The following is a 55467-nucleotide window of genomic DNA, read 5'->3' on the forward strand; positions in this document are numbered from 1 at the left end:
TGTTCCCGGAAGGGCGCACCCGCAGCGGCCAGGACGTGGGGCCGTTCCACGCGCGCATCTTCCAGGCCGCGGTCGAGGCCGAGGTGGCGGTGCAGCCGGTGGCGCTGCGCTACGGCGCCGGCGGCTCGGCGCAGCAGATCGTCGCCTTCGGCCCGCACGAGAGTTTCTTCGCCAACTTCCTGCGCCTGCTCGGCGAGCCGGGGCGGGTGGCCGAGGTGCATTTCCTGGAGCCGATCCGGCTGCAGGACGTGGAAGGGCGCCGGCGTATCGCCGAGATCTCGCGTTCGCGCATCGTCACGGCGATGGCACAACCCTGAACACCGGGACACTGCCCTTGCTGCGCTTGACCGATTACTCCAGTCGACAGGCGCAAGCTCGCTGCCCATGAACGCGACCGATTACTCTCCCCCACGCTGGCTGCGCAACCCGCACGTCCAATCGGTACTGGGTTCCAGCCTGCTGCGCGTGCGCCGTGGCGAACAGTTGCTCGCCGCCAGCGGCGCCACCACCACCTCGCACATCCTCGACGGCGGCGACGGCGTGCGCCTGCAAGGCTGGCTCAGCGTGCCGGCCGGCGCCGCGCCGCGCGGCACCGTGCTGCTGCTGCACGGCTGGGAAGGCAGCGCCGATTCCAGCTACATGCGCCTGACCGCGGCCAAGATGCTGGCGCTGGGCTACCAGGTGTTCCGGCTCAACTTCCGCGACCACGGCGGCACCCACCACCTCAACGTGGACCTGTTCCACTCCGAGCGCCTGGACGAGGTGGTCAACGCCGCCTGCGACCTGTGGCAGCGCTTCCCGGCGCCGACCCTGCTCGCGGCCGGCTACTCGCTGGGCGGCAATTTCGCCCTGCGCCTGGCGCTGCGCGCGCCGGCCGCGGGTCTGCCGCTGCAGCACGTGGCCGCGGTGTGCCCGCTGCTGGACCCGGCCACCACCATGCAGCGGATCGAGAACGGCCCGCAGTTCTACGACTGGTACTTCCGCCGCAAATGGCGCGAGTCGCTGCTGCGCAAGCGCGAGCTGTTCCCCGACCGCCACGGCTACGACGACGCCACCCTGGCGCTGGACATGCGCGGGCTGATGGCCTGGCTGGCCGAGCGCCACGCCGGCTTCGCCAGCCTGGACGCCTACTTCGACAGCTACTGCATCGCCGGCGAGCGCCTGCTCGATCTGCGCGTGCCGGCCGACATCCTGATGGCCGAGGACGATCCGGTGATTCCGCTGGACGACTTCCGCAGCTGGCGCCTGCCCGACATCGCGCGGCTGGAGATCGCCCGCTGGGGCGGCCATTGCGGCTTCATCGAGAACGCGCGTGGCGACGGCTTCGCCGAACGCTGGGTGGCCGAACGGCTGACCGAGGGGTTGGTGGAGGCCTAAGCGGCGGTGGCGCGCTGGCGGGCGGGCGACCTCGCCCGCGCCGGCGCGCGGCAGGCGGTCAGCAGGGTGGCCGCATCGCGATTCCCGGGCGCGGCACGCGTCGACACTCCTTGCGCCGTTCCCGCATCGCCGCCACCACCACGTAGCGCTGCCCGGCGCACGGGTCATCTGCGCCCGGCATGCTCCGCACACCTGGTCGCCTCGGTCCGCCCGCAGCGTCGGCGACACGGCCGCTTCCGCGCGGTCCGACGCCGCCCGCCGTGCCCGCCGGCTGGCCGCAGGCGCCCGCGCAGGGCGGCCCGATGCTCCCGCTACAATGCGGGTTTGCCCCGAGCCGGAACTCCATGCACGAGCCCATTCTCGACGCCCTGCGCCGCCAGGACACCGCCGACGCGCTGCGTCTCGCCCAGACCTGGGCCGCCGAGGCCGCCGACGACCCGCAGGCCTTCCGCTGGCTGGCGCTGGCGCAGCAGCAGCACGGCGAGACCGCCGCCGCCCTGGACAGCATCGGCCGCGCGATCGCGCTGGCGCCGGAAGACGCCAGCCTGCACCTGCTGCACGCCGGCATGCTGGTCAGCGCCAACGACCTGGCCCAGGCCGAGGACGCATTGGCGCAGACCGCGGCGCTGGATCCCAACGAATTTCTCGCCTACGTGATGCGTGCGCACCTGGCGCTGGGCCGCGGCGACCTGGACGAAGTGGAGCGGCTGAGCCGCACCGCCGCGCGCCTGCAGCCGGAGCATCCGCAACTGCTCGGCGTGGACGGCATGCTGGCGCTGCGCCGCGGCGACGCCGACCGCGCGCTGGCGCTGCTCGCGCGCGCCAGCAATGCGCTGCCGGACGATCCGCGCCTGCTCTACGCGCTGGGTTTCGCCTATCTGGACAAGCAGCACTTCGCCTTCGCCGAGACCGCGTTCCGCCGCGTCGCCGCGCTCACTCCGGGCACCGGCGCGGCGATGATGGCGCTGGTCGCGCAGTTGGCCTACCGCCAGGGCCGCCTGGACGACGCCATCACCGCGCTGGAGACGGTGCTGGCCGCTCCGGCCGGCGATACCGCCAACATGCGCCGGCTGGCCGGCGAGTACGCCTTGCAGGCCGACCGTCCGGCCGAGGCGCTGGAGCATCTGCGCCGCACCCTGGCGGTGGCCCCGGCCGATCGCCGTACCCTGCACGCCGCGCTGATCGCCTGGCAGCGCCTGGGCACGATCGACGACGCCCGCGCCACCCTGGAAGCGGCGCTGGCCACCACCACCGACGCCCACGACCTGTGGCTGGCGCGGCTGGCGCTGGAGCCGGTGGGCGGCCCCGAGGCGCGCGCGCTGATCGCGCGCTGGCAGGCGGCGATGCCGGCGCACGTGCCGGCGCTGGAAGCGCAGCTGCGGGTGCACGACATGGCCGGCGAGCGCGACCAGGGCGAGGCCGTGGCGCAGCGCATCGTGGCGCTGGAACCGGGCCGGCTCAGCGGCGAGGAACGCCTGGTCGAGGCGCTGCTGGAGCGCGGCGAGCACGATGCCGCCATCGCCCACGTGCGCGGCCTGATGCAGCGCATGCCCGAACGCGACCGCACCGTGGTGCGGCCGTGGCTGGCGGCGGTGCAGGATGCGGCCGGGCGTCCGGAAGACGCGCTGGCGACCTGGGTGGCCTTCCAGGAGGAGCAGTTGCCGCACCGCCTGCCGCTGCCGCCGCTGGGCCAGGCCCCGGCGCAGTGGCCGCCGCTGGGCGCGGTCGACCCGCAGAACCAGGCGCGCCCGCTGTTCGTCTGGGGTCCGCCGGGCAGCGGCGTGGAGCGGGTGATCGCGGTGATCGACGCGGCCAGCCCGGTGCTGCGCGGCGACCGCTTTGGCCCGCAGCCGCCGACCGACGGCCTGCAGCGCTTCCGCAGCGTCGAGGAACTGGACAGCGGCGCCCTTGACGGTGCGGCGCTGGTCGCCGAGTGGCGCGCGCAACTGCCGGCGCGCGGCGTCGGCGACGGCAACATCGTCGACTGGCTGCTGTGGTGGGACAACGCGCTGCTGCGCGCGCTGCGCCCGCACCTGCCGGAAGGGCGGCTGTTGATCGTGCTGCGCGACCCGCGCGACATGCTGCTGGACTGGCTGGCCAACGGTGCCCCGGCGCCGCTGGGCCTGGCCTCGCCGGAGACCGGCGCGCATTGGCTGGCGGCGGTGCTGGCGCAGGTCGCCGACCTGCACGAGCAGGACCTGTATCCGCACCACCTGGTGCGCCTGGACGGGACCGAGCACGATCCGGCCGGCGTGGCGGCGGCGCTGGAGCAGGCGTTCGGCGTGGCGTTCCCGACCATCGCCACGGTCGGCCCGCCGCGCCTGGCCGCCGGCCACTGGCGCGCCTACGCCGCACCGCTGTCCGCGGCCTTCGCGCTGCTGACGCCGGTCGCGGTGCGCCTTGGCTACCCTGAAACCTGATTCCCCAAGGAGATTCACGCATGCGTCTTCGCAGTGACAGCATCCAGCCGGGGCAGCCCATTGCCGCGACCTACGCGATGGGCCAGGCCGACGGCTTCGGCGGCAACCGCAATCCCCACCTGGCCTGGGACGCGGTGCCGGCCGGCACCCAGTCCTTCGTGCTGCTGTGCGTCGATCCGGACGTGCCGACCGTGGCCGAAATGGTCGGCCGCGACGACGTGCAGATCCCGGTCGAACAACCGCGCACCGAATTCGTGCATTGGGTGGCGGTGGATCTGCCCGCCGACCTGCGGGAGATCGCCGAGGGCAGCGCCAGCGACGGCGTGGTGGCCAAGGGCAAGCCGCAACCGCCCGGCCTGGACGGCGCGCGGCAGGGGCTGAACAGCTACACCGACTGGTTCGCCGGCGATGCGGCGATGGGCGGCGACTACACCGGCTACGACGGCCCGTACCCGCCGGCCAACGACCTGCGCGTGCACCGCTACTTCTTCCGCCTGTTCGCGCTGGATGTGGCGCGCCTGGACGTGCCGGCACGCTTCACCGCCGCCGACGCCCTGCGCGCGATGCAGGGCCATGTGCTGGCCGAAGCCAGCCTGCACGGCACCTACAGCCTCAATCCGGCCGCGAAGTGAGCGGCAAAAGCCCCTCTCCCCCCGGGAGAGGGGTCGGGGTGAGGGTCGGAGCGCGAAGCGCCTAGCCGATCCGTCATTGCGAGGCTTCGCCCGTACCCTCATCCGCCCCTGCGGGGCACCTTCTCCCGGCGGGAGAAGGGAAGAGCCGTCGCCCCTCTCCCTCCGGGAGAGGGGTTGGGGTGAGGGTCGGGGCGCGAAGCGCCTAGCCAAACTGTCATTGCGAGGCTTCGCCCGCACCCTCATCCGCCCCTGCGGGGCACCTTCTCCCGGCGGGAGAAGGGGAAGAGCCGTCGCCCCTCTCCCGCCGGGAGAGGGGTCGGGGTGAGGGTCGGAGCGCGAAGCGCCTGGCCAAGCTGTCATTGCGAGGCTTCGCCCGGACCCTCATCCGCCCCTGCGGGGCACCTTCTCCCGGCGGGAGAAGGGAAGAGCCGTCGCCCCTCTCCCGCCGGGAGAGGGGTTGGGGTGAGGGTCCGGGGCGCGAAGCGCCTCGCCGACGTAACCCCTTACGCCGCCGGCAACCACAGCAGCAGCGCCGCGCCCAGCACGATGCGGTACACCGCGAAGGCGGTGAAGCGGTGCGACTTGATGTAGCCCAGCAGCCACTTCACCACCACGAAGCCGGTGACCATCGAGGCGACGAAAGCCAGGGCCACGTCGCCCCAGTTCTCGCTGCCCAGGCCGCCGTCCTTGTACAGCTCCAGGAACGAGTACGCGCTGGCCGCGAACATGGTCGGAATGCCGACCAGGAAGGCGAACTCGGCCGCGGCCGAGCGCTTGCTCAGGCCCAGCAGCATCGCCAGGAAGATCGTCGCCGCCGACCGCGAGGTGCCGGGGAACACGCCGGCCGCCACCTGCGCCAGGCCGACCGCGATGGCCACCGTCCAGGTCACCGTCTCGCGCTCCGGCAGGCGCGCAGCGAAGTACTCGGCCACCAGCATCCACACGCCGCCGATCACCAGCGCCCATGCCACCGGCTGCACGCTGTCGGGCAACTGCCAGCCGGCCTTGCGCACCGCCAGGCCGACCACCGCGGTCACCAGGAAGGCCGCGCCCAGCTTGAAGGCGTAGTCGCGGTTGGCGCGGTCGCCCAGGCCGGTGGCCAGATCCCACAGGCGCTGCCGGAACACCAGGGTGGTGGCCAGGATCGCGCCGGCCTGGATCACGATGTTGAAGAAGTCGGAACGGTGGCCGAGCCAGCGCTCGGCGATCAACAGGTGCCCGGTGCTGGAGATGGGCAGGAATTCGGTCAGGCCTTCGATGATGCCCAGCAGCAGGGCCGACAACAGATCGCTCATGGAGGAGAGGGTCGCTTTGGGGGGAGGGGACGCTGCGCAAGGATAGAGCATCCGCCTGGCGCACAAATTTGGTGCGTTCAGGTGTGAATGCACCACGAAAGTGCAGTGCATTTGCATCGTTCGCGTGCACGCTTCAGCAGAATCAAGGGCTTGTGAGTGCCACACGCTTGGCATGGCGATTGCTGATACTCGCCCACGCCCTTCACAACCCGAGGTTGCATCGAATGTCTGCGGAAACTATTGAGAAGCTGGTCAAGGACAACAAGATCGAGTTCGTCGACCTGCGCTTCGTCGACATGCGCGGCGTGCAGCAGCACGTCACCTTCCCGGTCAGCATCATCGAACCGTCGCTGTTCGAGGAAGGCAAGATGTTCGACGGCAGCTCGATCGCCGGCTGGAAGGGCATCAACGAGTCGGACATGGTCCTGCTGCCCGACGCCGACACCGCCTTCGTCGATCCGTTCATGGCCGATCCGACCCTGGTGCTGACCTGCGACATCCTCGATCCGGCCACCATGCAGAGCTATGGCCGCGACCCGCGCGGCGTGGCCAAGCGCGCCGAGGCCTACCTGAAGTCCAGCGGCATCGCCGACCAGGCGTTCTTCGGCCCGGAGCCGGAATTCTTCATCTTCGACGGCGTGCGCTTCGGCAACGAGATGGGCCACACCTTCTTCAAGATCGATTCGGAGGAAGCGGCCTGGAGCAGCGGCAGCAAGATCGAAGGCGGCAACAGCGGCTACCGTCCGGCGGTCAAGGGCGGCTACTTCCCGGTGCCGCCGACCGACTCGCTGCAGGACCTGCGCGCCGAGATGTGCAAGACCCTGGAGCAGGTCGGCATCGAAGTCGAGGTGCACCACCACGAAGTGGCCACCGCCGGCCAGTGCGAGATCGGCACCAAGTTCAACTCGCTGGTGAAGAAGGCCGACGAACTGATGATGATGAAGTACATCATCAAGAACGTCGCCTACCGCAACGGCAAGACCGCGACCTTCATGCCCAAGCCGATCGTCGGCGACAACGGCTCGGGCATGCACGTGCACCAGTCGCTGGCCAAGGGCGGCACCAACCTGTTCTCCGGCGACGGCTACGGCGGCCTGTCGCAGATGGCGCTGTGGTACATCGGCGGCATCTTCAAGCACGCCAAGGCGATCAACGCCTTCACCAACTCCGGCACCAACAGCTACAAGCGCCTGGTCCCGGGCTTCGAGGCGCCGGTGATGCTGGCCTACTCGGCGCGCAACCGTTCGGCCTCGTGCCGCATTCCGTGGGTGTCCAACCCGAAGGCGCGCCGCATCGAGATCCGCTTCCCGGATCCGCTGCAGTCCGGCTACCTGACCTTCGCCGCGCTGATGATGGCCGGCCTGGACGGCATCAAGAACCAGATCGACCCGGGCGCGCCCAGCGACAAGGACCTGTACGACCTGCCGCCGGAAGAAGAGAAGCAGATCCCGCAGGTGTGCTCCAGCCTCGATCAGGCGCTGGAAGCGCTGGACGCCGACCGCGAGTTCCTCAAGGCCGGCGGCGTGTTCACCGACGACTTCATCGACGGCTACATCGCGCTGAAGATGCAGGAAGTGACCAAGTTCCGCGCGGCCACGCACCCGCTGGAATACCAGCTGTACTACGCCAACTGAGTTCCACGCGCGGCGATGGCGAAGGCTTCCCCTCCCTCCTTCGCCATCGCCGCCACCTGCCCGGCTGGGGAGCCGCGCAGGTGGTCCGCGCCCGCTATTGCGTCATCGATTGACCAGGGGATGTACCGCGCAACAGAGCGCTTGCGTGCCGTGGGCCACGTTCCCTCCCACGTCGCCGTTGCCGCCGCACCTTCGGTGCGGTGGGCCACGGCGTGATCCACGGAACGCATCGCGCAGCAGTAACCGCGCCGTTCGCGGCGCGGTCGATGGGCTCAGTGCCGGCCGGCCTTCGGCGGCCGGTTCCTTCCACCAACGGGGTATGCGCATGAAACTGATCACCGCCATCATCCGGCCATTCAAGCTCGACGAGGTCCGCGAGGCCTTGTCGCAGGCTGGGGTGTCCGGCATCACCGTCACCGAGGTCAAGGGCTTCGGTCGGCAGAAGGGCCACACCGAGTTGTATCGCGGTGCCGAATACGTCGTCGACTTCCTGCCCAAGATCAAGATCGAGACCGTGGTGACCGACGAGCGTCTGGATGCCGTGGTCGAGGCGATCCAGGGCGCGGCCGGCACCGGCAAGATCGGCGATGGCAAGATCTTCGTCACCGCCATCGAGCAGGTCGTCCGTATCCGTACCGGCGAAATCGGCGCCGATGCGCTCTAACCCCACCTTGGAGCCCTTCATGAAGACAGGTCTGTTCGCCGGGTGGAAGGCCCGGTTCTACGCGGTATGCATGCTGATGCTGGTCAGCGCGATGGCGGTCGGCGTGCCCGGCAACGCCTTCGCCCAGGCCGAAGTCACCCCGGCGCCGACGCCGGACGTGGTCACCGAACAACTGACGCCGCCGCCTGCGCCGGCCGCCGCACCGGCACCGGCCGCTGCCGCGCCGGTGGTGGACAAGGGCGACGTCGCCTGGATGCTCACCTCCACGCTGCTGGTGCTGCTGATGGTGGTGCCCGGCCTGGCGCTGTTCTACGGCGGCATGGTCCGCGCCAAGAACGTGCTGTCGGTGCTGATCCAGGTCGGCGTGGTGTTCTCGCTGATCGCGGTGCTGTGGGTGGTGTACGGCTACAGCCTGGCGTTCGCCGACGGCGGTCCGTTCATCGGCACGCTGCACAAGGCGCTGCTGGCCGGCGTCGACACCACCACGCTGGCCGACACCTTCTCCAAGGGCTTCAAGCTGCCGGAGTACGTGTTCGTCGCCTTCCAGCTGACCTTCGCCGGCATCACCGGCGCGCTGATCGTCGGCGCCTTCGCCGAGCGGGTGAAGTTCGCCGCGGTGCTGCTGTTCGTGGTCATCTGGTTCACCTTCGGCTACCTGCCGCTGGCGCACATGGTGTGGTCGACCCCGGGTTTCCTGTTCAGCAGGAGCGCGCTGGACTTCGCCGGCGGCACCGTGGTCCATATCAACGCCGGCGTGGCCGGCCTGGTCGGTTCCTACTTCGTCGGCAAGCGCCTGGGCTTCGGCCACACCGCGATGAAGCCGCACAACGTGACCCTGACCTTCGTTGGCGCCTCGCTGCTGTGGGTGGGCTGGTTCGGCTTCAACGCCGGCTCGGCGCTGGAAGCCAACGCCACCGCCGCACTGGCTTTCCTCAACACCCTGCTGGCCACCGCCGCGGCGGTGCTGGCGTGGTCGCTGACGGAGAAGGTGATCAAGGGCAAGTCCTCGGCGCTGGGCGTGGCCTCGGGCATGGTCGCCGGCCTGGTCGGCATCACCCCCGCCGCCGGCACCGTGGGGCCGTTCGGCGCGATCGCCATCGGCGTGGCCGCCGGCGTGATCTGCGTGTGGGGCGTGACCGGGCTGAAGAAGCTGCTCAACGCCGACGACACCCTGGACGTGTTCGGCGTGCACGGTGTCGGCGGCATCGTCGGCGCAATCCTGACCGGCGTGTTCACCGACAAGGCGCTGGGCGGCATGGGCTACGCCGAGGGCATGACCATGGGCAAGCAGGTGCTGGTGCAGGCCGAAGGCGTGCTGATCACCGTGGGCTGGATCGGCGTGGTCTCGGTGGTCGGCTTCCTGATCGCCAAGCTGGTGATCGGCCTGCGCGTCCCGGAAGACGCCGAGCGCGAGGGTCTGGACATCACCTCGCATGGCGAATCCGCCTACGAGTTGTGAGTTTCGCCGGCCCGCGACGGCGGTCGCGGGCCTTGTCGCAGTACGTGTGGCCGGAGCTGGTGGCCGGTCCGCGCGACCGCGGCCTTCGCCGGCGCTTCCTGGGGGGAAGCGCCGGCCATTCTCAAAAGATCGAGGTATTCCGCGTGGCCATTCGCCTCGCCACACCCCCGGCTTTCCGCAAGATTCCTGGTTGCGTCGTGATGCAAGGCCGGGTGGCACCATCCACTGGTGGACAGCCGGCCGCACGCCGCGCCGTCCGCCAGGGCAGGGGCCACGCCGTGCGCCGCTCGCCCGTGCCGCCTGCCTGGCTTTGCACTACATTGGTGCAATGCTCATGAACACCACGCCGCCCCCGCTTTCCGCCCTCGGCACCCCGGTGGTCTGGGCCGATGGCGACGGCCGCCTGCGCGGCGCCAATCCCGCCTTCGCGCGCTGGCTCGGGGTCAGCGTGCGGCGCCTGCTCGACCAGCCGCTGGCCTCGCTGGAAGTGCAGGGCGATGCGCTGGCGCGGTTCCTGCGCAACGACGAGCGCGACGTGCTGCGCCTGCACCGCATGGCCCTGGCCGTGCCCGGCGAACCCCCGCGCTTCGCCGAAGGCTGGCTGTCGCGGCTGGACGACGGCGGCTGGCTGCTGGAAGCGCACCCGGTCGACGAATTCCCCACACCGGACCCGGCGCAGGCCCTGCCGAACGCGCTCAGCGCGGCGCTGAAGGGTCTGGCCCACGAACTGCGCAATCCGCTGGCCGGGCTCAAGGGCGCCGCCCAACTGCTGGCGCGCCGTGCCCAGCACCGCGACGAGGACGAACGCGAACTGATCGAGTTGATCGGCGCGGAGATCGAGCGCCTCAACAGCCTGCTCGACCAGTTGCTGTCGCCGGCGCCGGCACGTCCGCACGCCATGCTCAACATCCACGCGGTGCTGGAGCGGGTATTGCGCCTGGCCGAGAACGAAGGCGGCTGGTCGGTGCGCCTGCAGCGCGACTACGACCCCAGCATCCCCGAATTCCTCGGCGATGCCGACCGCCTCACCCAGGCGGTGTGGAACCTGGTGCGCAACGCGATCCAGGCCGGCGCTGCGCAGGTCACCCTGCGCACCCGCGTCGAGCACGGCCAGCGCATCCGCGATCGCGTGCACGCGCGCGGCCTGCGCCTGGAGATCGTCGACGACGGCCGCGGCGTGCCCGAGGAACTGGCCGAGCACCTGTTTCTGCCGCTGGTCAGCGGCCGCGCCGAAGGCAGCGGCCTGGGTCTGGCGCTGGCGCAGCAGGTGGCGCGCGAGCATGCCGGCTCGCTGACCTACCGCTCCCGCCCCGGCCACACCGTGTTCACCCTGCTGCTGCCGCAGAGCGCGGCGGATACCGATTAGGAGCACCGCGATGACCGACGCCCTGCAAGGAACGCAACGAATCTGGGTGGTCGACGACGACCGTTCGGTGCGTTTCGTGCTGTCCACCGCACTGCGCGACGCAGGCTACAGCGTCGACGGCTTCGACAGCGCCGCCGCCGCGCTGCAGGCGCTGGCGCAGCGGCCCATGCCCGACCTGCTGTTCACCGACGTGCGCATGCCCGGCGACGACGGCCTGGTACTGCTGGACAAGCTCAAGGCCGCGCATCCGCAACTGCCGGTGATCGTGATGTCCGCCTACACCGACGTGGCCAGCACCGCCGGCGCGTTTCGCGGCGGCGCCCACGAGTTCCTGTCCAAGCCGTTCGACCTGGACGACGCGGTGGCGCTGGCCGCACGCGCGCTGCCCGATCCCGGCAGCGCCATCGCCGCGGCGCCGGCGGTGGCGCCGGCCGGGCAGGGCAGCACCGAACTGATCGGCGACACCCCGGCGATGCGCGCACTGTTCCGCGCCATCGGCCGGCTGGCGCAGGCGCCGCTGTCGGTGCTGATCAACGGCGAGACCGGCACCGGCAAGGAACTGGTCGCGCACGCGCTGCACACCGAGTCGCCGCGTGCGCGCAAGCCGTTCGTGGCGCTCAACACCGCCGCGATCCCGGCCGAGCTGCTGGAGAGCGAACTGTTCGGCCACGAGGCCGGCGCCTTCACCGGCGCGCAGCGCCGCCATATCGGCCGCTTCGAGCAGGCCGACGGCGGCACCCTGTTCCTCGACGAGATCGGCGACATGCCGCTGCCGCTGCAGACGCGGCTGCTGCGCGTGCTGGCCGAGAACGAATTCTTCCGCGTCGGCGGCCGCGAACTGATCCGGGTCGACGTGCGGGTGATCGCCGCCACCCACCAGGACCTGGAGGCGCTGGTCGAACAGGGCCGCTTCCGCGCCGACCTGCTGCACCGCCTGGACGTGGTGCGGCTGCAGTTGCCGCCGCTGCGCGAGCGCCGCGCCGACGTGCCGCAACTGGCCGAGAACTTCCTGGCGATGGCCGCGCGCAAGCTCGACACCCCGCCCAAGCGGCTGGCGCCGGCGGCGCTGGACGCGTTGCGCGCCTATCCGTGGCCGGGCAACGTGCGCGAACTGGAGAACGTGTGCTGGCGCCTGGCCGCGCTGGCGCCGGCGGAGATCATCGATGCCGGCGACGTCGAAGCCGCCCTGCTGCGCGGCGGCCGCCGCGAGCGCAGCGGCGACGGCGGCGAGTGGGACGCGCAACTGTCGGCCTGGGCGCAGCAGCGCCTGTCCGACGGCGCCGAGGGCCTGCATGCCGAGGCCCGCGAACGCTTCGACAAGGCGCTGCTGGAAGTGGCGCTGCGCTTCACCCAGGGCCGCCGCGCCGAAGCCGCCGCCCGCCTGGGCGTGGGCCGCAACACCGTCACCCGCAAGCTGGGGCCCGGGCGGCGGCGGCGCTGAGGAGCGGGATTGGGGATTGGGGATTCGCAACGGCGGTCCCATGCGCGGGCGGGCGTCGCCCGCTGCATGGGACGCGTGGTGCGGCGTGGTGCACGGGCCATCGTGCCGAACCGCGTGGCGTTACGCTCCTGCGAATCCCGAATCCCGAATCCCGAATCCCGAATCCCGAATCCCGAATCCCGAATCCCCAATCCCCAATCCCCAATCCCCCAATCCCCAATCCCCAATCCCCAATCCCCAATCCCCAATCCCCAATCCCCAATCCCCAACCCCCAACCCCCAACCCCCAATCCCCAATCCCCAATCCCCAATCCCCAATCCCCAATCCCCAATCCCCAATCCCCAATCCCCAATCCCCAATCCCCAATCCCCAATCCCCAATCCCCAATCCCCAATCCCGCCGATTAGACTGCGCCCCGTGCGCCTTCATGAGGTCTGCACGGCTGCCCCTCTAGTTTCGCCCTGCCACAGGAGCCGATGTCGATGCGTTATGGATTGCCCTTCGCCGCGAGTGCCTTGTTGATGCTGGCCGCGTGCAGCAGCGCGCCGCCCAAGGCCCCGCCACCGCCGCCGCCAAAGGCGCCGCCGCTGGCCAGCGCCGGCACCGTGCAGCAGGCGCAGGCTGTGCTGGCGCCGGCCTCCGGCAGCCTGGTCAGCGGCAAGTTGTCGCTGGTCGCCGCGCCCGGCGGCGTGCGCATCACCGGCATGCTGGGCGGCCTGCAGCCCAACCGCAGCTTCGCCTTCCACGTGCACGAGCGCGGCGACTGCAGCGCGGCCGACGCCAGCAGCGCCGGCGGCCATTTCAATCCCCTCGGCGCGCCACATGGCCGCGCCGGCAACGGTCCGCACCACGCCGGCGACATGGACAACCTCAACGCCAATGCCGACGGCACCGCGCAGATCGACGTGCTGCTGCACGGCGTGGTACTCGGCGGCGGTGCGGCCAACGACATCGTCGGCCGCGCGCTGGTCGCGCATGCCGATCCGGACGACTACCGCAGCCAGCCGGCCGGCAACGCCGGCGCGCGCGTGGCCTGCGGCGTGATCCGTCCGCTGCGCTGACCTCGCATCGCTACTTCCGCCCGGGTCCGCCTGGGAGGTCCGTCCGCATTCCGCGGCTCTGCAACGAAGGAGAACCCCATGCGTCGTACCCTTCCCGGTCTGCTGTTCCTGGCCACCACCCTGGCGCTGAGCGCCTGCAAGCGCGAAGAACCCGCTGCCACGCCGGCGGCGACCCCCGAACCTGCCGCCGCACCGGCCGCGAGCGCGCCGCCGGCCGCCACCAACGCCACCGGCAGCGCCAGCGCGGCGCTCAGCCCGACCCAGGGCAACGAAGTGGCGGGCGAGGTCAAGTTCACCACCGTCGACGGCGCGGTGCACGTCACCGGCACCATCACCGGGCTCAAGCCCAACAGCGAGCACGGCTTCCACATCCACGAGTTCGGCGATTGCAGCGCGCCCGACGGCAGCAGCGCCGGCGGCCACTTCAACCCGGCCAAGACCGAGCACGGCCAGGTCGGCAGCGATCCGCACCACGGTGGCGACATGCCCAACCTCAAGGCCGACGCCGACGGCAAGGCGACCATCGATGCGGCGGTGTCCAACAACGTCAACATCGGCAAGGGCGACGGCTTCGACATCCTCAACCACGCGGTGATCGTCCACGCCGACCCGGACGACTACAAGAGCCAGCCCACCGGCAACGCCGGCGGGCGCCTGGCCTGCGGCGTGATCAAGGGCGACGCGGCGGCGGCGCCGGCGCAGTAAGCGCACGCTGGACGTTCTCATGGGCGGCGTCCGCGTTGCGGGCGCCGCCATCTTCCGTTTCCTGGATCTGGACGTGCCTGATCGGCGCTGATATCCGGCAAACGGCGCAATCGCGCCGGATCGCGGCGGGATGCCGCAGAGCGGCGGCGTGTGTCGCGCTCAGCGAGAATGTGATTCCGCTAGTTGCCGGCGGACCTGCATCAGGGCGAAGCCCAGCAGGTTCTCGCCCTGCCACGTCGTGGGATCGGCTGCGCGTGGGTCGTCCGCCGCCAGGCCGATGCCCCAGATCCGGTCGACCGGACTGGCTTCGACCAGCACCCTGTCGCCGGTCCCGAGCAGGAAGGTTTTCAGCGCCGCATGCTGGCCGAACTTGCCCAGGTTGCCCGCGATGACCAACTGCATGCGGGCGTCGCGCCAGATGGATTCATCGAAACCCTGGATCTCCCGCCCGATCGCCTTGACCTCGCCGGGATGCGCCGCGGCCAGGATGCGGGCACAGGCCGCGGAATCGCCGAACAGCCGCGCCTTGCCGGCCATCATGTAATGCTCGGCGGTGGGGTAGGTCACCGAATCCAGCACGAAGGGCGCCTCGAACCATTGGCTGAAGCAACTGCGGTCGATGGCGCCGGCCTGTTTCGGGGTATGCCCCCAGAAGTGGACGAACTTGAGGTGTTCGCCCGCCTGCTGACGTGCGCACAGCGCTTCCACGGTCAACACGGTGTGCATGGTGTCCTCGCTGGAAATCAAACTCGTCTGCGCCGCTGCAATCCCACGGTGCCCGGACAGCGCCGCCGATGGCGCGACATGCCGGTGCAGCCGCCTGTTGCCGCGTCAGCCCGGCATCGTGTTCTCCGCGCAGCGCGTCCGCCCGAAGATCACCGATGGCCAGGTTGCTGCGGTCGGGCGGTGACGCGCCAGTGGATCTGCCAACGCGGCTCAGGCCGCCAGCAACGCCTGCTTGGCGTCCTGGCCGCTCTCGCAATGCACGTACAGCACCGGCAGGCCGTGGGCCTCGAGCACCGCGGCCAGTTGCCGCTGGCGTGCCAGGTACTGCTCGTAGACCCGCTGCAGGCGCTCGCAGTCCTGGCGATCGTAGGCGTAGTGCGCGCACCAACTGGCCGGATCGAACAGCGCCATGCGCACTTCGCCGCCGCGGTAGCGCAGCAGCGGCTCGGGCGGGGCCTGCAGCCATTCTTCCTGGTCCGGCGCCAGCAGCGCGGTCTCGATCAGCGGCCACAGCGGCGCCAGGCCCTGGTTGTCGTACTGCATCGACATCATCGCCGCCAGGTCGTTGCCGGTCAGGTAACGGGCGTGCTCGATCTGCGCGCCGAAGCCCTGCTGCGCAAGCAGCGCGGTGTCCGCTTGCGCCATGCCCTGCGCCAGCAGCACTTCCTCCAGCGCTTCGGCCACGGCCTGCACGGTGTCGGCGGGGCCGCTGAGCAGGAACGGCACCACCCGCAACGCGCCGCCGCGCAGACCGGGGTCGGCCTGGAACGGCAGCGGCACGCTGCCGTCTGCATCGGTGCCGAAGGCCAGCAGCCGCGGCCCGTCGTGACGGCCGGGCGCGCGGGCGGCGAGTTCCTCCAGGCGCCGATGCAGCGGCCAGCCCGGCCGCAGCGCTTCGGCCGGATCGAAATGCGCGCCGGCCAGGCTCAGTTCCAGGTCGCGCACCGCTGGCACCAGCTGCGCCAGATCGCGGCCGACCTTCTCGGCCAGCTCGGCGGCCAGCGTGTGCGGCAGCGCCGGATGCGCCGGCTCGCGCCCGGAGGACAGTTCCAGGGCGATCACCCCGTGGGCGTGGCGATTGGCGGAGGCTTGGGTCATGGGATTGGCGGTTGGCCCGTTGCGGGCGCATAGCTACACTCGCTTCATTATGCCTGCGCTACCGTGCAGGCCATGTCCCCGACTCCCCTCGCGCGAGGTAATCCCATGCCAGCAGCCCGTCCCGTCGCCATTCTCGGCGGCGTCCGCATTCCGTTTTGCCGGCAGAACACGGCGTATGCGGATGTCGGGAACCTCGGCATGTCGGTGCGCACGCTGGGCGCGCTGGTCGAGCGGTACGGGCTGCACGGGCAGCAGCTGGGCGAAGTGGCGATGGGCGCGGTGATCAAGCATTCCAGCGACTGGAACCTGGGCCGCGAAGCGGCGCTGTCGTCCGGTCTGTCGCCGCTGACTCCGGGCATCACCCTGCAGCGCGCCTGCGGCACCAGCCTGGACAGCATCATCACCGTCGCCAACAAGATCGCGCTGGGGCAGATCGAATCGGGCATCGGCGGCGGCTCGGACACCACCTCCGAAGTGCCGATCGTCTACGGCAAGAAGTTGCGCGCGCGGCTGCTGGCGGCCAACCGCGCCAAGAGCACCGGCGACAAGCTGCGCGCGCTGACCCGCGGTTTCAAGTTCGCCGAGCTCAAGCCCGAGTTTCCGGGCGTGGCCGAGCCGCGCACCGGCAAGAGCATGGGCGACCACTGCGAGGACATGGCCAAGCAGTGGAACATCTCGCGCGATTCGCAGGACGCCTGGGCGGTGTCCTCGCACCACAAGCTGGCCGCCGCCTACGAGCGCGGCTTCTTCGCCGACCTGATCGCGCCGTTCCGCGGCGTGGAGCGCGACAACATCCTGCGTGCGGACACCTCGCTGGAGAAGCTGGCCACGCTGAAGCCGGCCTTCGACAAGGTCAGCGGCCGCGGCACCCTGACCGCCGCCAATTCGACCCCACTGACCGACGGCGCCGCCGCGGTGCTGCTGGCTTCGGAAGAATGGGCGCAGGCGCATGGCCACGTGCCGATGGCCTACCTGCGCGATGCGCAGGTGTCGGCAGTGGATTTCGTGCATGGCGAAGGCCTGCTGATGGCGCCGACCGTGGCCGTGCCGGAGATGCTCAAGCGCCATGGCCTGCGCCTGCAGGACTTCGACATCTACGAGATCCACGAGGCCTTCGCCGCGCAGGTGCTGTGCACTCTGCGCGCCTGGGAGAGCGAGGACTACTGCCGCACCCGGCTCGGCCTGGACGCCCCGCTGGGGCAGATCGATCCGGCCAGGATCAACCCGGTGGGCTCGTCGCTGGCCACCGGCCATCCGTTCGCCGCGACCGGCGCGCGCATCGTCGCCACCGTCGCCAAGCAACTGGTCGAACGCGGCGGCGGCCGCGCGCTGATCTCGATCTGCACCGCCGGCGGCATGGGCGTGGTGGCGATCGTCGAGCGCTGAGCCCCGCCCGCGCGCGGGCGTTCGTGCCGGCGCGTGCCGCATTACGGCCTTCGGTCCTGCGGCGCCGCCACCGGCGCTGACCGCGCCGCATCCGCGCTACCATGCCCGCCGATTCGCCTGCGCCACGCGGGCGACACGGCGCGCAGGGGGCGCAGGCCATGACCGAGCAGGGCAGTTTCAATCCGTACCAGGCGCCAAGCATCGCCAGTCCGTCCAGCCTGCCGCCGCCGTTGCCGGGCGAGACCTTGTGGCGCGATGGCACGGATTTGCTATGCCTGCGCGATGCGCCGTTCCCGCCGCACTGCGTGAAGTGCGGGGCGGCGCTGCGCAACGACGAACTCAAGAAGCGCACCTTCTACTGGCACGCGCCGGGCTGGTACGCCCTGATCCTGGTGAGCATCCTGGTCTATGCGATCGCGGCACTGGTCGCGCGCAAGCGCAGCAGCCACGTGCTCGGAATGTGCGCGGAGCATCGGCGCCGGCGCAACCGGTACATCCTGTTGATCGCCGGTGCCTTCCTGGCTGGTCCCCTGCTCGGATTCGCCGTCGGCGGCGAGAGCGGGTTCTGGTTGGGAGGTGCCGTGTTCCTGGTCATGCTGATCTGGGGCATGTTCGGCGCGCGCATCCTGGTGCCGCGGCGCATGGACGAGCGCTACGCGCGCTACAAGGGCCTGGCGCCCGCGTTCCTGGCGCGCCTGCCGACGCTGCCGCCGGCGTTGCGGCGCTGAGCGGCCGGACGCGGCCGGCCACCTTCGGATTCGATGACCGGTGCGCAGCCGGCCTGGACACACGACGCGGCTCATGCGGTCTGCCGTGCTCCTCTTCACTGATCGGCGCAGGAGCGATGCGCGTGCGCTGCCGTGTCCGGAAGCATCCATGACGCGCTTCAGCCGCGGATCAGCGTCCCGGCCTGGTCTTGCAGGCTCGGCCATCTCTAACACCACCGGGACGATCCCGTAGGAGCGGCTTCAGCCGCGACGAGGCGTCCCAGGGAATGTCCCGTCGCGGTTGAAGCCGCTCCTACGGAGCAACCGAACTCAGCCCTCCAGCCGCGGGAACCCATGGTCGTCGCGGCGTTCCGTGCTGTCCGGCGCCAGCGCGATCGGGGTCACCGGCGCGACCGGCTCGGGCAGCGGCTCGGCCAACTCGCCACGCTGCACGCGTAGCGCATTGGCGTAGCAGCGCTGCGCCGCGAGCATGTCGCCGGCATCGGCATAGCCGTCGCCGAAGATCTCCCAGGCCTCGGCGCCGGCACCGAGCGTCAGCGCACGGTGCAGGAACTCCTCCGCCTGCGGCCACTGCTGCTGGTGCCGGGCCAGGCGTGCCAGGGTCAGCAGCAGCGCCGGGCTGTCCGGATGCCCCTGCAGCCAGCGCTGCGCACTGGCGCGGCGCGAATCGTACTTCTCCACCGGCAGCCGCCCGTACAGCGCGGCCAGGCCTTCGTCCCAGCGCGTGTCCAGCGCCTGCTCCAGGCTGCGCAGCGCCGCATCGTCCCAGCGCAGCGCCGCCGCGCGCACCGCGTAGGCGGCGACCACCGCCGGCTCGCTGCGCAGCGACTTGGGCAGGCTTTCCCAGCGTTCGGCCAGGGCATTGGCATCGGCGGCCTGGTCCAGCGACGCCGCGGCCAGCCGCGTTTCCAGCGTGGCGATCGCCTCCAGCGGCAACGCCTGCTGCTGGCGGATCGCGCCGAGCTGCCCATAGGCCTCGCCGGCACGGCCGATGCGGGTCAGCGCCTCGGTGCGCAGCAACAGCCCGCGCGGCGGCAGCGGCTGCGCCGCGGCCACGTCCAGCGCGTTGATCGCATCGACCGGGCGCTGCTGCTCCAGGTGCAGTTCGGCCTGCAGCAGCGCGTGCGCGGCGGCATCGCGTTCGGCCAGCCGTCGCAGGTGGCGCTCGGTCGCCTCGCGGTCGCCGCGCGCATCGGCCGCCCGCACTGCGGCGATCATGGCGATGGCGCTGACCTCGGGATCCTCTGCGGCGGCGTTGAGTTGCTTCTCGGCCCGCGTCCACTGGCCGGCATGGGCGGCAGCCAGGCCGTCGAGCAGGCGCGCGCGCGACTGCTTGCGGCGACGCCGGCCCCAGGCACGGAACGGGAAGCTCAGCACGTTCCACACCAGCCACAGCGCCAGGAACGCGATCACCAGCAGCAGCGAGGCCTGCGGCAGCGAGGCGATGTAGTCGGTGCCGCCAACGCGCACGATCACCTCGCCCAACTGGCGCACCGGGTCCTGCCCCAGCCATTGCGCGCCGACCACGCCCAGCGCGATGACGATCAACAGCACGATCAGGGAACGAAGGGATTTCATGACGGGCTCCTTGCGTCGCGCATTGCGCGCAACTGTTGCAGGGTGGTTCCGAGTTCGGGGATGGTCGGGCGCAGATCGGCGTTGGCCAGGGTGCGCAGCGCGGCACGGCGTTCGCGCAGTTGCGGCGACTCCGGCCACAACCGCGACAGCCAACGCCCGGCGCCGGCCAGCGCGCTGCGATAACCGCGCGTGTCGCCGCGCTCCAGTGCCGCGCGCGCCAGGGTCAGGTCGAGCTGCAGCGCATCGTGGGCGGCCACGCGCTCCGAGCCGGCGGCCAGGACGCCGCCCTGCGAGGGGCGGATCTTCACCAGCGGCGCCAGCAGGCGCTGCCACAGCGGCTGCTGCGCGCTCTCCGGCAACTGCGTCGGCAGCTTGTCCAGGCTGGCGGCGAAGGCATCCAGTTGCGCGGCCAGGCGCGCCTGCGGCCCGTCGCCCAGCGCGTCCAGCGCGGTGCGTTCCTGCAGCAGCGCCTGGCGCAGGTTGAGGAATTGCGGATCGTCGATGCCGTCCAGCACGCCGCTGGCCAGGGCGTAGGCGCGGCGCGCGCCGACCGCATCGCCGGCCAGCAGCAGGCGCTGTTGGCCCTGGTTGAGCAGCAGTTCGACCTCGTCCAGGCGCAGCGCCTGCGCGCCGTGGCGGTTGGAGTCGGCCAGCTTGGCGACATTGGCCTCCAGCAGCGCGCTGCGCTGGCTCAGGCCGAGCATTTCGTCGCGCAGCACACGGTTGGTGCTGGCCGCGTCCTGCAGCCGCTGCGCAGTGGCGCGCTGGTCGCGGCGCAGGCTGTCTTGGGCCTGCTGCAAGGCCTGCAGTTGCTGCTGCAGGTCCGATTGCTGGGCCAGTTCGCGCGCGCTGCGCGCCTGCCACCAGTCCCAGCCACGCCAGCCGGCGAACGCCAGCGCGGCCAGCGTGGCGAGCACCAGCAGCAACCAGATCCAGCGTGTGGAACGGCGAGGCGTGATCGGGATTTCGTCGGTCATCGGCAGCGTCCTGGAGGGCCGTCGCCCGTCGCGAGCAAGGCGGGGGTCGGCGCGGCACCGCCGAGCATGGCGTGAGCGGCACTGCGACCGCAACCCGGGTGCTGGCCCGCGTTCAGCGAGGTGGCGAGCGCGTCACGATCGCCGCCGCGGCGGCCACCAATTGCTGCGGCATCGGCCCCGCGGCCTGGACAACGTCAATGAATCCAAGGTCTGCGGCCAGCGCCGTCAGGCGCGCGCTGGCCGCGACCACCGGACGCCCGCGCCAGGCCTGCGCCAACGCTTCGGGCAGTTGCGCCAGCACCTGTTGCAGCGCCTCGCCGCTGCTCAGCGCCAGCACCCCGGGCGCTGCTGCGTGCAGGCGGGCCAGGTCGGCCGGGCGCAACCGCACCGGCTCGCGGACATACACATCGGCGCGCAGCAGCGGCGTGCCGCGCGCCTGCAGATGTGCGGCGATCAGGCCGCGCCCGCCGGGGGCGGTGACCAGGCCCACCGGCAACTCCGCCGCGGCCAGTTCCGGCAGCGCCAGCAGCCCGTCGCTGTCCATCCGCGCAGGCGTCGCCACCTCGGCGATGCCGTGTTCGCGCAAGGCGCGCGCCGTGCCTGCGCCCACCGCCAGCCAGCACTGGCCGGGGCGTGCGGTCAGTGGCTGCAGCGCCGCGGCCGCGCGTACCGCCGCCGGGCTGCTGACGATGACCCGCGGCGCATCCAGCGCCGCGGCCAGCGCCGCGCGGGTGGCGGGATCGGTGCGCGGCCGTATCCGCCAGGGCGACACCGCCAGCACCCGCCCGCCGCAGCGCGCCGCGGCCCGCCGCAGCGGCGCGTGCTCGCCCTGCGGGCGCAGCGAGATCAGGGTCCAGGCCGGGGCCGCGGTTGCATGCGCGCTCATGCCAGGCATTATGCGAGCCCCCACCGGCAGCACAATCGCACCATGGCAGCGGATCTTTCCTTCGAGGCGTTCCTGCAGCAGTTGCAGCGGCAGTTCCAGGCCATGCCGCCGGTGGCGGCGCTGCAGGTCGCCGTGCAGGGTTACGCCGAGCAGCGCCTGCACCTGGTCGCGCCGCTGGCGGCCAACCTCAACGACAAGGGCAATGCCTTCGGCGGCAGCCTGGGCTCGGTGATGACCCTGGCCGGCTGGGGGTTGGTCAACTGCGAACTGCACCGCGCCGGCCTGCAGGCCGACGTCTATGTCGCCGACAGCCAGGTGCGCTACCTCGCGCCGCTGTACGCCGATCTGCATGCCCAGGCCAATGCCGACGCGGAGGGCGACTGGGACGTGTTCGCGAACACCTTTCGCCAGCGCGGCCGCGCCCGCATCGGCATCCAGGCCCAGGTCGGTGCGCCCGGCGCGGCAGCGGCGGCGACCTTGAGCGGTCGCTTCGTGGCCATCGCCAAGGGGTAGGATGCGCGGATCGCGCATCCTGCGCGCCGCCACCTGGACGCCGCCATGCCTTCGATGTTCCGCGCACTCGCGCTGCTGTTGCTGCTGGGCTGGGCCGGTGCGGTCACGGCCGGCAGCGGCGCGCAGCAGCGCAAGCTCGACGACCTGCAGACCGCCTATGCCGCCGCGGTGCGCTGGAGCGAGTTCGAAACCGCCTGGCAGGCGGTGGATCCGGCCTACCGCCAGGCGCATCCGCTGACCGACCTGCAACTGGAGCGCTACCGGCAGATCCAGGTCTCCTCCTACAAGGTCGGCGCCGCCGCGGTCGGCGACGGCGAGGCGCTGCGCGAGATCGAGCTGGGCGTGATCAACCGCAATACCCAGGCCGAGCGCATCGTCCGCTACCGCGAGCGTTGGCGCTGGGACCCGGCGGCCAAGACCTGGTGGCTGCAGGACGGCCTGCCGGACCTGTGGAACGGCCAGTAGCGCGGTCGCCGAGCTGTGCGACAATCGGCGCCCGCTTCCCGCCCCCGAGTCCCGTGAACTTCGAAGAACTGCTGGCCTTCGCCGGCCGCAACCCGATGCTGGCCCTGGCCCTGGTGGGCCTCACCATCGCCCTGATCGTCACCGAAGTGGCGCGCCTGTTCCGTGGCTACAAGAGCCTGCGGCCGGCCGAGCTGACCCGCCTGATCAACGCCGGCAACGCGGTGGTGGTCGACCTGTCGGCCTCGGCCGATTTCGAGAAGGGCCACATCGCCGGCAGCCGCAACGCCACCGCCAGCCAGTTCGGCCCGGAGCACAAGCTGGTGGCCAACGCCAAGGCGCAGCCGGTGGTGCTGGTCTGCCGCACCGGCACCACTGCCGACGGCACCGCCAAGCAATTGAAGAAGGCCGGCTTCGAGCAGGTCTACGTGCTGGAGGGCGGCATCGCCGCCTGGCAGCAGGCCGAGCTGCCGCTGGTCAAGGGCCGCTGAGACACCCCGTCCGGCCGGCCCTGAAGGGGCGCGGCCGGCGTGTGATAATCCCGTTTCTTTCTGTCACCGAATCCACCGGAGTCACGCAATGTCCGACCTCACCAACAACGGCGCCGCGGCGCCGGCCGACGCCGCGGCCGGTCCCGCCTTCACCATCGAGAAGATCTACGTCAAGGACGTGTCCTTCGAGTCCCCCAACGCGCCGTCGGTGTTCAACGACAACGCGCAGCCGGAACTGCAGCTCAACCTCAACCAGCGCGTGCAGCAGCTGAACGAGCAGGCCTTCGAAGTGGTGCTGGCCGTGACCCTGACCTGCAACGCCGGCGGCAAGACCGCCTACGTGGCCGAAGTGCAGCAGGCCGGCGTGTTCGGCCTGGTCGGTCTGGACCCGCAGGCGGTGGACGTGCTGCTCGGCACCCAGTGCCCGAGCATCCTGTTCCCGTACGTGCGTTCGCTGGTCAGCGACCTGATCCAGGCCGGCGGCTTCCCGCCGTTCTTCCTGCAGCCGATCAACTTCGAGGCCCTGTACGCCGAGACCCTGCGCCAGCGTGCGCAGCAGGGCGAGGGCCAGTCGCTGGCCGACTCGGAGCCGGCCGGCAACGCCTGAGCGCGTTCGCCGTTGCGCATGCGCGATAACGCCAAGAAGAAGATCGCCGTCCTCGGCGCTGGCTCCTGGGGCACGGCGCTGGCGTCGCTGACCGCACGGCACGGGTATCCGACCGTGCTGTGGGGCCGCGACGCCGTGGTCGCCGAGGCCATCGGGCAGCGTCACGAAAACCCGCGCTACCTGCCGGGGATCGCGCTGCCGGAGGGCCTGCAGGCCACCACCGACCTGGCGGCGGCCATCGACGGCGCCGACTGGATCCTGGTGGTGGTGCCGTCGCATGCGTTCACCGACACCCTGCACCAACTGGCGCCGCTGCGCCCGGCGCAGGCCGGCGTGGCCTGGGCGACCAAGGGCTTCGAGCCCGGCTCCGGACGGTTCCTGCACGAGGCGGCGCAGGAGATCCTCGGCGAGGACGTCCCGCTGGCAGTGGTCACCGGCCCGTCCTTCGCCAAGGAAGTGGCCCTGGACCTGCCGACCGCGGTGACCGTGCACGGCGATGCCGCGTTCGCGCAGCAGGTTGCCGACGCCATGCACGGCCCGACCTTCCGCGCCTACACCGGCGACGACATGGTCGGCGCCGAACTCGGCGGGGCGATGAAGAACGTGCTGGCGGTGGCCACCGGCGTGGCCGACGGCATGGAGCTGGGCCTCAACGCCCGCGCCGGCCTGATCACCCGCGGTCTCAACGAGATGCTGCGGCTGGCCGCGGCGATCGGCGCCAAGCCGGAAACCCTGATGGGCCTGGCCGGGCTCGGCGACCTGGTGCTCACCTGTACCGGCGACCTGTCGCGCAACCGCCGGCTGGGCCTGGCGCTGGGCCGCGGGCAACCGCTGCAGGAGGCGGTGCGCGCGATCGGCCAGGTGGTCGAGTCGGTGCAGACCGCCGACGAGGTGATGCGCCAGGCCGAGCGCCACGGCATCGACCTGCCGATCTCCAACGCGGTGCGCGCGGTCCTGCACGGCGAACTGACCCCGGCGGTCGGCCTGCAGCAGTTGCTGGCGCGCGAACAGAAGCCCGAGTACCCGACCACCCTGTTCAGTTGATCCGGCCATCCGCTGGACATGCGAACGCCCGGCCTGGCCGGGCGTTTTCGTGTCCGCCGCCGGCGCGCCAGCGACGACGGCCGGATCGACAGGCAAAAAAAAGCCCGGTCGTGGGACCGGGCTTTCCGAACCGCGCGCGGCGGGAGAGAGAGACGACGCGCGCAGCGCTAGGCAACGCTTACCAGCTGAAGCGCGGGCCGACGAACCATTCCTTGTCGCCGTTGCGGTCCATCTTCAGGTCGGCGCTCAGGCCCCAGTTCTGGTTCAGCTTGGCCTGGGCGCCCAGACGGCCGTAGAACTCGCCTTCCGGATTGATGCCGTCCTTCTTCAGGTAGTCCTCGTAACCACCCAGAACATAGACTTCCAGGTACGGGTTGAACGCGGTGCGGATACCCGCTTCGGCGCTCCAGCCGTTGAACTTGGTGCCGTATTCCGGGGCGAAACGGTTGTAGGCCACGCGGGTCACCAGGTCGGTGCTGGTCGCGATCTCGTGGTTATAGCCGGCGCCGACGCGCCACTGGTCGACGCGTGCGTCGGCAAAGTCGGTCTTCTGGCGGTTGAAGTCGCCGAACACGCTGAAGTTCGGGTGGAACGCGTAGGAACCCTTCACCGCCCAACCGTCGGCGTCGCCGCCGTTGGCGTCGGTCTTGACGTAGCCGGCTTCGGCGTAGTTGTAGGAAAGGCCTTCGGCAGCCGAAGCGGCGAACGGCAGGGTGGCCAGGAGGCCGAGAGCAAGCAGAGAGGTCTTCATAATCGGGTACCTTCGTTATTGGTTTGTCGGCGCTGAGGCGTGGGGCCGTTCGCTGCCGATATGTAAATTATCCGTTAGCGACCCGAACTCGCCCTGAATCCCAAACCGACTAGTCCATAAATTAAACGCCCTGTTCAGGCGCCCGCGACGCATTGTTGTGATGCGCGCCGTTGCATTTCAGGCAGCCGGGAATGCCAGTGACTGTCAGCGCAGATGGCGACGCATGCGATCCGCACGCTACAGCGCGGCAAGCGTCTCGACCGCCGCGCGCACGCGCAGCCTGTCCATGGGCACCACCGAGCGGTGGATGGTGGCGCCTTCGATGAAGGCGTCGATGGCGGCGGATGCGGCGACGGAGAAATGCGTTTCCAGCGCGGCCCGGCTCCTGGCCATCCACTGCTGCATGATCGCGGTCAGCGCCGGGTGCCGGCGGGCGAAGGCATACAGTTCGTAGCTCAGCAGCAGCACCCGTGGGGAGGCCGTTCCCTCGGCGAAGATGATGTTCACCACCGCGTCCAAGGCCTGCGCGTGGTTCTGCGCGGCGCGGATTTCGGCGGCGAAGTCGGTGGACACCTCCTGGGAAAACCGGGCGAACGCGGCCACCAGCAGGTCGTGCATCGAACCGAAGTAATAGGTGGTGGCGCTCAGCGGAACGCCGGCTTCCGCGGCGACCTTGCGGAAGGAGGTGCCGGCGACGCCGTGGTCCAGGATCAACCGCAGCGTGGCCTGCTCGATCGCTTCCTTCCGGTGCGGATCCTGGCGCCAGGTCCTGCCGCTCATGCCTGTCCAACGCTGTCTCGACGAAGGCCGATGATCGCAGGTCGCGGTTGACGCCTCAATTGGTACGGATGTACAAATTCGCCGATGAGGTCGACGAAGGCCATCGCATCGATGGCGCCTCGCAACCAGCGGCGTGAGGAGCAGCGCGATGGCCAATGCCGGAGAGCGGGACGTGGATATCGGGCGCCGGGCGACTGTCGGCGGGCTCGCCGCCGGTGGCGTGGTGCTGGCCACCGGGGTGCGCGCCGCAGCGCCCTCCGGCTGGGAGGCGGGCACCTGGCTCAATGCACCCAAGGTCCATCGGCTCCTGCCCGGCGGCGTGCTCGAAGTGGTCACCGACAAGGGCAGCGATTTCTGGCGCGAAACCCACTATGGGTTCACCCGCGACAGCGGGCACTTCCTCGGCATCGCCGCGCCCGCCCGCTTTACCTGCCAGGTGCGCATCCGTGGGAAATTCGAACAACTCTACGATCAGGCCGGCCTCATGGTCCGGATCGACGCGCGTCGCTGGGTCAAGTCTGGCATCGAGCTGAGCGATGGCCGGCCGATGCTCAGCAGCGTGTTGACCGACGGCCGCTCGGACTGGGCCACCGGCCCGTACGACGCGGACGCCTCGGATTTCTGGATGCGTGCCACCTTGGACAAGGGGGTGCTGCGCCTGCAGGTCTCGCGCGACGGCAAGTACTGGCCGCTGGTGCGCTTGTGCCCGTTCCCGGTCGCGTCCTCTTACCTCGTCGGCCCGATGACGTGCACGCCGGAGCGCGAGGGCTTGAACGTCCGCTTCTCCGATTGGCAACTGGGGCCGCCGCTGGGCAAGGACCTGCACGATCTTTCCTGACCGCCGCGTGCGCCAGCACGTGTCTACTGATGCAGCGCCAGGCCCTTGGTGGCTTTTTCGATGGCCTTCTTCGGGCCGCGCAGGCCTAGACCCACCAGGTTGAGGTGCCCAGGATCTTCCGCAGCGAACGCCTGGCGATTGGCCGCGTCATGGCCGGTCGAGAACATGGCAAATACATACGGCAGCACGGTGATCTCGCGCGCCAGCCCCACTCGGTGAGCGGCCTGAAGCCCATCGAGATCGGCTTCGAACACCAGCATCGGTTGGCCGAGCAGGCGGCCGTAGCGATGGCCGTTGGCATCGATGTACGGGTCGCCCATCGCGTCGGGGGCGGCCGCGGCGATGCCCGTCGCCAGGAAGGCGGCCACGTTCAGGCGCTGCCAGACCGCCAGGTCGTTGCGGACGATCAGGGCCACTTTGGTATCGAACATGCGCAACTCCGCGGTTTGGATGAGTTGCCATGGTCCGTGTCGCCGCCGCTGCGTTCTAGAACGCCTGTGCAGCACCGCCCGCACATTGCCGCCGGTACGCGGCCGGCGTGAGCCGATAGGCGCGCTTGAACCAGCGGCCCAGATGGCTCTGATCGGCGAACCCGACCTTGAGCGCCACGTCCGCCGGCTCCTGTCCATCGGCCAGCAGGGCACGGGCAACGCGCAAGCGCAGTCGGATCAGGTAGGCATGCGGCGAGAGGCCGAACGTGCGCTGGAATTGCCGGGTGAGTCGGAATCGATCCAGGTCGGCATGGTCGGCAAGCTCATCGAGGCTGACGTCGCGCTCCATCTGCGCGTGCAGAAAATCCCTGGCACGCGCGACCGTTGGAGTCGACGCACAAGGACGCCGCGCCTCGGCCGACAGGTGCGGGGAGAGCAGGCGCATCATGCGGTCCAGGCTCTGGTCCCGCGCCAGCCGGCCTTCGCGCTGATGGATCGCCAGGAAGGCCTGACGTATCGCCGCGCTCAGTGCGGCGTCGTCGGCCAGGGTCGTGCGGAACGCCGGATGCAGCGCGGAACCATCCTGCTGGCCGCGGCGTTGCAGTGCGTCCGCCACCCAGCGCTGCGGCAGGTAGAGCATCGCGTAGGTGAAACCGTCCTCGGCCGGCGCATGCCCGTCGTGGACCGCGCCAGGTTCGATGAGCATGGCACGCCCGGGCGTGCTGGTATGCAGCGAACGCTGGCAACGGAAGCGCTGCACGCCCTGCAGGGTCACGCCGACCAGCACTTCGTCGTGATCGTGCGGATCGTAGGCATGCCCGCGGAAATGCGCATGCACGCTTTCGATACCGGTTTCCCGGTCGCGGTCGATCCTGACCCAGTCACTGGCGTTGGGTTGGGTGTGCGATGCCATTCGTGGAGCCTAGTGGGAGCACGACAGGGGGCTTGTCACTGGATGCAGTGGAGGAAGGCGCTGCCCAGACCCAGTGTAGAAGCGTCAGTGGCATCCGGCGGGGTGGGACGCGATCGGGGGGGCAGGCTGCGGATCTTTTCGTCCCCGGATCGAATCGCTTCCGGGCACTGCGCGCTACGCGCTCACTCGGCACCGGGAAACCCAAGCTGCCGCCACGCCTCGAACACCACCACCGCGACCGCGTTGGACAGGTTGAGGCTGCGGTTGTGCGGCTGCATCGGCAGGCGCAGGCGCTGCGCGTCGGGCACTTGCTCCAGCACCGTATCCGGCAGGCCGCGGGTTTCCGGGCCGAACAGGAAGGCGTCGCCGTCGGCGAAGGCGGGCGTGTCGTAACGGGTGCTGCTGCGGGTGCTGAGGGCGAACAGGCGGCGCGGTGCGATGGCCTGCAGGGCCGCATCCAGCGACGCGTGGACCTGCAGTCGTGCGTATTCGTGATAGTCCAGGCCGGCGCGCTTGAGCTGACGGTCGCCGAGGTCGAAGCCCAGCGGCTCGATCAGGTGCAGTTGCGCGCCGGTATTGGCGCAGAGGCGGATGACATTGCCCGTGTTGGGCGGAATCTCGGGCTGGTACAGCAGAACGTGCAGCGTTGGGGTGGCGATCATCGGCGCAGTGTACGCGCCGGCGCGGAGGCCTTGCTGCCGATTCAGCGGATCAGGCCGACCGCCATGTCCTGGCCCAGCTTCTGCAGGCTCGGCTGCAGCTGCAGCATCGCGGTATCCAGCGTCTCGCCGACCACGTCGCCGATCGCCAGCATGCTGCCCATGTCCGCATCCGGACGCACCTGCACGGTGGCCAGGGTGACCACGTGCTGGCCGGCGGCCTGCGCGAGGTCGCGTTCGGCGACCTGCTCGGCCGACGGGCGCACCTGCACTGCGGCCAGGGTGGCGATGCCGCTGGACAGTTCGGCGTCGCGCTGGGCGATCTGCTCGGCGGAGGGGCGCACCTGCACCGCGGCCAAGGTGGCGATGCCGCTGGCCTGCTCGACGTTGCGCTGGGCGATCTGGTCGGCCGACGGGCGCACCTGCACGGTCTCCAGGGTGGTGATCTGCGCGGCGGCGAAGGACGGCGCGGCGAACAGGGCGGCGATGGCGGCGGTCAGGAGCAGGGTGGTGGTTTTCATGGCGGGCCTCGTTGGTGTTGTTGATCAGTGGTGTGGTAGTAAGGTAGTACACCTAATCAGGGGCTGCAAGAACTTTTTTGCTTCCTGCAGCTTCATTAAGCTTTCATTCACTTAATTGCGGCGTCTTTCGCGTTCGAGGATGTGTAAGCAGACCGCGTGCCAACTCCAAGATGTTGTATTTGTAGGGAAATTTGTTCTGGCAAAGTGTCCGCAGGCGGACACCCGGGCGCTCGCGTACGCCGGACGCGGACACGGCGGCACAGTCCGTGGTGGCAACCGCTCCGCTGATGGGTCGATTTCGGCGCCATAGAAGAAGGACGGCATCGACAACGCGGGGATACGCGCAGTGCGGTACGCCCGGTACGATCGGCGTTCACCGGCTGTTTCGCCGCCACAAGGAAGAAGGAATCCGCATGACCGTCTCGATCCGCCCGCGTGGCGCCCTGCTGGCCGTCGCCCTGTCCGCCGCGCTCGGCGCACTGGGCTATGCGCCGCCCTCGACGGCGGCCAGGCCCGCCGCTGCCACGTCGGTGGATATCGCCTACGAGCAATTCACCCTGCCCAACGGACTGCGGGTGGTGGTGCATACCGATCGCAAGGCGCCGATCGTGGCGGTCAACCTCTGGTACCACGTGGGCGCCAAGGACGAGCCGGCCGGGCGCACTGGGTTCGCGCATCTGTTCGAGCACCTGATGTTCCAGGGCAGCGAGAACCACCGGGGCGAGTTCTTCGAGCCGTTCAAGCAGGTCGGCGTCACCGACCAGAACGGCACCACCAACAGCGACCGCACCAATTACTTCGAGACCGTGCCGACCACCGCGCTGGACATGGCGCTGTGGATGGAGTCGGACCGCATGGGCCACCTGCTCGGCGCCATCGACCAGGCCGCGCTGGACGAACAGCGCGGGGTGGTGCAGAACGAAAAGCGCCAGGGCGAAAACCAGCCGTACGGCCAGGCCTGGAGCCGGCTGAGCCGAGCGCTGTACCCGGCCGGCCACCCGTACCACCACACCGTCATCGGCTCGATGAACGATCTCAACGCGGCCTCGCTGGCCGACGTGAAGCAGTGGTTCCGCACCTGGTACGGACCCAACAACGCGGTGCTGGTGTTGGCCGGCGACATCGACCTGGCGACGGCCAAGGAGAAGGTGACCCGCTACTTCGGCGACATCCCGGCCGGCCCGACGATGGCCCAGCCCAAGGTCGACGTGGCCCAGCGCAGCCAGTCCAGCCGCGAGACCATGACCGACAAGGTGCCGCAGACGCGGATCTACCGCGTCTGGAACGTGGCGCAGACCGGCACCGAGGATGTCGATCGCCTGCAATTGCTGGCGCAGGTGCTGGGCGGCGCCAAGTCCTCGCGGCTGGACCGGCGCCTGGTCCACCAGGACAAGCTGGTCGACCAGATCAGTGCCTCGGTATGGCCGTCGCAGCTCGGTTCCGGCTTCGGCATCATCGCCATGGTCAAGCAGGGCGTGGACCCGGCCAAGGTCGAGGCGGCGATCGACGAGGAAGTGCGCCGGCTGCTGGACAAGGGGCCGGACAAGGCCGAACTGGCGCGCGCCAAGACCGCCTTCCGCGCCGGCTTCATCCGCGGCGTCGAACGCATCGGCGGCTTCGGCGGCAAGGCCGACGTGCTGGCCGAGTGCGCGGTGTACACCGGCGACCCCGGCTGCTTCCGCACCTCGCTGGCGACCATCGCCTCCACCCGCCCGCGCGATCTCACCGCGGTCGGCCGCACGTGGCTGGGCAAGGGCGACTACACCTTGCTGGTGCAGCCGGGCGAGCGCGTGGCCATGGCCGAGGAGCCGACCGTGCAGCCGGCGCCGCTGAATCCGCCGCCGGTCGATCCCAACTACCGCGCGCTGCCCAGCGTGGTCGACCGCAGTGCCGGCCCGCCCAGGACCACCCAGTTCCCGCAACTGAAGTTCCCGGCGCTGCAGCGCGCCACGCTGAAGAACGGCAGCACGGTGATCCTGGCCGAGCGCCACGACGTGCCGGTGGTGCAGTTCAGCTATGAATTCAGGGGCGGGTACAGCGCCGACCAGGGGCGCAAGCCGGGCACGGCCAGTTTCGCCATGGGCATGCTCGACGAGGGTGCCGGCGACCGCGATGCGCTGGCGTTCGCCGATGCGGCCGAGGCCCTGGGCGCGTCGCTGTCCGCCGGCGCCTCGCTGGACGGCAGCAATGCCTATCTGTCGGCGCTGAAGGAGAACCTGGCGCCGTCGCTGGCGCTGTATGCGGACATGCTGCGGCGGCCGCGCTTCGCGCCGAACGAGATCGAGCGGATCCGCGCCAGCTGGATCGCCGGCATCCGCCAGGAGAAGGCCCAGCCCAACGGCGTGGCGATGCGGGTGCTGCCGCCGCTGCTGTACGGCGCCGGCCATCCTTACGCGATCCCGTTCAGCGGCACTGGCACCGAGCCGGCGATCGCGGCGCTGCAGCGCGATGACCTGGTCGACTTCCATCGCGACTGGGTACGCCCGGAGAACGCCACCCTGATCGTGGTCGGCGACACCACCCTGGGCGAGATCGTGCCGCTGCTGGACGCGCAGTTCGGCGATTGGAAGGGCGAGGGGGCGGCGCCGTCGGTGCCGGCCCCGGCCACGGTGGCCTGGCCAGGCAAGCCGCGCGTGTACCTGATCGACCAGCCCGGCGCGGTGCAGGCCAACCTGTTCGCCGCGGAACTGGTGCCGCCGACCACCGATCCGGCCGCGGTCCGCTTCGACATGGCCAACGGCGTGATCGGCGGCGATTTCACCTCGCGCCTGAACATGAACCTGCGCGAGAACAAGCATTGGTCCTACGGGGCGCGCAGCGGCGCGGCCAGCGCGCTCGGCCAGCGGCCGTGGACCGCCTCGGCGCCGGTGCAGATCGACAAGACCGCCCCGGCGCTGCAGGAGATGTCCAGGGAGATCAGCGCCTTCGCCAACGGCAAGGCGCCGCCGACGGCGGAGGAGGTGGCGCGGATCCGCAACATCCAGACCCTGAGCCTGCCCGGCGCCTACGAGACCGCCAGTTCGGTGATGGGCGCGATCGGCGGCATCGTCCGCTACGGCCGCCCGGACGACTACGTGTTCAAGCGCAAGGCCGAGATCGAGACGATGACCCCGGCGCAGGTGCGCGAGGCGGCGTCGCTGCTCGACCCCAACCGCCTGACCTGGGTGGTGGTGGGCGACCTCAAACAGATCGAGGCGCCGGTGCGCGCGCTGAAGCTGGGCGAGGTCACGGTGATCGATGCCGATGGGGTGCCCCAGGGCGGGACGGCGAAGCCGACGGGACGCTGATCCGGGTGGGCGCGCGTCGGCCATGGCCGGCGCGCGCTGCTCGTGGACGCCGGGGTGCCGACCGTGTCATGGCCGATTCAGCGTTTTGCGGCACAATCCGGATTCACCCGCCAATGGCCCACTCCATGCGTCTACCGATCGCCCTCGTCCTGCTCGCCACGCTCGCCGGCTGCACCTGGGTGCCGATGGCGCCGGAAGGCAAGGGGGTGCGGGTGCTGCCCCCGGGACAGGCCGCCAGCGGCTGCGAGAAGCGCGGCGAGGTGGTGGTGTCGGTGAAGAGCAGCGTCGGCTTCTACCAGCGCAACCCGCTGCGGGTGCGCGAGGAGCTGGAGACCCTGGCCCGCAACGAGGCCCCCGGCGTGGGCGCCAACACCGTGCAGGCGATGGGCGACCCGGTCGACGGCGACCAGCGTTTCACCGCCTACCAGTGCGGCGGCCGCTGAACCGCTCAGACCATACGCTTTCCGCGGATTTGTTAAAGATGCGGTAAACCCCCGCAACCGCTAGAATTGGCGCCCCCTCGCCTGACCCTGGCGTACACCTCGATGCTCTTCAACAACGTCTCCATCGCGGGACTGGCGCACATCGATGCGCCGCACACGCTCACCTCCAAGCAGATCAACGAGCGCCTGCAGCCGACCTACGACCGGCTGGGGATTCGTGCCGACGTGCTCGGCGACATCGCCGGCATCCACGCGCGGCGCATGTGGGATCAGGACATGCAGGCCTCCGACGCGGCGACGCTGGCGGCGCGCAAGGCGATGAGCGATGCCGGCATCGAGGCCGGGCAGATCGGGCTGCTGGTCAACACCTCGGTCAGCCGCGACTACCTGGAGCCGTCCACCGCCAGCATCGTCTCGGGCAACCTGGGCGTGAGCGAGCAGTGCATGACCTTCGACGTCGCCAACGCCTGCCTGGCCTTCATCAATGGCATGGACATCGCAGCGCGGATGATCGAGCGCGGCGAGATCGACTATGCGCTGGTGGTCGACGGCGAAACCGCCAACCTGGTGTACGAGAAGACCCTGGAGCGGATGACCTCGCCGGACGTGACCGCCGACGAGTTCCGCGACGAGCTGGCCGCGCTGACCCTGGGCTGCGGCGCCGCGGCCATGGTGATGGCCCGCGCCGAACTGGTGCCGGACGCGCCGCGCTACCGCGGCGGCGTGACCCGCTCGGCGACGCAGTGGAACACCCTGTGCCGGGGCAACCTGGACCGGATGGTCACCGATACCCGCATGTTGCTGATCGAAGGCATCAAGCTGGCGCAGAAGACCTTCGCTGCCGCACGCCAGGCGCTGGGCTGGGCGGTGGACGAACTGGACCAGTACGTCATCCACCAGGTCAGCCAGCCGCACACCCAGGCCTTCATCAAGAACTTCGGCATCGACCCGAAGAAGGTCATGACCATCTTCGGCGAACACGGCAACATCGGCCCGGCCAGCGTGCCGATCGTGCTCAGCAAGCTGCGCGAGCTGGGCCGCCTGAAGAAGGGCGACCGGATCGCGCTGATGGGCATCGGCTCGGGCTTGAACTGCTCGATGGCCGAGGTGGTCTGGTAAGCGGCAGCGCCGGACAGGCGCGCAATTTTCCTTGCGCGCCGTATTTGGGTGTTTAGAAAGAAATTTGTTAGATTTCTTTCCTAAGAGCCGTCTCCGGCCACGGCAAGGATTGCCCGATGTCGCTTCGACGCTGTACCGGACATTACGTCCCCGGATCGCTGGCCGGCAGCCGCTATCAGGCGTTCGTCCCTGACCCGCTGCCGCCCGAGCCACCGCTGCAGTTGGCGGCGCCGCCGCTGATCGCGCGCAAGGAACAGGCCGACCAGGCGCTGGGTCGGCTGGATGGCATCACCCTGATGCTGCCGGACCCGGAACTGTTCCTCTATCACTACGTGCGCAAGGAAGCTGTCCTGTCCTCGCAGATCGAGGGCACGCAGTCTTCGCTGTCCGATCTGCTGCTGTTCGAGCTGGACGAGGCGCCGGGCGTTCCTCTGGACGACGTGGAGGAAGTCTCCAACTACGTCGCCGCGTTGAACCACGGGCTGCGGCGCTTGCGCCAGGACGATTTCCCACTGTCGCTGCGCCTGATCCGCGAAATGCACGCGCTGCTGCTGCAAGGCGGGCGTGGCGCCGGCAAACGTCCGGGCGAATTCCGTTCGGGCCAGGTCTGGATCGGCGGTGCGTCGCCGGCGTTGGCGCGTTTCGTGCCGCCGCCACCGGAAGCGCTGGATGCGGCGCTGGGCGCCTTCGAGCGCTTCCTGCATGCGCCGGGTCACGACGTCTCGCCGCTGGTCAAGGCGGCCCTGGCACATGTGCAGTTCGAAACCATCCATCCCTTCAGCGACGGCAACGGTAGGCTGGGGCGGCTGCTGATCGCGCTGATCCTGTGCAACGAAGGGGTGCTGCGTGCGCCCAGCCTGTATCTGAGCCTGTTCTTCAAGCGCCATCGCGCACGCTACTACGAGCGCCTCAACGCGGTACGCACCGAGGGCGATTGGGAGGGCTGGCTGGACTTCTTTCTCGAGGGCGTGGCAGACACGGCGCAACAGGCGGTGTCCACCGCGCAGCGCCTGCTGGCGCTGCTGGCGGCCGATCGCGCCCGCATTGCCGGGTTGGGAACGCGTGCGGGCAACGTCGGTCTGGTATTCGAACAGTTCGCCCGCCGTGTCCTGCTGGGCGTGCCGCAGGTCCAACCGCATTTGCCGCTCAGCGCGCCGACGATCCGTGCCGCCATCCGCACCCTGCAGGATCTGGCCATCGTCAACGAACTCACCGGACAGCAGCGGCACCGCGTGTTCGCCTATCAGGCCTATCTGGACATCCTCAGTGAAGGCGCGCAGCCGCTATGAGTCCCCCAGTGCGGCACGCCGACGGCAAGGCGCCATGCGTCGCGGCGGCGACGTCTTCTTCCCTCTCCACATCGCATCGGTCCTTCGCATGAACTACCCCGGCTACCCCTTCACCCCGCAGCGCTTCCAGGTCCGCCCGGGGCTGCAGATGTCCTATCTCGACGAGGGCCCGTGCGATGGCGAGGTGGTGCTGATGCTGCACGGCAATCCGTCGTGGAGCTATCTGTGGCGCACGCTGGTGAGCGGGCTGTCGGACCGCTACCGCTGCATCGTGCCCGACCACATCGGCATGGGCCTGTCGGACAAGCCGGACGATGCGCCGGGCGCGCAGCCCGGTTACGACTACACCCTGCAATCGCGCGTGGACGACCTGGATGCGCTGCTGCGGCATCTGCGCATCGACGGGCCGGTGACGCTGGCGGTGCACGACTGGGGCGGCATGATCGGCTTCGGCTGGGCGCTGTCGCACCATGCGCAGGTGCGGCGCCTGGTCATCACCAATACCGCGGCGTTCCCGCTGCCGGCGGCCAAGCCGATGCCGTGGCAGATCGCGATGGGCCGGCATTGGCGCATGGGCGAGTGGTTCATCCGCACCTTCAACGCGTTCTCCTCGGGCGCGTCGTGGCTGGGCGTGTCGCGGCGCATGCCCGCCGACGTGCGCCGCGCCTACGTGGCGCCGTACGACAGCTGGGCCAACCGCATTTCCACCATCCGCTTCATGCAGGACATCCCGCTGTCGCCCGCGGACAAGGCCTGGTCGCTGCTGGCGGGGGCCGAGCAGGCGCTGCCGTCGTTCGCCGATCGCCCGGCCTTCATCGGCTGGGGCCTGCGCGACATCTGCTTCGACCATCATTTCCTGGAGGGCTTCCGCCGCGCGCTGCCGCAGGCGGAGGTGATGGCCTTCGAGGACGCCAACCACTACGTGCTGGAAGACAAGCACGAGGTGCTGGTGCCGGCGATTCGCCGCTTTCTGGACGCGCATCCGCTGTCCTGAGCAAGCACGCAGGCCAACTGCGCGCCGTCGCGGTGCGCAGCACATGCAGGAAGGGGATTGCCGCCGGGTGCGCCGCGATGCGGCCGCCGGCATTGCGCCGTGGATCGTCTACACGGACGCACGCAAACTGCTACCGATTGCCGTGATGCAACATTCCTGGCTATGTACAGTCGCCGCCGACGTGCGCGGCGGGCGGAAGCGGACGCTGCACGCAATCCGACAGGAGACAGAGAGTGAAGGCGATGGCGATGGCGATGCTGTTGACGGCGATGAGCGTGCCCGGCGCGCATGCGGAGGACCTGACGACGTCCGCGGACGGCAAGACGCTGACGGTGGGATTCGGCCAGCCGACCTGGAAGCAGGTGCTGCACTATCGCAAGCTGTACGACAAGAAGCCGTTCCCCGATGCGGAGATCTACTACTACGGCAACGGCATGTACAAGATCATCTCGCAGGGCGAGAACCACTACGGCGTGTACGTGCTGCAGGGCAGCTTCGACGACCAGACCTATACGATCCGCTTCATCTCGTTGCCGTCCGAGGACTGGGGCAACAAGACCGCCTTCCACCAGTTGACCTTCATTCGCGGCGAGGACCGGAACGTCTTCATCCAGAACGCGATCGTCGACACCGGCGAGGCCATCGCCCAGCAGAACGGCACCTACACCCTGGAAAAGAACACCGTGACCAATCCGGTGCCGGCGGCGTGGAAGCACCGCTGAGCCAATGTGGCGCGCGTCTGCCGTTCTTCGGGCGCGGCCAGGATGGACGTTTGAGCGGGTTCGCGTAGGAGCGGCTTCAGCCGCGACCGGGCGTTACCGGTAACGCGGATCGCGGCTGATTCCACGGCGACAAGGGCCGCGGCGACGGCCTCCCTGCCGTGCTGGCGCCGCCGCCGCTCAGGCGTCCGGCAGATTGCGTTCGACCACCCCGTCCCAGTCGGCCGCGGTCAACAGCGGCAGCCCATGCGCCAGCCGCGATTTATCGCATTGCGCACTGCGTTCGCCGAATTCCAGCGAGGCCGGCACCGCCGCGCACACCGACGGCCGCCGCTCGTGGATGCTGCAGCGGCTGTAGCGGCCGATGTCCGCGTCCAGGGCGATGCAGCGCGGCTGTGCCTGCGAGGTGCCGCGCATCACCCGCTCATGGGTGCGCAGCGGCTCGGTCAGCTCGAACGGGACCCTGCCGCCCAGCGCGGGATCGGCTTCGCTCCAGTGGAAACTGACGCGGAAGTAGGCGCAGCAGGCGCCACAGGTGAGGCAGGGATGGGACATGGCGGCCGGGCCTTGCGCGGCGAACAGCGTGGGGGGCGCGGCATTCTGACCGAACCGCGGCGCGCTGCAAGCACGCCGGCATTCAGCCGCGGCCGCGGGCGGTGGGAGGTCGCCGGCCACGGCACGGCGCATCGGCGATAATCGGCGCATGACCACGACCTGCAACATCGCGGCCACGCTGCCGCGGCTGGCGCGCGAGCGCCCGGACCAGATCGCCATGCGCTGCCCCGGTCGGCCCGGTGCCGGCGGCATGGCGGCCTACGACGTGACCCTGAGCTATGCGCAGCTGGATGCGCGCAGCGATGCCATCGCCGCCGGCCTGGGCGGTTACGGCATCGGCCGCGGTACCCGCACGGTGGTGATGGTGCGGCCGTCGCCGGAGTTCTTCCTGCTGATGTTCGCGCTATTCAAGGTCGGTGCGGTGCCGGTGCTGGTCGATCCGGGCATCGACCGGCGCGCGCTCAAGCAATGTCTGGACGAGGCGCAGCCGGAGGCCTTCATCGGCATTCCGCTGGCGCAGCTGGCGCGGCGTCTGCTCGGCTGGGCGCGCTCGGCGAAACGGATCGTCACCGTCGGCCGGCGCTGGGCCTGGGGCGGCACCACGCTGGCGCGGATCGAGCGCGCCGGCCAGGGCGCCGGCAGCCAGCTGGCCGATACGGACGCGGACGACGTCGCCGCGATCCTGTTCACCAGCGGCTCCACCGGCGTGCCCAAGGGCGTGGTCTACCGGCACCGGCATTTCGTCGGCCAGATCGAGCTGATGCGCAATGCCTTCGACATGCAGCCCGGCGGCATCGACCTGCCGACCTTTCCGCCGTTCGCGCTGTTCGATCCGGCGCTGGGGCTGACCTCGGTGATCCCGGACATGGACCCGACGCGTCCGGCCAAGGTCGACCCGCGCAAGCTGCACGATGCGATGCAGCGCTTCGGCGTGACCCAGCTGTTCGGGTCGCCGGCGCTGATGCGGGTGCTGGCCGACTACGGCAAGCCGTTGCCCAACGTGCGCTGCGCCACCTCGGCCGGCGCGCCGGTGCCGCCCGACGTGGTGGCGCGGATCCGCAGCCTGCTGCCGGAGGAAGGACGGTTCTGGACGCCGTACGGCGCCACCGAATGCCTGCCGGTGGCGGTGATCGAGGGCCGCGAACTGCAGGACACGCGCGCGGCTACCGAGAGCGGTGCCGGCACCTGCATCGGCACGGTGGTGCCGCCCAACCAGGTGCGCATCATCGCCATCGACGACGCCGCGATTCCCGAGTGGAGCGGCGTGCGCGAAGTCGCGACGGGCACGGTCGGCGAGATCACCGTGGCCGGCCCGACCGCCACCGACACCTATTTCAACCGCGACGCGGCCACGCGCCTGGCCAAGATCCGCGAACGCCTGGACGATGGCAGCGAGCGCATCGTGCACCGCATGGGCGATGTCGGCTATTTCGACGCGCAGGGCCGCCTGTGGTTCTGCGGGCGCAAGACACAGCGCGTGGAAACGGCGCAGGGGCCGCTGTACACCGAACAGGTGGAGCCGATCTTCAACGCACTGCCGGGCATCGGCCGCACCGCCCTGGTCGGCATCGGCGAGCCGGGGCAGCAACGCCCGGTGCTGTGCTACGAGTTGGACAGCATGGCCTGGATGGCGAGCCAGCTGGAACTGGACGAACTGCTCGCGCAACTGCGCGCCACCGCCGCTGCGCATCCGCACACGGCCGGCATCGTCGACTTCCTGGGCCACCCGGGGTTCCCGGTCGACATCCGCCACAACGCCAAGATCGGCCGCGAGAAGCTGGCGCTGTGGGCTGCGGAACAGCTGCGCTGAGGCACGACGATGGCCGAGCGCTACCGGCTTGGCGACCTGCGCATCGACGCAGCGCGGCAGCGGGTCGAGCGCGACGGCGCGGTCCTGGAGGTGGGGGGGCTCAGTTTTCGCCTGCTGCATTACCTGCTGCAGCAGGGTCAGCGCGTGGTGGGGTTCGATGAACTGATCGCGCAGGTGTGGGCGCCGGCGCTGGTCAACGAGGAGACCGTCACCCAGCGCGTGCGCCTGCTGCGCCAGGCGCTGGGCGACGCCTCGCGGCAACCGCGCTATCTGCGCTCGGTGCGCGGCCAGGGGTACCAACTGTGCCTGCCGGTCCAGCCGGACGCCGACCCCGATCCCGCCGCCGCCGCGCCTGCGCCGCGGCCGATGTGGCGCAGGCGTGGCGCCTGGGCGATCGCGGCCGGTGTGGTGGCGATCGTCTCGGCAATGGCGCTATGGCGCTGGCAGGCGGCTGCGCCAACGCCAGCCGCGTCGCCGCTGCTGCAGCGCGCCGAGTACTACGCCGGCATCGGCCAGCGCGACGACAATGCGCGTGCGATCGCGCTGTACCAGCAGCGCCTGCAGCAGGCACCGGACGAGGCGGCGGCCCTGCTCGGCCTGAGCCGCGCCTACAGTGCGCGCGTCTGCCAATACGACGGCGACCAGCAGGTCGCGTTGCGCGCGCAGCGGTTGGCGACGCAGGTGCTCGCGGCGCACCCGCGGCTGGCCGCGGCGCATGCCGCGCTTGGCTATGCGTACGATTGCCGCGGCGACAACGCCACGGCGCTGGCCGCCTACGAGCGCGCGTTGCAACTGGACCCGCAGGCCGATGCCGTGCGCGGCTCGGCGGCGTATCTGTACGAACGTCAGGGCCGCCTGGCGCAGGCGCTGGCGGCGAACATGCGGGTGCGCGATCCGGCGCGGGTGCGCTTCCTGACGCTGCAGATCGCCAGCAACCTCGACCTGCTGGGCTACGTCAGTGCCGCCGAAGTCCGCTACCGCGACAGTTTCCAGCTCTATCCCGACAGCGCGTATTCCAATCTGGCGTGGCCGCGATTCCTGTTCGTGCATGGCCGCACGGCCGAAGCGCAGGCCGCGCTGGACCAGGCGCTGGGGCGCGGCACCGACGACGCCGGGCTGTTCCTGCTGCAGGCGGAGCTGGCGCTGGCGCGTGGCGACATCGCGCGCGCACGCCAGGCCAGCCTGCAGGCGATGCGTCTGCGGCCGCAAGGCAGTTTCGCCCAGGCCGTGGCCTGGACGCTGCAGGCGCAACCGCCGCCGCCGGTGCCGCAGTTGCGCGCGCGTGCGCAGGCCTTGCTGGACGGCGTGGTGCGCGGCACCGACCCGCTGGACGCGGTGGATGCGGCGCTGCTGCTGCAGTTGGCCGGCGACCGGCCGGCGGCCCTGGACGCGCTGCGCCGGGCGCAGGCCGCAGGCTATCGCGATGGCGCCTACCTGCGGGTGTCGCCGCTGCTGGCGCCACTGCGCGCGGCGCCGGGTTTCGCGGCGCTGCTGGCGCGCAACGCAGCCGAGGTCGCCGCGCAACGGGCGCAGGCGCAGCGGGCCGGACTGGTGCCTACGGCAATGCCGTGAGCACGTAGTCGGCGAGCAGCGCCCGCGATTGCGGGTGCATCTGCGGCCGGTTGTAGGCACGCCGGGTGATGACCACCACCAGGCGCTCCTCCGGCAGCACGAACACATAGTTGCCGCCATTGCCCGACATCGCCCAGGTCCCGCGTTCGACGCCATGCGCCTGGAAGCGGAAGCGCCACAGCAGGTAGCCGTAGTCGGCGTCGTCGCGGACCTGCGCATGCACCTGGGTCATGGCCCGGATCCATGCCGCCGGCAACACCTGCATGCCGTGCCAGCGGCCTTCGTCGAGCAGCAACTGGCCGAACTTGGCCAAGTCGCGGCTGCGGTAGCGGGTGCCGCCGCCACCCATGCCCACGCCCTCGGCGGCGTGCAGCCAGCGCGCACCGACGATGCCCAGCGGGCGCTCCAGGACCTGCCCGGCGAAGTCCTCCAGGCGCTGCCCGGTGGCCTTTTCCAACAGCGCGCCGAGCAGGAAGCTGCCGGCGGTGCAGTAGGAGAAGGCGCGTCCATACGGACTCTCCTCGGGACGGCGCATCCATGGCGCATAGCCCTTGAGCGGCAGGTCCAGCGCGAACTGCGTCCAGTCGGCGCTGACGTACATGCGTTCCTCGTGGCCGCTGGAGAAGGCGTTATCGTCGTCGCACTCCCATTGCGAACTCATCGTCAGCAGGTCTTCGACGGTGATCGCGCGTTTGCGCGGCGCATCGTGCTGCCAGTGGCGGTCGCCGAAGAAGTCGTAGACGCGTGCCTGCACGCCGGGCAGGCGGCCCCGTGCGATCGCCGCGCCGACCAGCAGCGCGGTCACGCTCTTGGTCGCCGAGCGGGTGTCGTGCAAGGTCTGCCGGTCGGCACCGCCAAAGTAGCGCTCGTAGACCAGGGCGCCGTCGCGCACGATCAGCACGCTGGTGGTTTCCGGCGCCGCGCCGTCGGCGATGGCGCGTTCCATGGCGGCCAGCCGGCCCAGCTTCCAGCCTCGGGCGGCGGCGTCGGCGACCGGCCAGCCGTCGTCCTGCGGCGGCGGTGCGGTCGCGGCCGCTGGTACGGCGGCGGAAGCGCATGGAACGACGAGGGAGAGGGTGACGCACAGCAGCAGCGGCAGGGGCGACATGGCGGAACTCCGGTGGAAAGGCCGGTGCACTTACGCCCGTGGCATCGCTGAAGTGCCTGATGCCAGGCTGAAGAATTCTGAAGGTCAGTCGGATCAAGGGCTTGCGCGGCTTGGGTCGCCAGCGTCGTCATCGCGGATCGCCTTCGCCCGCGCCCCCGGCTATCGTGTGCGCCCTGGTTCGATCGGTACGACGCGATGAAGATTGTGGTGACGGGCGGTGGTGGGTTCCTGGGCCAGGCGCTGTGCCGCGGGCTGGTCGCGCGCGGGCACCAGGTGGTCAGCTACAACCGCGGCCACTACCCGGAACTGCAGGCCTTGGGCGTGGCACAGGTGCGGGGCGACCTGGTCGACGCGCAGGCGCTGCAGCATGCGCTGGCCGGCGCCGATGCGGTGTTCCACAACGCCGCCAAGGCCGGCGCCTGGGGCAGCTACGACAGCTACTACCAGCCCAACGTGGTCGGCACCGAGAACGTGCTGGCTGCCTGCCGCATGCACGGCGTCGGGCGCCTGGTCTACACCTCCACACCGAGCGTGACCCACCGCGCCACCCATCCGGTCGAGGGACTGGGCGCGGACCAGGTGCCCTATGGCGAGAATTTCCAGGCGCCATACGCGGCGACCAAGGCGATCGCCGAGCGCATGGTGCTGGCCGCCAACGACGCGCAGCTGGCGGTGGTGGCGCTGCGCCCGCGGCTGATCTGGGGACCGGGCGACAACCAGATCCTGCCCAAGCTGGTCGCGCGCGTGCAGGCCGGGCGCGTGCGCCTGGTCGGCAGCGGCGACAACAAGGTCGATTCCACCTACATCGACAACGCCGCACAGGCGCACTTCGATGCATTCGAGCACCTGGCGGTGGGCGCGCCCTGCGCCGGCAAGGCCTACTTCATCTCCAACGGCGAGCCGTTGCCGATGCGCGAACTGCTCAACAAGCTTCTGGCCGCCGTCGGCGCGCCGGTGGTGACCAGGACGCTCTCGTTCAAGACCGCCTATCGCATCGGCGCCGCCTGCGAGACGCTGTGGCCGCTGCTGCGTCTGCGCGGCGAGCCGCCGTTGACGCGCTTTCTGGCCGAACAACTGTGCACCCCGCACTGGTACAGCATGGAACCGGCGCGACGCGACTTCGGCTACGTGCCGCAGGTGACGATCGAGCAGGGGCTGCAACGGCTGGCGTCCTCATGGCGCCACGACATGCCCGTCACTCCTTGACGACCCGCGGTTTCCGAAGATGATGCCGCGCCGATTCGGCACGACAACTTTCTGGACATTGCCATGCTGCATTACGCCATCATCTTCTTCGTGATCGCCATCATCGCCGCCGTGCTCGGTTTCAGCGGCATCGCCGGCGCGGCGACCAACATCGCCTGGATCCTGTTCGTGGTGTTCCTGATCCTGGCGGTGATCTCGATGTTCCGCCGCGGCAAGGTGTAGTCCTTTCGCGACAATTGAACGTCGATGCTTGCCCGCGGCGCTTTGCGTCGCGGGCAAGTCGTTTCTGGACTCCGCGCCGCGAGGGCCTGCCGCCCGCAGGCAACACGGCGGGACTGGGCTGGACGTTTCGCCCGGCGCTTGTCACCATCTTCCGCTCAGGGGACAGGGGCGGATCGAATGCGAGCGTGGATCGTGTGGGTAGGCCTTGCGCTTGCGGGGAGCGCGTGCGCGCAGGTGGCGCCGGTGGACCTGGCGCCGTATCTGCAGCGCGACCAGTTCGACCGGGTCAAGATCTCGCCGACCGGCGCCTACTACGCGGTGATCGCACCGCTCGAGGACCGCACCGTGCTGGCGGTGATCCGGCGCAGCGACAAGCAGGTTTCGGCCAAGATCATGGGCCAGGCCGATTCGGTGGTGCACGATTACTGGTGGGCCAGCGACGAGCGCATCGTGGTGTCGATGGCCGAGCGCCTGGGCGCACTGGACCGGCCGGTGGCGATCGGCCAACTGCACGCCATCGACGCCGATGGCAAGAATGCGCGCTTGCTGGCCAGCCCCTACGGGCTCAACGACAGCGTCAACGGCGTCACCTACAAGGCCGGCCTGGACCCGTCGGTGTTCATGCTCGACACCTTGCCGGACGACCCGCGCGCCGTACTGGTGTCGGTGGTGGAGCAGACCACGGACCCCACCGTGCATGTGGACAGGCTCGACATCTACAACCACCGGCGCACGCCGGTGGCGCGCGCTCCGGTAGCGCGTGCGGACTTTGTCACCGACCATGCCGGCCACGTGCGCTTCGCGCAGGGTGCCGAGACCGGCAGCAACGCCAACAAGCTGTTCTACCGCAACGACGACGCCAGTGCCTGGCGGCTGATCAACGACGAGGCCAGCAGCGGCCATCGCAGTTTCCCGCTGGGCTTTTCCGCGGACGACAGGATCGCCTACCTGCAGGTGGAGCAGGCCGAAGGGCCCGATGCGGTGGTGGCATGGGATCCGCAGAGCGACCGGTCCACGCCGCTGCTGCGCGACGCGAAGGTCGATCCCTACCAGGTGCTGCGCGACCTGGACGGCCGCACCCCGATCGGCGTGTCGTTCATGAGCGACCGCGTGCACAACCGCTTCTTCGACGAGACCGCGTCGACGGCACGGCTGTACCGCGCGCTGGAGCAGGCCTTCAACGGCGATGCGGTGTTCATCACCTCCGCCACCGCCGATCGGCGCCTGCTGATGCTCTATGTGTGGAGCGATCGCAACAACGGCGACTATTTCCTGTTCGACACCGTCGACAAATCGGCCAAGCGGGTCTTCAGCCGGCGCGAATGGTTCGTGCCGGAGCGGATGCCGTCGACCCGCGAGGTGGCGTTCAAGGCCAGGGATGGCATGGCTCTGCATGGCTATCTCACCCTGCCGCTGCAGGCGCCGGCCGGCAAGCCGCTGCCGATGGTGCTGCTGCCGCATGGCGGGCCGTTCGGGCTCTTCGATGGCTGGGAGTTCGACGACGATGCGCAGGTGCTGGCCGCGGCCGGCTACGCGGTGTTGCGGGTGAACTACCGCGGCTCCGGCAATTACGGCCGCGCCTATACCCAGGCCGGCGCACGGGAGTGGGGCGGGCGCATGCAGGACGATCTCACCGACGCCACGCACTGGGCGATCGACCAGGGCATCGCCGATGGCGCGCGCATCTGCGTCTACGGCGCCAGCTATGGCGCCTATGCCGCGCTGATGGGCGCGGCGAAGGAGCCGGACCTGTACCGCTGCGCGGCCGGCTACGTCGGCGTCTACGACCTGGAGACGATGTACCGCGACCAGGCCAGGTACGCGCGCTGGACCAAGGCCTGGGCCGGCGACTGGCTGGGCGAACGCGACAGCCTGGCGGCGCGGTCCCCGGTCAATCTGGCGGCGAAGATTCGGGTCCCGGTGTTCCTTGCCGCCGGCGGCAAGGACGAGCGTGCGCCGATCGAACACACCGAGCGCATGGAGAAGGCGTTGAAGAAGGCTGGGGTGCCGGTGGAGTCGTTGTATTTCCCCAACGAGGGCCACGGCTTTTATACCGAGCCGCACCGGCGCGCCTATTACACGCAGTTGCTGGCGTTCCTGAGCAGGAACCTGGGCGGCGCGCAGGCGCAGTAGCGGCGCGCGGCGCAGCGGGCGGGACAGCTGTCTCGCCCCGCGCACGGCCTTGCGACGTGTCTGCCGCTAGAATGCGGGGATGCCTGGATCCCCCCTCGATGCTCTCAAGCCCCTGGCCGGCCGCGCGCTGGAAGCGGCGCTCAATCGCGCGCTGGCGCTGGACCCGGAAACCGGCGAGGCCCTGCGCGACCTCGATGGCCAGCGCGTGGCGCTGACCCTGGAGGCGCCGGCACTGGCGCTGCAGATCCGCGTCGACGGCACCCAGCTGCGGGTCGGTCCGGTGGATCCGGCGCAGGAGCCGGAGCTGGCGGTGCGCAGCACGCTCGGCGGCCTGCTGGCGCAGTTGCCGTTCCTGGCGCAGGCGCGACGCCCCGGCGGCCCCGGCGGGCGGGTGCGGGTCTCCGGCGATGCCGAACTGGCGCGGCGCCTGCAGCAGTTGGCGACGCGCTTCGATCCGGACTGGCAGCGGCCGTTCGTGCAGGTGTTCGGCGAGGTGCTCGGCGTGCAGGTGGCCAACACCGCGCGCTCGGCCCTGCAGCAGGCCCGGCGCAGCGCGCAGGACCTGGCGCAGAGCGCGGCCGAGTTCGTCACCGAGGAGTCGCGCGACGTGGTTGCGCGCGCCGAACTGGAGGCCTTCTACGACGATGTCGACGTGCTGCGCGACGACATCGAACGCCTGGCCGCGCGCGTGGCGCGGCTTAAGCCGGAGCGCGGCGCATGAAGGCGATGTTCCGCGCCAGCCGCATCGGCCGGGTGATCCTGCGCTACCGCCTGGACGACCTGCTCGACGGCACTCCGGCCGAACGCTGGTTGCGCCTGGCCAAGCCGTTCGTACCGCGCGCCAGCCCCGACATCGCCGCGCAGTCGCGCGGCGCCCGGCTGCGCCTGGCGCTGCAGGACCTGGGGCCGATCTTCGTCAAGTTCGGACAGATCCTCTCCACCCGCCGCGACCTGATGCCGCCGGACGTGGCCGAAGAACTGACCCTGCTGCAGGATCGGGTGCGCCCGTTCGATGGCGAGGCCGCGCGGCGCATCGTCGAGCAGGCGCTGGGACGGCCGATCGCGGCGGCCTTTGCCAGCTTCGATACCGAGCCGCTGGCCTCGGCCTCGATCGCGCAGGTGCACGCGGCGACGCTGCACGATGGCCGCGAAGTGGTGGTCAAGGTGCTGCGGCCGGACATCGAGCGGCAGATCGACGCCGACATCGCCTTGCTGAAATCGGCCGCGGCGCTGGTCGAACGCACCCATCCGCGCGCCGACAAGATCCGCCCGCGCGAGGTGGTGGCCGAGATCGAGACCACCCTGGCCGCGGAGCTGGACCTGCAGCGCGAAGGCGCCAACGCCAGCGTGCTGCGTCGTTTCTGGCTGCATTCGGACGACCTGTACGTGCCGGAGGTGATCTGGACCCATACCGCCGAGCGCGCACTGACCCTGGAGCGGGTGCGCGGCATCCCGTCCGACGACATCGCCTCGCTGGACGCCGCCGGCATCGACCGCCGCGCGCTGGCGGCCAAGGGCGTGCGGGTGTTCTACACCCAGGTGTTCCGCGACAACTTCTTCCACGCCGATGCGCACGCCGGCAACATCTGGGTCGACAGCGACCCGGCGCGCCGCGACAACCCGCGCTTCATCGCGCTGGACTTCGGCATCATGGGCCAGCTCTCGCAGGAGGATCAGTACTACCTGGCCGAGAACTTCATGGCCATCTTCAACAAGGACTACCGGCGCATGGCCGAGCTGCACGTGGAGGCCGGCTGGATGCCCGCCAACGTGCGCATCGACGAGCTGGAGGCGGCGGCGCGCTCGGTGTGCGAGCCGTACTTCACCCGGCCGCTGTCGCAGATCTCGCTGGCCGAGGTGCTGATCAAGCTGTTCCGCGTGGCCCAGCGCTACCAGCTGACCCTGCAGCCGCAGCTGATCCTGTTGCAGAAGACCCTGCTCAACATCGAAGGCGTCGGCCGCCAGCTCGATCCGGAACTGGACATCTGGGCGGTGGCGCGGCCGGTGCTCGAACGCATCCTGATCGAGCGCTACAGCCCGCAGCGCGCGCTGCACGAACTGCGCAAGCGCCTGCCGGAGATCATGACCCACGCGCCGGACATGCCACGGCTGATCCACGGCTGGCTGCGCCAGCAGGTCGAGGGCCGGCACGAGCTGTCGATGCGCTCGCGCGACCTGTTCGAACTCAACCTGCTGGTGCGGCGCATGCAGCGGCGGGTGGTGGCGGCGATCGCCGGCGTCGGCCTGCTCACCGTGGCCACGCTGCTGTACGCGCTCGACGCAGGCGGTCCGCAACTGGGCGGGGTCTCGTTGTGGGCCTGGATCAGCGGCGGCGCCGGCACGGCCGCCTTGCTGACGGCGTGGTGGCGGCGCTGAGCATGGCGTTGCTCGATCGCGCGCAGCTGCAGGCGGTGCGAACCGAACTCGGCGCGGAAGGACCGCGTCACGACGCCGGCCAGGCCGAGCGTGCGCAGCGACTGCTCAACATCACCCCGGAAACCGGCGAACTGCTGGCGGTACTGGTGCGCGCCACCGGTGCGCAGCGGGTGCTGGAGATCGGCACGTCCAACGGCTATTCCACGCTATGGCTGGCCGAGGCCGCGGCGGCGCTGGGTGGCCGCGTGACCACGCTGGAGTACGCCGCGCACAAGATCGCGCTGGCGCAACGCAACTTCGCCCACGCCGGTGTGGACGGCTGTGTCGACCTGGTCCACGCCGATGCCGGCGCCTGGCTGGCCGATGCAGCGTCGGCCGCGTTCGACCTGCTGTTCCTGGACGCCGAGCGCACGCTGTACGGCGACTGGTGGCCGCAGCTGCGCCGGGTGTTGCGGCCAGGCGGGTTGCTGGTGGTCGACAACGCGCTGTCGCATGCGGCGGAGATGGCGCCGTTCGCCGCGCTGCTGCAGGCCGATGCGGCGTTCACCTGCACCACGCTGCCGGTCGGCAACGGCGAACTGCTGGCGGTCAAGGACGCGTAGCGCAGCGCTGCAGCGTTGCGTGCGTGCGACCTGCGTCGCTGGTTAAGCGGCCGCCGGCGCGCTCTAGCCACGCGGCGATCACTACCGTGGCACCTTGTCGCGAGCGACGTGGCGGTGACGTTGCGTCGGGGCTGCCGGCCAGCGCTTCTGTCACATACAAGCGCGCTGCATTCCCGGCAATGCGCATTGTCGTGCCGTGACTCGGCACGGATAATCCGGCAGTGAACACCGACGCCGATCCTCTGCAGATCCTCTACCAAGACCCGCTGCTCGCCGTGGTCGACAAGCCCGCCGGGCTGATGGTCCACGACAGCAAGCTCGCCCGCGGCGAGGACGACTTCCTCGCCGACCGCCTGCGTGCGCAGCTGGGCCGACCGATCTTCCTGGTACACCGGCTCGACCGCGCGACCAGCGGCTGCCTGCTGCTGGCCTTCGACCGCGACACCGCCAGTGCGCTGGGCAAGGCGCTGATGGGCGGCGAGGTCGACAAGGATTATCTGGCGATCTGCCGTGGCTGGCCGGCCGAAGCCCGTTTCGACGTCGACCACGACCTCGACGGTGGCCCCGGCAAGCCGCTGAAGAAACCGGCGCAGACTCGCTTCGCGCGCCTGGCCTGCGGCGAACTGCAGGTCCCGTCGGGCGAGTTCACCACCTCGCGGTATGCGCTGCTGCGCTGCGGTCCGGTGACCGGACGCTTCCGCCAGATCCGCCGTCATCTCAAGCATCTTTCCCATCACCTGATCGGCGACACCAGCCACGGCGATGGCCGCCACAACCGCATCTTCCGCATGCAGGGCGTGCACCGCATGCTGCTGCATGCCGAACGCCTGGCGTTTCCGCATCCGGACGGACGCCGGATCGCGGTGACGGCGCCGCTGGATGCGGAGTTCGTGCGCGCGTTCGGGTTGTTCGGGTGGGATCCGGCGCCTTGGCAGGTGGATACCGACGGCAGTACGGCCGAATAGAGGCAGGCAAGCGCGGCGCGTGGCCGGTGTGGGAGCGGCGACGTCGGGGCACCGCTGACCACGACGGGAAGCGTCCTGTAGGCGCGGCTTCAGCCGCGAGCGGGCTTCCTCGGTGACGCCCGCTCGCGGCTGAAGCCGCTCCTACGACAGCGCAAATCGATGCCGCGTTACTTGGCCGGCGGCGCGTTGACCGTCTGTTCCAGGTCCTTCTGCAAGTCGGCGAACAGCGGGGTCATCTTCTGCTGGATCGCGCCCATCAGGTTCTGCATCAACTGCGGGGTCTTGTCGAGCAGGCTCTGCCCCGCCGGGCTCTCGTAGAACTCGGCCATCGCCAGCACCTCCTGCTTGGAGAAGGTCTGCTTGTACAGGTTGACGTAGAGCGGACGCATCTCCTGCCAGGACAGCGCCTTGCGCACCGTGGCCTGCGTGCGCTCCTGGATCTGCTGCAACTTCTGCTGCTGGGTGGCGTCGAGCGGGTGCTGCGCGGTGAGTTGGGCGAACTGCTGGCGCTGCATCGCCTCGATCTGCGGCAGCATGGTGTCGAGCATGTTCTGCGCGCGCGAGGCCGACAGCAGGCGGTTGACGTCGGCATCGGTGGGCGGTTCGGCCAGCGCCGGGACGGCGGCCAGGGCCAGCAGCAGGGCAAGCAGCAGGCGCTGCGGCCAACGGAAGACGTGCGGAGTCGGGGACATGGAGCATCCTGCAGAACGATGACCGGCGGCCAGAATACGGCAATCGCCACGCCGCCGCCGGGTGCGGGGACGTGCGACCGGCCGGCGTTCGCTCCCTGGCTCGTTCAGGCGGCGCCGACGCGGAAACCGGGCGGTCCGATGAATACCCTACAATCCGCGCCATGGGTAACGGGGCCATCCACATCTCGAGCAGCCTGACGATTCCGGAGGACGAAATCGTCGAGCGCTTCGTGCGCGCCAGCGGCGCCGGCGGGCAGAACGTCAACAAGGTCGCCACCGCGGTCGAGTTGCGCTTCGACCTGGCCGGCTCGCCGTCGCTGCCGGAGCCGCTGCGTGCGCGCCTGCTGGCGCGGCGCGACCGCCGCATCACCGCCGACGGCGTGCTGGTGATCGATGCGCAGCGCTTCCGGACCCAGGACCGCAACCGCGACGATGCGCGCCAGCGCCTGGCCGAGTTCATCGCCGCCGGGCTGTCGGTGCCGAAGCGGCGCATCGCCACCAAACCCTCGCACGGCGCCAAGCTGCGACGCCTGGACGCCAAGCGCGAGCGCAGCCAGATCAAACGCGGCCGCTCGCCCGGCCGCTGGGAGTGACTTTTGACCGAACGCGATTACCGCCTGCCCGCCGCGCCCCCGAACATGCCGATGGTCAAGCCCAGCCGCTTCATGCGCTGGCTCGGCCGCACCGCCCTGCGGATGACCGGCTGGCGGGTGGTGGGCGAATTTCCCGACGTGCCCAAGCTGGTGATGATCGTGGCCCCGCATTCGTCCAACTGGGACGGGTTCCTGGGCTTTGCGGTCAAGTTCGCGGTCGGCTTCGAGGTCCGCGTGCTGGGCAAGACCCAGTTGTTCTGGTGGCCGCTGGGACCGCTGCTGCGCAGGCTCGGCGGCATCCCGCTGGACCGCAAGTCGCCGCGCGGCGTGGTGGAACAGGCGGTGGCGCTGATCCGCGGCGCCGAACGCATGTGGTACGTGATCACGCCGGAGGGCACGCGCAAGCGCGTGGAGAAGTGGAAGACCGGCTTCTGGAAGATCGCCCACGGCGCGCAGGTGCCGATTTTCCCGGTGTACTTCGACTACCCCAGCCGCACCGTCGGCCTCGGCGAGGTGGTGTGGACCAGCGAGGACATGCAGGCCGACATCGCCGCGATCCGCGAATGGTACCGGCCGTGGCGCGGCAAGCATCGCGATACGTTGTGACGGGTAGCGGCGGCTGACGGCGAGGCGCATCCGCCGTCTTATCCAGCGGCACCACCCGATGTCGTAGGAGCGGCTTCAGCCGCGACCGGGACATCGGGAACGTGCCGGTCGCGGCTGAAGCCGCTCCTACGGCGCATTGGTCGGAAGTCGTTGTGGGAGGGACTTCAGTCCCGACGGACGGTATCAGCCGACCTTTCGCTTTCGCTCGTCGCGGCCGAAGCCGCTCCCACGCAGGCCTCGCCTCCCGGCGCTACAACGCGCTGCCGCCGAACTTCTGCGTGTACTGCAGGTACACGCTGCGGCCCACGGTGTCGAACCAGGACACGTCGTAGTACGGATACGACGTATAGGTGCGGTCGTGCGGCGGCATCGTGTCGAACAGGTTGGTCACCGTCAGCGACAACTGCGCATGGTCGGTGAAGCGGTACTGCAGCGAGGCGTTGTAGCGGTAGGTGGCGCCGATCCACGGGCTGCTGCCGCTGTCCGGGTCGTAGACCTGATCGTAGGAGTCGGAACTCGGCAGCCGGCCCAGGCGCTCGCCGTGCAGCGTCGCGGTCCAGGCGTTGCGCTCCCACGACACGCTGGCGCTGGCCTTGGTGCGCGGGATGTCGTAGCCGCTGTTGACCGCGAACTCGTCCACCATCGCTTCGCCCGCATACACCTGGATGTCGTGGCGACGCACCCAGGTGTAGTTGCCGCTCAGGCGGAAGGTGCCGATGCCGGTATCGAGGCGGTACTGCGCACTCAGGTCGATGCCGTTGGTGCGTTCGCGGGCGATGTTGATCGGGTTGACGTAGACCCCGTACAGGCGCCCGTCGGCGCTGCGGGTAACCCGCGCCAGCGCCTGCTGGCAGGTGGTGGAGGTGGCCTGCAGCACGCCCAGGCGGCAGTCGGCCTCGTCACGCAGCACCTGGTCCACGCGCAGGTCCTGTACCTGGTCGCGCATGTCGATGTCGAAGTAGTCCAGCGACAGGTCCAGGTCCGCCAGCGGCGACCACACCAGGCCGGCGGTCCACGAGGTGCTGTTCTCCGGGTTCAGCGCGCGGTTGCCGCTGCGGCCGCGGATCAGCGCTTCCTCGTTGTAGCTGCAGTCCTGGATCGCCACGCCCGGCTCCTCGCTGGCGCAGCGGTAGTAGTCCACGCCGGTGGTCTCGTCGTTGCCCGGCCCGGCATACACGTAGTGCAGGTCGGGCGCGCGGAACGCGGTGCCGTAGGAGCCGCGCACCAGCAGCGACTGCACCGGCCGCCACTCCAGCCCGCCGCTGTAGGTGAACTTGCCCAGCGAGCGGCCGGCGAAGCGGTACTGGTCGTAGCGCCCGGCCAGGCTCAGCGACACCGTCGACAGCACCGGCAGGCGCAGTTCGCTGGCCAGCGCCCAGCGGTTGCGGCTGCCGTGGCCGTCGGAGTCCTTCCAGCTGTAGTAGTAGTACTGCGTGGCCAGCGGATCCGGGCGCAGGTTGTAGCCCTGGTTGCCGAACTCGGCGGTCGCGGACATGCCGGCATCGCCGCCGGGCAGGGAGAACAGCGCGGTGTTGGTGGCGGTGAAGGCGAGGGTATCGGTGCGCGAGCGCGGCTGGTACACCGTGCGCTGGGCGATGCTGTCGTACTCGGCGCGGCTCAGCGGCGTGTACAGGCGCTGCGGGTCGGCATCGAAGATCGGCAGCCCCGAGTCCTCGTCCACGCCCAGCTGCGGGCCGAGGAACAGCGCGTTGGCGCGCGCGGCGACGATCTGCGGCCAGCTGATGGTGGCCTGGTACTGCGAGTGGCTGAGGCTGGCTTCGTAGTCCCAGTCCGCACCCAGGTGGCCCTTGAACCCGGTGGTGACGCTGAAGGTCTTCTGCCGGGTGCGGATGGTGCCGGCATTGAGGCCGCCCATTTCTTCCGGACTGAACTGACGTCCCCAGGCCTCCACCTGGCCGGTGGCCTGGTTGTAGAAATAGCCTTCCTCGTTGCCGTCCGGGGCCATGTAGCCCCACTGGGTCACGTCGCGGAACAGCGACAGCTCGTGGTAGCCCAGCTGCACGTCGGCGAACCACTCGCTGCCGTTGTCGAAGGCGTAGCGCAGCGAGGCGTAACCGTTGAGGCCGCGGCGCCTGTTGGTGATGGTGCCGTAGCCGATCGAGGCACTGCTGCCGCAGAACGCGCCGTAGCCCGGACGCGTGGCGTAGCCGGTGCTGCCGCCGTTGAGCGCGGACACCGCCGCGCAGGTGTCCGCGCCCGGGTCGAGGTAGTTGTCGTCGTAATCGGTGCGCAGGAAGGTGCGCCGCGGCACCTGCGCGCGCGCGGTGGGACCGTCCAGGGTGCTGTCCTGGCGGCTGCGCTGGTAGGCCCACAGCGGGGTCTGCGAGACCAGCTCGGCGCCGAACACCGCGTCGAAGTTGCCGCGCGACCAGCCGCTGCTGAGGCTGAGATTGAAGCTCTCGCCGCCGCCGCGGGTGGTGTCGCCGAAACGGTAGTCCAGCGTGGTGCCGTCGGCGTGCTTCTTGAGGATGAAGTTGACCACGCCGGAGATCGCATCCGAGCCGTAGACCGCCGAAGCGCTGCCGGTCAGGATCTCGATGCGGTCGATCATGCCCAGCGGAATGTTGGAGATGTCGGTGAAGTTGCTGCGGCCCTTGAACGGCATCGGGAAGTCGGCGATGCGGCGGCCGTTGACCAGCACCAGGGTGTGGTTGGGGCCGAGTCCGCGCAGGTCCACCTGCTGCGCGCCGGGCGAGAAGTCCGCACCGCTGGCCGACTGCGGGCTCTGCGTCTCGCCGCCGTTTTGGGTCATCGCGCGCAGCACGTCCGGCACCGAGGTGAAGCCGTCGGCCTTGATCTGCTCGGCGCTGATCACGCTGATCGGCGCCGGGCCTTCCACCTGCGTGCGCGGGATGCGCGAGCCGGTGACGCGCAGGGTTTCCAGTTGCGCCACCGGGGCGTCGGCCGTCGCGGCCGGCGCCGGCGCGGCGGCACGGACCGGCTGCGCGCGTGCCGGGGCCGGCTCCTGGCGCCGCACCAGCCAGGCGCCGGAGGCGTCGCGCTGGGCGACGAAGCCGCTGCCGCGCAACACCTGCTGCAGCGCCTGCGCCATGTCCAACTGGCCGTGCGCGCCGCCGCTGCGGGCCTGGCCCAACTGGTCGGCGCGGTAGATCAGCTGCACGCCGGATTGCCGCGCCAGTGTATCCAGCGCCGCACGCAGCGGGCCGGCGGGGATGTCCACCGTGCCGGTGGCGGCCACGGCAGCGGGTTGCGCCTGCGCCGCACAGGCGCTCGCACAGGCCATGCTCAGCAGCAGGGCACGCATCGGATACCGCATCGAGTTTTCTCCCCAAACGGGCGCGGAGCGCGCCTCCGTAGCTCCAGGACGAACGAGACCGGCAAATCCCCCCGCCACCGCGCCTCCCCGGCGCGACGCGGCTCAGCGGCTGTGCAACAGCACCGTGTCGCCGCGGCGCTCGGCACGGATCGGGAACCCCTGTTCGAGCAGGCGCACGAAGGCGTCGACATTGGACCAGCGCACGTTGCCGCCGACCCGCAGCGCCGCGGCGCCGGCATCGGCGACCTGCAGCTTGACCGTGTTGTAGCGGTTGAACTCGGCCACCGCCGCCTGCAGCGGGGTGTCGTCGAAACTCAGGTAGCCGCTGCGCCAGTCCAGCACGCGCTCGGCCTCGGCCAGCGCGACCCGGCGTACCAGCACCCCGTGCGGCCCGGCCTGGGCGATGCTGCCGGCTTGCAGCAGCAGCGGCGGCG

The 55467-nt window shown here is 70.2% G+C and carries 53 protein-coding genes (2 of these 53 cut by a window edge); 36 read left to right on the top strand and 17 right to left on the bottom strand.

From position 1 onward, the window contains the following. The 4 genes from PG878_RS01000 to PG878_RS01015 all read left to right on the top strand — a co-directional run. Positions 1 to 317, top strand: partial view of a lysophospholipid acyltransferase family protein gene (locus tag PG878_RS01000; protein WP_209030378.1) — the final stretch only. It extends 478 nt beyond the left edge of the window; 317 of the gene's 795 nt are visible here — the last part of the coding sequence; its start codon lies off the left edge, out of view; its stop codon occupies positions 315 to 317. 67 nt (positions 318 to 384) lie between these two features. Further along, positions 385 to 1377 carry a YheT family hydrolase gene (locus tag PG878_RS01005; RefSeq protein WP_209030379.1) on the top strand — a complete coding sequence of 331 codons (993 nt, stop codon included), beginning with the start codon at positions 385 to 387 and terminating at the stop codon, positions 1375 to 1377. Between the two features lie 344 nt (positions 1378 to 1721). After that, complete coding sequence (locus tag PG878_RS01010) at positions 1722 to 3797, top strand: tetratricopeptide repeat protein (RefSeq protein ID WP_209030380.1); 2076 nt, start codon at positions 1722 to 1724, stop codon at positions 3795 to 3797. A gap of 20 nt (positions 3798 to 3817) precedes the next feature. After that, positions 3818 to 4429, top strand: a complete 612-nt coding sequence (locus tag PG878_RS01015) for a YbhB/YbcL family Raf kinase inhibitor-like protein (RefSeq protein ID WP_209030381.1) — start codon at positions 3818 to 3820, stop codon at positions 4427 to 4429. Between the two features lie 503 nt (positions 4430 to 4932). Here PG878_RS01015 and PG878_RS01020 read toward each other — a convergent pair. After that, positions 4933 to 5724: an undecaprenyl-diphosphate phosphatase gene (locus PG878_RS01020; RefSeq protein WP_209030382.1), complete on the bottom strand. Its 792-nt coding sequence runs from the start codon at positions 5722 to 5724 to the stop codon at positions 4933 to 4935. A 224-nt stretch (positions 5725 to 5948) separates the two neighbouring features. On the opposite strand from PG878_RS01020, the gene glnA reads away from it, so the two are divergent. The 7 genes from glnA to PG878_RS01055 all read left to right on the top strand — a co-directional run bounded on the left by glnA (position 5949) and on the right by PG878_RS01055 (position 14055). Beyond that, a complete protein-coding gene (gene glnA / locus PG878_RS01025; protein ID WP_019800784.1) occupies positions 5949 to 7358 on the top strand; it encodes a type I glutamate--ammonia ligase in 1410 nt (469 codons plus the stop codon). Between the two features lie 325 nt (positions 7359 to 7683). Then, positions 7684 to 8022 (top strand): P-II family nitrogen regulator, encoded by a 339-nt coding sequence (locus PG878_RS01030; protein WP_010341076.1) that lies wholly within the window; start codon positions 7684 to 7686, stop codon positions 8020 to 8022. Between the two features lie 19 nt (positions 8023 to 8041). Next, entirely contained in the window at positions 8042 to 9481 is a 1440-nt protein-coding gene (gene amt / locus PG878_RS01035; protein WP_209030383.1) for an ammonium transporter, read from the top strand. A 328-nt stretch (positions 9482 to 9809) separates the two neighbouring features. Then, the gene (locus tag PG878_RS01040; RefSeq protein ID WP_209030384.1) at positions 9810 to 10847 is read left to right on the top strand and encodes a two-component system sensor histidine kinase NtrB; all 1038 of its coding nucleotides are present in this window, start codon (positions 9810 to 9812) and stop codon (positions 10845 to 10847) included. Between the two features lie 10 nt (positions 10848 to 10857). Beyond that, on the top strand, positions 10858 to 12288 hold the full coding sequence (gene ntrC, locus PG878_RS01045) for a nitrogen regulation protein NR(I) (protein ID WP_209030385.1): 1431 nt from the start codon (positions 10858 to 10860) through the stop codon (positions 12286 to 12288). A 483-nt stretch (positions 12289 to 12771) separates the two neighbouring features. Continuing rightward, positions 12772 to 13350: a superoxide dismutase family protein gene (locus PG878_RS01050; protein WP_209030386.1), complete on the top strand. Its 579-nt coding sequence runs from the start codon at positions 12772 to 12774 to the stop codon at positions 13348 to 13350. Between the two features lie 78 nt (positions 13351 to 13428). Further along, positions 13429 to 14055: a superoxide dismutase family protein gene (locus PG878_RS01055; protein WP_209030387.1), complete on the top strand. Its 627-nt coding sequence runs from the start codon at positions 13429 to 13431 to the stop codon at positions 14053 to 14055. Between the two features lie 159 nt (positions 14056 to 14214). On the opposite strand, the gene ybiA is transcribed toward PG878_RS01055, so the two are convergent. Beyond that, positions 14215 to 14781 (bottom strand): riboflavin biosynthesis intermediates N-glycosidase, encoded by a 567-nt coding sequence (gene ybiA / locus PG878_RS01060; RefSeq protein WP_209030388.1) that lies wholly within the window; start codon positions 14779 to 14781, stop codon positions 14215 to 14217. A gap of 210 nt (positions 14782 to 14991) precedes the next feature. Continuing rightward, complete coding sequence (locus PG878_RS01065) at positions 14992 to 15879, bottom strand: hypothetical protein (protein ID WP_209030390.1); 888 nt, start codon at positions 15877 to 15879, stop codon at positions 14992 to 14994. Between the two features lie 105 nt (positions 15880 to 15984). Here PG878_RS01065 and PG878_RS01070 point away from each other — a divergent pair, with 105 nt between their 5' ends. Further along, the gene (locus tag PG878_RS01070) at positions 15985 to 17265 is read left to right on the top strand and encodes an acetyl-CoA C-acetyltransferase (RefSeq protein ID WP_209030391.1); all 1281 of its coding nucleotides are present in this window, start codon (positions 15985 to 15987) and stop codon (positions 17263 to 17265) included. A 158-nt stretch (positions 17266 to 17423) separates the two neighbouring features. After that, a complete protein-coding gene (locus PG878_RS01075; RefSeq protein ID WP_209030392.1) occupies positions 17424 to 17993 on the top strand; it encodes a hypothetical protein in 570 nt (189 codons plus the stop codon). Positions 17994 to 18302: 309 nt separating this feature from the next. On the opposite strand, the gene PG878_RS01080 is transcribed toward PG878_RS01075, so the two are convergent. The 3 genes from PG878_RS01080 to PG878_RS01090 form a co-directional block, all read right to left on the bottom strand. Continuing rightward, on the bottom strand, positions 18303 to 19571 hold the full coding sequence (locus PG878_RS01080) for a heme biosynthesis HemY N-terminal domain-containing protein (protein ID WP_209030393.1): 1269 nt from the start codon (positions 19569 to 19571) through the stop codon (positions 18303 to 18305). Continuing rightward, the gene (locus PG878_RS01085) at positions 19568 to 20548 is read right to left on the bottom strand and encodes a uroporphyrinogen-III C-methyltransferase (protein WP_010340056.1); all 981 of its coding nucleotides are present in this window, start codon (positions 20546 to 20548) and stop codon (positions 19568 to 19570) included. Before PG878_RS01085 ends, PG878_RS01080 begins: the two co-directional genes overlap by 4 nt. Positions 20549 to 20660: 112 nt before the next feature. After that, positions 20661 to 21434, bottom strand: coding sequence for a uroporphyrinogen-III synthase (locus PG878_RS01090; protein WP_425611754.1), 774 nt, complete (start codon positions 21432 to 21434; stop codon positions 20661 to 20663). 42 nt (positions 21435 to 21476) lie between these two features. On the opposite strand from PG878_RS01090, the gene PG878_RS01095 reads away from it, so the two are divergent. The 5 genes from PG878_RS01095 (at position 21477) to PG878_RS01115 (ending at position 24551) form a co-directional block, all read left to right on the top strand. Then, positions 21477 to 21947, top strand: coding sequence for a YiiD C-terminal domain-containing protein (locus PG878_RS01095; RefSeq protein WP_209030395.1), 471 nt, complete (start codon positions 21477 to 21479; stop codon positions 21945 to 21947). Positions 21948 to 21992: 45 nt separating this feature from the next. Next, positions 21993 to 22412 (top strand): hypothetical protein, encoded by a 420-nt coding sequence (locus PG878_RS01100; RefSeq protein WP_209030396.1) that lies wholly within the window; start codon positions 21993 to 21995, stop codon positions 22410 to 22412. A gap of 53 nt (positions 22413 to 22465) precedes the next feature. Further along, positions 22466 to 22900: a rhodanese-like domain-containing protein gene (locus PG878_RS01105; protein ID WP_209030397.1), complete on the top strand. Its 435-nt coding sequence runs from the start codon at positions 22466 to 22468 to the stop codon at positions 22898 to 22900. An 88-nt stretch (positions 22901 to 22988) separates the two neighbouring features. Continuing rightward, positions 22989 to 23507 carry a protein-export chaperone SecB gene (gene secB, locus PG878_RS01110; protein WP_010340061.1) on the top strand — a complete coding sequence of 173 codons (519 nt, stop codon included), beginning with the start codon at positions 22989 to 22991 and terminating at the stop codon, positions 23505 to 23507. An 18-nt stretch (positions 23508 to 23525) separates the two neighbouring features. Next, a complete protein-coding gene (locus PG878_RS01115; protein ID WP_209030398.1) occupies positions 23526 to 24551 on the top strand; it encodes an NAD(P)H-dependent glycerol-3-phosphate dehydrogenase in 1026 nt (341 codons plus the stop codon). Between the two features lie 178 nt (positions 24552 to 24729). Here PG878_RS01115 and PG878_RS01120 read toward each other — a convergent pair whose 3' ends face one another. Beyond that, entirely contained in the window at positions 24730 to 25302 is a 573-nt protein-coding gene (locus PG878_RS01120; protein WP_209030399.1) for an OmpO family porin, read from the bottom strand. A 237-nt stretch (positions 25303 to 25539) separates the two neighbouring features. Then, on the bottom strand, positions 25540 to 26082 hold the full coding sequence (locus PG878_RS01125; RefSeq protein ID WP_209030400.1) for a TetR/AcrR family transcriptional regulator: 543 nt from the start codon (positions 26080 to 26082) through the stop codon (positions 25540 to 25542). 148 nt (positions 26083 to 26230) lie between these two features. On the opposite strand from PG878_RS01125, the gene PG878_RS01130 reads away from it, so the two are divergent. Next, positions 26231 to 26920, top strand: coding sequence for a DUF1349 domain-containing protein (locus tag PG878_RS01130; RefSeq protein ID WP_209030401.1), 690 nt, complete (start codon positions 26231 to 26233; stop codon positions 26918 to 26920). A 23-nt stretch (positions 26921 to 26943) separates the two neighbouring features. Here the strand turns inward: PG878_RS01130 and PG878_RS01135 are convergent, their stop codons facing one another. The 4 genes from PG878_RS01135 to PG878_RS01150 all read right to left on the bottom strand — a co-directional run bounded on the left by PG878_RS01135 (position 26944) and on the right by PG878_RS01150 (position 29444). Further along, entirely contained in the window at positions 26944 to 27351 is a 408-nt protein-coding gene (locus PG878_RS01135; protein WP_209030402.1) for a DUF2000 family protein, read from the bottom strand. A 55-nt stretch (positions 27352 to 27406) separates the two neighbouring features. Beyond that, entirely contained in the window at positions 27407 to 28264 is an 858-nt protein-coding gene (locus PG878_RS01140) for an AraC family transcriptional regulator (protein WP_209030403.1), read from the bottom strand. A 182-nt stretch (positions 28265 to 28446) separates the two neighbouring features. Next, positions 28447 to 28926, bottom strand: coding sequence for a tRNA (cytidine(34)-2'-O)-methyltransferase (locus PG878_RS01145; RefSeq protein ID WP_209030404.1), 480 nt, complete (start codon positions 28924 to 28926; stop codon positions 28447 to 28449). A gap of 41 nt (positions 28927 to 28967) precedes the next feature. Beyond that, positions 28968 to 29444 carry a hypothetical protein gene (locus PG878_RS01150; RefSeq protein ID WP_209030405.1) on the bottom strand — a complete coding sequence of 159 codons (477 nt, stop codon included), beginning with the start codon at positions 29442 to 29444 and terminating at the stop codon, positions 28968 to 28970. Between the two features lie 413 nt (positions 29445 to 29857). On the opposite strand from PG878_RS01150, the gene PG878_RS01155 reads away from it, so the two are divergent. The 6 genes from PG878_RS01155 to PG878_RS01180 all read left to right on the top strand — a co-directional run bounded on the left by PG878_RS01155 (position 29858) and on the right by PG878_RS01180 (position 37298). Beyond that, the gene (locus PG878_RS01155; protein WP_209030406.1) at positions 29858 to 32731 is read left to right on the top strand and encodes a M16 family metallopeptidase; all 2874 of its coding nucleotides are present in this window, start codon (positions 29858 to 29860) and stop codon (positions 32729 to 32731) included. A 125-nt stretch (positions 32732 to 32856) separates the two neighbouring features. After that, positions 32857 to 33174 (top strand): DUF4156 domain-containing protein, encoded by a 318-nt coding sequence (locus PG878_RS01160; RefSeq protein WP_209030407.1) that lies wholly within the window; start codon positions 32857 to 32859, stop codon positions 33172 to 33174. Between the two features lie 102 nt (positions 33175 to 33276). Further along, positions 33277 to 34293: a 3-oxoacyl-ACP synthase III gene (locus tag PG878_RS01165; RefSeq protein ID WP_010340070.1), complete on the top strand. Its 1017-nt coding sequence runs from the start codon at positions 33277 to 33279 to the stop codon at positions 34291 to 34293. Positions 34294 to 34409: 116 nt separating this feature from the next. After that, positions 34410 to 35582, top strand: a complete 1173-nt coding sequence (locus PG878_RS01170) for a Fic family protein (protein ID WP_209030408.1) — start codon at positions 34410 to 34412, stop codon at positions 35580 to 35582. 88 nt (positions 35583 to 35670) lie between these two features. Then, a complete protein-coding gene (locus PG878_RS01175) occupies positions 35671 to 36576 on the top strand; it encodes an alpha/beta fold hydrolase (RefSeq protein WP_209030409.1) in 906 nt (301 codons plus the stop codon). A gap of 242 nt (positions 36577 to 36818) precedes the next feature. Next, positions 36819 to 37298: a hypothetical protein gene (locus tag PG878_RS01180; RefSeq protein WP_209030598.1), complete on the top strand. Its 480-nt coding sequence runs from the start codon at positions 36819 to 36821 to the stop codon at positions 37296 to 37298. A 177-nt stretch (positions 37299 to 37475) separates the two neighbouring features. Here PG878_RS01180 and PG878_RS01185 read toward each other — a convergent pair whose 3' ends face one another. After that, positions 37476 to 37850, bottom strand: a complete 375-nt coding sequence (locus tag PG878_RS01185; RefSeq protein WP_010340074.1) for a YkgJ family cysteine cluster protein — start codon at positions 37848 to 37850, stop codon at positions 37476 to 37478. A gap of 148 nt (positions 37851 to 37998) precedes the next feature. On the opposite strand from PG878_RS01185, the gene oleC reads away from it, so the two are divergent. Further along, entirely contained in the window at positions 37999 to 39660 is a 1662-nt protein-coding gene (gene oleC / locus PG878_RS01190; protein ID WP_209030410.1) for an olefin beta-lactone synthetase, read from the top strand. 9 nt (positions 39661 to 39669) lie between these two features. Then, positions 39670 to 41232: a winged helix-turn-helix transcriptional regulator gene (locus tag PG878_RS01195; protein WP_209030411.1), complete on the top strand. Its 1563-nt coding sequence runs from the start codon at positions 39670 to 39672 to the stop codon at positions 41230 to 41232. Here PG878_RS01195 and PG878_RS01200 read toward each other — a convergent pair. After that, the gene (locus PG878_RS01200; protein WP_209030412.1) at positions 41216 to 42340 is read right to left on the bottom strand and encodes a serine hydrolase domain-containing protein; all 1125 of its coding nucleotides are present in this window, start codon (positions 42338 to 42340) and stop codon (positions 41216 to 41218) included. The two genes, PG878_RS01195 and PG878_RS01200, sit on opposite strands and share 17 nt — an antisense overlap. A gap of 195 nt (positions 42341 to 42535) precedes the next feature. Here PG878_RS01200 and oleD point away from each other — a divergent pair, with 195 nt between their 5' ends. The 7 genes from oleD (at position 42536) to PG878_RS01235 (ending at position 49844) form a co-directional block, all read left to right on the top strand. Then, positions 42536 to 43546 carry a 2-alkyl-3-oxoalkanoate reductase gene (gene oleD, locus PG878_RS01205; protein WP_209030413.1) on the top strand — a complete coding sequence of 337 codons (1011 nt, stop codon included), beginning with the start codon at positions 42536 to 42538 and terminating at the stop codon, positions 43544 to 43546. 63 nt (positions 43547 to 43609) lie between these two features. Beyond that, positions 43610 to 43768: a DUF1328 domain-containing protein gene (locus tag PG878_RS01210; protein ID WP_003468167.1), complete on the top strand. Its 159-nt coding sequence runs from the start codon at positions 43610 to 43612 to the stop codon at positions 43766 to 43768. 177 nt (positions 43769 to 43945) lie between these two features. Then, entirely contained in the window at positions 43946 to 45901 is a 1956-nt protein-coding gene (locus PG878_RS01215; RefSeq protein ID WP_209030414.1) for an alpha/beta hydrolase family protein, read from the top strand. 79 nt (positions 45902 to 45980) lie between these two features. Next, complete coding sequence (locus tag PG878_RS01220; RefSeq protein ID WP_209030415.1) at positions 45981 to 46622, top strand: ubiquinone biosynthesis accessory factor UbiJ; 642 nt, start codon at positions 45981 to 45983, stop codon at positions 46620 to 46622. Beyond that, positions 46619 to 48277, top strand: a complete 1659-nt coding sequence (ubiB, locus tag PG878_RS01225; RefSeq protein WP_209030416.1) for a ubiquinone biosynthesis regulatory protein kinase UbiB — start codon at positions 46619 to 46621, stop codon at positions 48275 to 48277. Before PG878_RS01220 ends, ubiB begins: the two co-directional genes overlap by 4 nt. A 2-nt stretch (positions 48278 to 48279) precedes the next feature. Then, a complete protein-coding gene (locus PG878_RS01230; RefSeq protein WP_209030417.1) occupies positions 48280 to 48879 on the top strand; it encodes an O-methyltransferase in 600 nt (199 codons plus the stop codon). 221 nt (positions 48880 to 49100) lie between these two features. Beyond that, complete coding sequence (locus tag PG878_RS01235) at positions 49101 to 49844, top strand: pseudouridine synthase (protein ID WP_209030418.1); 744 nt, start codon at positions 49101 to 49103, stop codon at positions 49842 to 49844. 167 nt (positions 49845 to 50011) lie between these two features. Here PG878_RS01235 and PG878_RS01240 read toward each other — a convergent pair whose 3' ends face one another. Beyond that, a complete protein-coding gene (locus PG878_RS01240) occupies positions 50012 to 50536 on the bottom strand; it encodes a DUF2059 domain-containing protein (RefSeq protein ID WP_209030419.1) in 525 nt (174 codons plus the stop codon). Between the two features lie 161 nt (positions 50537 to 50697). Between PG878_RS01240 and arfB the strand changes: the two genes are divergently transcribed. Together arfB and PG878_RS01250 are read left to right on the top strand one after the other, a co-directional pair. Beyond that, positions 50698 to 51129, top strand: a complete 432-nt coding sequence (arfB, locus tag PG878_RS01245; protein ID WP_017907723.1) for an alternative ribosome rescue aminoacyl-tRNA hydrolase ArfB — start codon at positions 50698 to 50700, stop codon at positions 51127 to 51129. 51 nt (positions 51130 to 51180) lie between these two features. Next, positions 51181 to 51735: a lysophospholipid acyltransferase family protein gene (locus PG878_RS01250; protein ID WP_244672553.1), complete on the top strand. Its 555-nt coding sequence runs from the start codon at positions 51181 to 51183 to the stop codon at positions 51733 to 51735. 250 nt (positions 51736 to 51985) lie between these two features. Here PG878_RS01250 and PG878_RS01255 read toward each other — a convergent pair whose 3' ends face one another. Beyond that, a complete protein-coding gene (locus PG878_RS01255; RefSeq protein ID WP_244672536.1) occupies positions 51986 to 55021 on the bottom strand; it encodes a TonB-dependent receptor in 3036 nt (1011 codons plus the stop codon). Between the two features lie 114 nt (positions 55022 to 55135). Next, positions 55136 to 55467: the 3' portion of a FecR family protein gene (locus PG878_RS01260; protein WP_209030422.1), read on the bottom strand. Its footprint extends 715 nt past the window's final position; 332 of the gene's 1047 nt are visible here — the last part of the coding sequence; its start codon lies off the right edge, out of view; the stop codon is at positions 55136 to 55138.

Origin of the sequence: Xanthomonas hawaiiensis, from assembly GCF_031834635.1 — a bacterium.
Taxonomy (GTDB): domain Bacteria; phylum Pseudomonadota; class Gammaproteobacteria; order Xanthomonadales; family Xanthomonadaceae; genus Xanthomonas_A; species Xanthomonas_A sacchari.

Bases quoted from the DNA above. Each gene is read 5' to 3' on its own strand.
- PG878_RS01160 (WP_209030407.1), top strand. From the start codon at position 32,857: ATGCGTCTACCGATCGCCCTCGTCCTGCTCGCCACGCTCGCCGGCTGC.
- PG878_RS01010 (WP_209030380.1), top strand. From the start codon at position 1,722: ATGCACGAGCCCATTCTCGACGCCCTGCGCCGCCAGGACACCGCCGAC.
- PG878_RS01040 (WP_209030384.1), top strand. From the start codon at position 9,810: ATGCTCATGAACACCACGCCGCCCCCGCTTTCCGCCCTCGGCACCCCG.
- PG878_RS01055 (WP_209030387.1), top strand. From the start codon at position 13,429: ATGCGTCGTACCCTTCCCGGTCTGCTGTTCCTGGCCACCACCCTGGCG.
- PG878_RS01230 (WP_209030417.1), top strand. From the start codon at position 48,280: ATGGCGTTGCTCGATCGCGCGCAGCTGCAGGCGGTGCGAACCGAACTC.
- ubiB (WP_209030416.1), top strand. From the start codon at position 46,619: ATGAAGGCGATGTTCCGCGCCAGCCGCATCGGCCGGGTGATCCTGCGC.
- oleC (WP_209030410.1), top strand. From the start codon at position 37,999: ATGACCACGACCTGCAACATCGCGGCCACGCTGCCGCGGCTGGCGCGC.
- PG878_RS01080 (WP_209030393.1), bottom strand. From the start codon at position 19,571: ATGAAATCCCTTCGTTCCCTGATCGTGCTGTTGATCGTCATCGCGCTG.
- PG878_RS01085 (WP_010340056.1), bottom strand. From the start codon at position 20,548: ATGACCGACGAAATCCCGATCACGCCTCGCCGTTCCACACGCTGGATC.
- secB (WP_010340061.1), top strand. From the start codon at position 22,989: ATGTCCGACCTCACCAACAACGGCGCCGCGGCGCCGGCCGACGCCGCG.
- glnA (WP_019800784.1), top strand. From the start codon at position 5,949: ATGTCTGCGGAAACTATTGAGAAGCTGGTCAAGGACAACAAGATCGAG.
- ybiA (WP_209030388.1), bottom strand. From the start codon at position 14,781: ATGCACACCGTGTTGACCGTGGAAGCGCTGTGCGCACGTCAGCAGGCG.
- PG878_RS01170 (WP_209030408.1), top strand. From the start codon at position 34,410: ATGTCGCTTCGACGCTGTACCGGACATTACGTCCCCGGATCGCTGGCC.
- PG878_RS01075 (WP_209030392.1), top strand. From the start codon at position 17,424: ATGACCGAGCAGGGCAGTTTCAATCCGTACCAGGCGCCAAGCATCGCC.
- PG878_RS01155 (WP_209030406.1), top strand. From the start codon at position 29,858: ATGACCGTCTCGATCCGCCCGCGTGGCGCCCTGCTGGCCGTCGCCCTG.
- arfB (WP_017907723.1), top strand. From the start codon at position 50,698: ATGGGTAACGGGGCCATCCACATCTCGAGCAGCCTGACGATTCCGGAG.
- PG878_RS01210 (WP_003468167.1), top strand. From the start codon at position 43,610: ATGCTGCATTACGCCATCATCTTCTTCGTGATCGCCATCATCGCCGCC.
- PG878_RS01185 (WP_010340074.1), bottom strand. From the start codon at position 37,850: ATGTCCCATCCCTGCCTCACCTGTGGCGCCTGCTGCGCCTACTTCCGC.
- PG878_RS01250 (WP_244672553.1), top strand. From the start codon at position 51,181: ATGGTCAAGCCCAGCCGCTTCATGCGCTGGCTCGGCCGCACCGCCCTG.
- PG878_RS01115 (WP_209030398.1), top strand. From the start codon at position 23,526: ATGCGCGATAACGCCAAGAAGAAGATCGCCGTCCTCGGCGCTGGCTCC.
- PG878_RS01165 (WP_010340070.1), top strand. From the start codon at position 33,277: ATGCTCTTCAACAACGTCTCCATCGCGGGACTGGCGCACATCGATGCG.
- PG878_RS01130 (WP_209030401.1), top strand. From the start codon at position 26,231: ATGGCCAATGCCGGAGAGCGGGACGTGGATATCGGGCGCCGGGCGACT.
- PG878_RS01030 (WP_010341076.1), top strand. From the start codon at position 7,684: ATGAAACTGATCACCGCCATCATCCGGCCATTCAAGCTCGACGAGGTC.
- PG878_RS01175 (WP_209030409.1), top strand. From the start codon at position 35,671: ATGAACTACCCCGGCTACCCCTTCACCCCGCAGCGCTTCCAGGTCCGC.
- PG878_RS01005 (WP_209030379.1), top strand. From the start codon at position 385: ATGAACGCGACCGATTACTCTCCCCCACGCTGGCTGCGCAACCCGCAC.
- PG878_RS01135 (WP_209030402.1), bottom strand. From the start codon at position 27,351: ATGTTCGATACCAAAGTGGCCCTGATCGTCCGCAACGACCTGGCGGTC.
- PG878_RS01220 (WP_209030415.1), top strand. From the start codon at position 45,981: ATGCCTGGATCCCCCCTCGATGCTCTCAAGCCCCTGGCCGGCCGCGCG.
- PG878_RS01200 (WP_209030412.1), bottom strand. From the start codon at position 42,340: ATGTCGCCCCTGCCGCTGCTGCTGTGCGTCACCCTCTCCCTCGTCGTT.
- PG878_RS01015 (WP_209030381.1), top strand. From the start codon at position 3,818: ATGCGTCTTCGCAGTGACAGCATCCAGCCGGGGCAGCCCATTGCCGCG.
- PG878_RS01120 (WP_209030399.1), bottom strand. From the start codon at position 25,302: ATGAAGACCTCTCTGCTTGCTCTCGGCCTCCTGGCCACCCTGCCGTTC.
- PG878_RS01140 (WP_209030403.1), bottom strand. From the start codon at position 28,264: ATGGCATCGCACACCCAACCCAACGCCAGTGACTGGGTCAGGATCGAC.
- PG878_RS01095 (WP_209030395.1), top strand. From the start codon at position 21,477: ATGGCAGCGGATCTTTCCTTCGAGGCGTTCCTGCAGCAGTTGCAGCGG.
- PG878_RS01195 (WP_209030411.1), top strand. From the start codon at position 39,670: ATGGCCGAGCGCTACCGGCTTGGCGACCTGCGCATCGACGCAGCGCGG.
- PG878_RS01070 (WP_209030391.1), top strand. From the start codon at position 15,985: ATGCCAGCAGCCCGTCCCGTCGCCATTCTCGGCGGCGTCCGCATTCCG.
- PG878_RS01090 (WP_425611754.1), bottom strand. From the start codon at position 21,434: ATGAGCGCGCATGCAACCGCGGCCCCGGCCTGGACCCTGATCTCGCTG.
- PG878_RS01145 (WP_209030404.1), bottom strand. From the start codon at position 28,926: ATGATCGCCACCCCAACGCTGCACGTTCTGCTGTACCAGCCCGAGATT.
- PG878_RS01150 (WP_209030405.1), bottom strand. From the start codon at position 29,444: ATGAAAACCACCACCCTGCTCCTGACCGCCGCCATCGCCGCCCTGTTC.
- PG878_RS01215 (WP_209030414.1), top strand. From the start codon at position 43,946: ATGCGAGCGTGGATCGTGTGGGTAGGCCTTGCGCTTGCGGGGAGCGCG.
- PG878_RS01020 (WP_209030382.1), bottom strand. From the start codon at position 5,724: ATGAGCGATCTGTTGTCGGCCCTGCTGCTGGGCATCATCGAAGGCCTG.
- PG878_RS01180 (WP_209030598.1), top strand. From the start codon at position 36,819: ATGGCGATGGCGATGCTGTTGACGGCGATGAGCGTGCCCGGCGCGCAT.
- PG878_RS01125 (WP_209030400.1), bottom strand. From the start codon at position 26,082: ATGAGCGGCAGGACCTGGCGCCAGGATCCGCACCGGAAGGAAGCGATC.
- PG878_RS01240 (WP_209030419.1), bottom strand. From the start codon at position 50,536: ATGTCCCCGACTCCGCACGTCTTCCGTTGGCCGCAGCGCCTGCTGCTT.
- ntrC (WP_209030385.1), top strand. From the start codon at position 10,858: ATGACCGACGCCCTGCAAGGAACGCAACGAATCTGGGTGGTCGACGAC.
- PG878_RS01065 (WP_209030390.1), bottom strand. From the start codon at position 15,879: ATGACCCAAGCCTCCGCCAATCGCCACGCCCACGGGGTGATCGCCCTG.
- amt (WP_209030383.1), top strand. From the start codon at position 8,042: ATGAAGACAGGTCTGTTCGCCGGGTGGAAGGCCCGGTTCTACGCGGTA.
- PG878_RS01050 (WP_209030386.1), top strand. From the start codon at position 12,772: ATGCGTTATGGATTGCCCTTCGCCGCGAGTGCCTTGTTGATGCTGGCC.
- PG878_RS01255 (WP_244672536.1), bottom strand. From the start codon at position 55,021: ATGCGTGCCCTGCTGCTGAGCATGGCCTGTGCGAGCGCCTGTGCGGCG.
- oleD (WP_209030413.1), top strand. From the start codon at position 42,536: ATGAAGATTGTGGTGACGGGCGGTGGTGGGTTCCTGGGCCAGGCGCTG.
- PG878_RS01100 (WP_209030396.1), top strand. From the start codon at position 21,993: ATGCCTTCGATGTTCCGCGCACTCGCGCTGCTGTTGCTGCTGGGCTGG.